The organism is Pseudooceanicola sp. DL12 (assembly GCF_056270665.1).
Genome location: NZ_CM149884.1, coordinates 54,611 through 111,968, shown reverse-complemented (window position 1 = coordinate 111,968; position 57,358 = coordinate 54,611). Strand labels below are relative to the sequence as shown.

Annotated in this window: 48 protein-coding genes and 1 tRNA gene (2 of these 49 cut by a window edge); 22 read left to right on the top strand and 27 right to left on the bottom strand. The window is 66.0% G+C overall.

All coding sequences use genetic code 11. The features are described 5' to 3' along the window. On the top strand, positions 1-487 hold the 3' portion of the coding sequence (locus AC0WR5_RS00525) for an SDR family NAD(P)-dependent oxidoreductase (protein ID WP_475866006.1). It extends 236 nt beyond the left edge of the window; only the last 487 of its 723 coding nucleotides appear in the window; the start codon falls outside the window, past its left edge; its stop codon occupies positions 485-487. A gap of 157 nt (positions 488-644) precedes the next feature. On the opposite strand, the gene AC0WR5_RS00520 is transcribed toward AC0WR5_RS00525, so the two are convergent. Both AC0WR5_RS00520 and AC0WR5_RS00515 read right to left on the bottom strand, forming a co-directional pair. Then, positions 645-1,745, bottom strand: a complete 1,101-nt coding sequence (locus AC0WR5_RS00520; RefSeq protein WP_475866004.1) for a DNA methyltransferase — start codon at positions 1,743-1,745, stop codon at positions 645-647. Between the two features lie 101 nt (positions 1,746-1,846). Beyond that, positions 1,847-2,488, bottom strand: a complete 642-nt coding sequence (locus tag AC0WR5_RS00515) for a ribonuclease HII (RefSeq protein WP_475866003.1) — start codon at positions 2,486-2,488, stop codon at positions 1,847-1,849. A gap of 111 nt (positions 2,489-2,599) precedes the next feature. On the opposite strand from AC0WR5_RS00515, the gene AC0WR5_RS00510 reads away from it, so the two are divergent. Then, positions 2,600-3,355 (top strand): LamB/YcsF family protein, encoded by a 756-nt coding sequence (locus AC0WR5_RS00510; RefSeq protein WP_475866001.1) that lies wholly within the window; start codon positions 2,600-2,602, stop codon positions 3,353-3,355. 114 nt (positions 3,356-3,469) lie between these two features. Here AC0WR5_RS00510 and AC0WR5_RS00505 read toward each other — a convergent pair whose 3' ends face one another. The 4 genes from AC0WR5_RS00505 to AC0WR5_RS00490 all read right to left on the bottom strand — a co-directional run bounded on the left by AC0WR5_RS00505 (position 3,470) and on the right by AC0WR5_RS00490 (position 8,827). Then, positions 3,470-4,648: an ABC transporter permease gene (locus tag AC0WR5_RS00505; protein WP_475866000.1), complete on the bottom strand. Its 1,179-nt coding sequence runs from the start codon at positions 4,646-4,648 to the stop codon at positions 3,470-3,472. A 5-nt stretch (positions 4,649-4,653) separates the two neighbouring features. Continuing rightward, positions 4,654-6,363 (bottom strand): ABC transporter permease, encoded by a 1,710-nt coding sequence (locus tag AC0WR5_RS00500; protein ID WP_475865998.1) that lies wholly within the window; start codon positions 6,361-6,363, stop codon positions 4,654-4,656. A 139-nt stretch (positions 6,364-6,502) separates the two neighbouring features. Further along, complete coding sequence (locus AC0WR5_RS00495) at positions 6,503-7,597, bottom strand: extracellular solute-binding protein (RefSeq protein ID WP_475865996.1); 1,095 nt, start codon at positions 7,595-7,597, stop codon at positions 6,503-6,505. 126 nt (positions 7,598-7,723) lie between these two features. Beyond that, the gene (locus tag AC0WR5_RS00490; RefSeq protein ID WP_475865994.1) at positions 7,724-8,827 is read right to left on the bottom strand and encodes an ABC transporter ATP-binding protein; all 1,104 of its coding nucleotides are present in this window, start codon (positions 8,825-8,827) and stop codon (positions 7,724-7,726) included. A gap of 416 nt (positions 8,828-9,243) precedes the next feature. Between AC0WR5_RS00490 and AC0WR5_RS00485 the strand changes: the two genes are divergently transcribed. Further along, positions 9,244-9,924, top strand: coding sequence for a TetR/AcrR family transcriptional regulator (locus AC0WR5_RS00485; RefSeq protein ID WP_475865992.1), 681 nt, complete (start codon positions 9,244-9,246; stop codon positions 9,922-9,924). Positions 9,925-9,959: 35 nt separating this feature from the next. Here the strand turns inward: AC0WR5_RS00485 and guaD are convergent, their stop codons facing one another. From guaD to AC0WR5_RS00425, 12 genes are all read right to left on the bottom strand, one after another. Next, on the bottom strand, positions 9,960-11,300 hold the full coding sequence (guaD, locus tag AC0WR5_RS00480; protein WP_475865990.1) for a guanine deaminase: 1,341 nt from the start codon (positions 11,298-11,300) through the stop codon (positions 9,960-9,962). A 168-nt stretch (positions 11,301-11,468) separates the two neighbouring features. Next, positions 11,469-12,326, bottom strand: a complete 858-nt coding sequence (gene hpaD / locus AC0WR5_RS00475; RefSeq protein ID WP_475865989.1) for a 3,4-dihydroxyphenylacetate 2,3-dioxygenase — start codon at positions 12,324-12,326, stop codon at positions 11,469-11,471. 111 nt (positions 12,327-12,437) lie between these two features. Then, positions 12,438-13,748, bottom strand: coding sequence for a TRAP transporter large permease (locus tag AC0WR5_RS00470; protein WP_475865987.1), 1,311 nt, complete (start codon positions 13,746-13,748; stop codon positions 12,438-12,440). A 1-nt stretch (position 13,749) separates the two neighbouring features. Next, the gene (locus tag AC0WR5_RS00465; RefSeq protein WP_475865985.1) at positions 13,750-14,250 is read right to left on the bottom strand and encodes a TRAP transporter small permease; all 501 of its coding nucleotides are present in this window, start codon (positions 14,248-14,250) and stop codon (positions 13,750-13,752) included. Next, entirely contained in the window at positions 14,247-15,275 is a 1,029-nt protein-coding gene (locus tag AC0WR5_RS00460; RefSeq protein ID WP_475865984.1) for a TRAP transporter substrate-binding protein, read from the bottom strand. The genes AC0WR5_RS00465 and AC0WR5_RS00460 overlap by 4 nt, the downstream gene beginning before the upstream one ends. 161 nt (positions 15,276-15,436) lie before the next feature. Continuing rightward, complete coding sequence (locus AC0WR5_RS00455) at positions 15,437-16,198, bottom strand: HpcH/HpaI aldolase family protein (protein ID WP_475865982.1); 762 nt, start codon at positions 16,196-16,198, stop codon at positions 15,437-15,439. A 16-nt stretch (positions 16,199-16,214) separates the two neighbouring features. Next, positions 16,215-17,018, bottom strand: a complete 804-nt coding sequence (gene hpaH / locus AC0WR5_RS00450; protein ID WP_475865979.1) for a 2-oxo-hept-4-ene-1,7-dioate hydratase — start codon at positions 17,016-17,018, stop codon at positions 16,215-16,217. After that, the gene (locus tag AC0WR5_RS00445; RefSeq protein ID WP_475865977.1) at positions 17,012-17,890 is read right to left on the bottom strand and encodes a fumarylacetoacetate hydrolase family protein; all 879 of its coding nucleotides are present in this window, start codon (positions 17,888-17,890) and stop codon (positions 17,012-17,014) included. The genes hpaH and AC0WR5_RS00445 overlap by 7 nt, the downstream gene beginning before the upstream one ends. Before the next feature lie 9 nt (positions 17,891-17,899). Next, positions 17,900-19,357, bottom strand: coding sequence for an NAD-dependent succinate-semialdehyde dehydrogenase (locus AC0WR5_RS00440; protein WP_475865976.1), 1,458 nt, complete (start codon positions 19,355-19,357; stop codon positions 17,900-17,902). 13 nt (positions 19,358-19,370) lie between these two features. Next, entirely contained in the window at positions 19,371-20,351 is a 981-nt protein-coding gene (gene hpaD, locus AC0WR5_RS00435; protein ID WP_475865973.1) for a 3,4-dihydroxyphenylacetate 2,3-dioxygenase, read from the bottom strand. Between the two features lie 71 nt (positions 20,352-20,422). Continuing rightward, on the bottom strand, positions 20,423-21,934 hold the full coding sequence (gene hpaE / locus AC0WR5_RS00430) for a 5-carboxymethyl-2-hydroxymuconate semialdehyde dehydrogenase (RefSeq protein WP_475865971.1): 1,512 nt from the start codon (positions 21,932-21,934) through the stop codon (positions 20,423-20,425). A gap of 10 nt (positions 21,935-21,944) precedes the next feature. After that, positions 21,945-22,343, bottom strand: coding sequence for a 5-carboxymethyl-2-hydroxymuconate isomerase (locus AC0WR5_RS00425; protein ID WP_475865969.1), 399 nt, complete (start codon positions 22,341-22,343; stop codon positions 21,945-21,947). A gap of 110 nt (positions 22,344-22,453) precedes the next feature. Between AC0WR5_RS00425 and hpaR the strand changes: the two genes are divergently transcribed. Next, positions 22,454-22,915, top strand: coding sequence for a homoprotocatechuate degradation operon regulator HpaR (hpaR, locus tag AC0WR5_RS00420; RefSeq protein WP_475865967.1), 462 nt, complete (start codon positions 22,454-22,456; stop codon positions 22,913-22,915). A 497-nt stretch (positions 22,916-23,412) separates the two neighbouring features. Here the strand turns inward: hpaR and AC0WR5_RS00415 are convergent, their stop codons facing one another. Next, positions 23,413-23,619, bottom strand: coding sequence for a hypothetical protein (locus AC0WR5_RS00415; protein WP_475865965.1), 207 nt, complete (start codon positions 23,617-23,619; stop codon positions 23,413-23,415). A gap of 214 nt (positions 23,620-23,833) precedes the next feature. Here AC0WR5_RS00415 and AC0WR5_RS00410 point away from each other — a divergent pair, with 214 nt between their 5' ends. The 5 genes from AC0WR5_RS00410 (at position 23,834) to AC0WR5_RS00390 (ending at position 29,147) form a co-directional block, all read left to right on the top strand. Further along, a complete protein-coding gene (locus AC0WR5_RS00410; RefSeq protein ID WP_475865964.1) occupies positions 23,834-25,015 on the top strand; it encodes a GAK system CofD-like protein in 1,182 nt (393 codons plus the stop codon). Positions 25,016-25,038: 23 nt separating this feature from the next. Beyond that, positions 25,039-25,899 (top strand): urea carboxylase-associated family protein, encoded by an 861-nt coding sequence (locus AC0WR5_RS00405; RefSeq protein WP_475865962.1) that lies wholly within the window; start codon positions 25,039-25,041, stop codon positions 25,897-25,899. Positions 25,900-26,252: 353 nt separating this feature from the next. Further along, entirely contained in the window at positions 26,253-26,567 is a 315-nt protein-coding gene (locus tag AC0WR5_RS00400; RefSeq protein ID WP_475865961.1) for a hypothetical protein, read from the top strand. Positions 26,568-26,604: 37 nt separating this feature from the next. Beyond that, the gene (locus AC0WR5_RS00395) at positions 26,605-27,003 is read left to right on the top strand and encodes an SET domain-containing protein (RefSeq protein WP_475865959.1); all 399 of its coding nucleotides are present in this window, start codon (positions 26,605-26,607) and stop codon (positions 27,001-27,003) included. Further along, positions 27,000-29,147 (top strand): putative bifunctional diguanylate cyclase/phosphodiesterase, encoded by a 2,148-nt coding sequence (locus AC0WR5_RS00390; protein WP_475865957.1) that lies wholly within the window; start codon positions 27,000-27,002, stop codon positions 29,145-29,147. The genes AC0WR5_RS00395 and AC0WR5_RS00390 overlap by 4 nt, the downstream gene beginning before the upstream one ends. Before the next feature lie 80 nt (positions 29,148-29,227). On the opposite strand, the gene AC0WR5_RS00385 is transcribed toward AC0WR5_RS00390, so the two are convergent. Beyond that, positions 29,228-30,565 (bottom strand): formimidoylglutamate deiminase, encoded by a 1,338-nt coding sequence (locus AC0WR5_RS00385; RefSeq protein ID WP_475865955.1) that lies wholly within the window; start codon positions 30,563-30,565, stop codon positions 29,228-29,230. A 136-nt stretch (positions 30,566-30,701) separates the two neighbouring features. On the opposite strand from AC0WR5_RS00385, the gene hutI reads away from it, so the two are divergent. Genes hutI through hutU form a run of 4 tightly spaced genes read left to right on the top strand, consistent with a single transcriptional unit; the run spans position 30,702 to position 35,911 of the window. Continuing rightward, complete coding sequence (gene hutI / locus AC0WR5_RS00380; protein ID WP_475865954.1) at positions 30,702-31,898, top strand: imidazolonepropionase; 1,197 nt, start codon at positions 30,702-30,704, stop codon at positions 31,896-31,898. After that, positions 31,891-33,420, top strand: coding sequence for a histidine ammonia-lyase (gene hutH, locus AC0WR5_RS00375; protein WP_475865952.1), 1,530 nt, complete (start codon positions 31,891-31,893; stop codon positions 33,418-33,420). Before hutI ends, hutH begins: the two co-directional genes overlap by 8 nt. After that, a complete protein-coding gene (gene hutG, locus AC0WR5_RS00370) occupies positions 33,420-34,229 on the top strand; it encodes an N-formylglutamate deformylase (protein ID WP_475865950.1) in 810 nt (269 codons plus the stop codon). Before hutH ends, hutG begins: the two co-directional genes overlap by 1 nt. Further along, a complete protein-coding gene (hutU, locus tag AC0WR5_RS00365; protein WP_475865948.1) occupies positions 34,226-35,911 on the top strand; it encodes a urocanate hydratase in 1,686 nt (561 codons plus the stop codon). The genes hutG and hutU overlap by 4 nt, the downstream gene beginning before the upstream one ends. A 6-nt stretch (positions 35,912-35,917) precedes the next feature. Here hutU and AC0WR5_RS00360 read toward each other — a convergent pair whose 3' ends face one another. Both AC0WR5_RS00360 and AC0WR5_RS00355 read right to left on the bottom strand, forming a co-directional pair. Beyond that, entirely contained in the window at positions 35,918-36,655 is a 738-nt protein-coding gene (locus AC0WR5_RS00360; RefSeq protein ID WP_475865946.1) for a UTRA domain-containing protein, read from the bottom strand. Positions 36,656-36,808: 153 nt separating this feature from the next. Beyond that, positions 36,809-36,884 (bottom strand) — tRNA-Lys (locus AC0WR5_RS00355). A 139-nt stretch (positions 36,885-37,023) separates the two neighbouring features. On the opposite strand from AC0WR5_RS00355, the gene dapF reads away from it, so the two are divergent. The 4 genes from dapF to AC0WR5_RS00335 all read left to right on the top strand — a co-directional run bounded on the left by dapF (position 37,024) and on the right by AC0WR5_RS00335 (position 40,857). After that, positions 37,024-37,863 (top strand): diaminopimelate epimerase, encoded by an 840-nt coding sequence (gene dapF / locus AC0WR5_RS00350; RefSeq protein WP_475865944.1) that lies wholly within the window; start codon positions 37,024-37,026, stop codon positions 37,861-37,863. Beyond that, a complete protein-coding gene (gene mtaB / locus AC0WR5_RS00345; RefSeq protein ID WP_475865942.1) occupies positions 37,864-39,123 on the top strand; it encodes a tRNA (N(6)-L-threonylcarbamoyladenosine(37)-C(2))-methylthiotransferase MtaB in 1,260 nt (419 codons plus the stop codon). Between the two features lie 341 nt (positions 39,124-39,464). After that, on the top strand, positions 39,465-40,115 hold the full coding sequence (locus AC0WR5_RS00340; protein WP_475865940.1) for an FMN-binding negative transcriptional regulator: 651 nt from the start codon (positions 39,465-39,467) through the stop codon (positions 40,113-40,115). Positions 40,116-40,233: 118 nt separating this feature from the next. After that, entirely contained in the window at positions 40,234-40,857 is a 624-nt protein-coding gene (locus AC0WR5_RS00335) for a glutathione S-transferase family protein (protein ID WP_475865938.1), read from the top strand. Between the two features lie 357 nt (positions 40,858-41,214). On the opposite strand, the gene AC0WR5_RS00330 is transcribed toward AC0WR5_RS00335, so the two are convergent. Next, the gene (locus AC0WR5_RS00330; protein ID WP_475865936.1) at positions 41,215-41,892 is read right to left on the bottom strand and encodes an outer membrane protein; all 678 of its coding nucleotides are present in this window, start codon (positions 41,890-41,892) and stop codon (positions 41,215-41,217) included. Positions 41,893-42,127: 235 nt separating this feature from the next. Between AC0WR5_RS00330 and petA the strand changes: the two genes are divergently transcribed. The 4 genes from petA (at position 42,128) to AC0WR5_RS00310 (ending at position 45,692) form a co-directional block, all read left to right on the top strand. Then, complete coding sequence (gene petA, locus AC0WR5_RS00325; protein ID WP_475865934.1) at positions 42,128-42,709, top strand: ubiquinol-cytochrome c reductase iron-sulfur subunit; 582 nt, start codon at positions 42,128-42,130, stop codon at positions 42,707-42,709. Between the two features lie 11 nt (positions 42,710-42,720). Beyond that, positions 42,721-44,043: a cytochrome b gene (gene petB / locus AC0WR5_RS00320; protein WP_475865932.1), complete on the top strand. Its 1,323-nt coding sequence runs from the start codon at positions 42,721-42,723 to the stop codon at positions 44,041-44,043. Positions 44,044-44,057: 14 nt separating this feature from the next. After that, positions 44,058-44,858: a cytochrome c1 gene (locus AC0WR5_RS00315; RefSeq protein ID WP_475865931.1), complete on the top strand. Its 801-nt coding sequence runs from the start codon at positions 44,058-44,060 to the stop codon at positions 44,856-44,858. 129 nt (positions 44,859-44,987) lie between these two features. Beyond that, entirely contained in the window at positions 44,988-45,692 is a 705-nt protein-coding gene (locus AC0WR5_RS00310) for a hypothetical protein (RefSeq protein WP_475865929.1), read from the top strand. A gap of 24 nt (positions 45,693-45,716) precedes the next feature. Here the strand turns inward: AC0WR5_RS00310 and pbpC are convergent, their stop codons facing one another. Together pbpC and AC0WR5_RS00300 are read right to left on the bottom strand one after the other, a co-directional pair. Next, positions 45,717-47,735 carry a penicillin-binding protein 1C gene (pbpC, locus tag AC0WR5_RS00305; RefSeq protein ID WP_475869091.1) on the bottom strand — a complete coding sequence of 673 codons (2,019 nt, stop codon included), beginning with the start codon at positions 47,733-47,735 and terminating at the stop codon, positions 45,717-45,719. Positions 47,736-47,752: 17 nt separating this feature from the next. Continuing rightward, the gene (locus tag AC0WR5_RS00300) at positions 47,753-53,200 is read right to left on the bottom strand and encodes an alpha-2-macroglobulin family protein (protein WP_475865927.1); all 5,448 of its coding nucleotides are present in this window, start codon (positions 53,198-53,200) and stop codon (positions 47,753-47,755) included. A 162-nt stretch (positions 53,201-53,362) separates the two neighbouring features. Here AC0WR5_RS00300 and AC0WR5_RS00295 point away from each other — a divergent pair, with 162 nt between their 5' ends. Beyond that, the gene (locus AC0WR5_RS00295) at positions 53,363-56,329 is read left to right on the top strand and encodes a response regulator (protein ID WP_475865925.1); all 2,967 of its coding nucleotides are present in this window, start codon (positions 53,363-53,365) and stop codon (positions 56,327-56,329) included. On the opposite strand, the gene yaaA is transcribed toward AC0WR5_RS00295, so the two are convergent. Both yaaA and recQ read right to left on the bottom strand, forming a co-directional pair. Further along, the gene (gene yaaA / locus AC0WR5_RS00290) at positions 56,330-57,100 is read right to left on the bottom strand and encodes a peroxide stress protein YaaA (RefSeq protein WP_475865924.1); all 771 of its coding nucleotides are present in this window, start codon (positions 57,098-57,100) and stop codon (positions 56,330-56,332) included. Positions 57,101-57,187: 87 nt separating this feature from the next. Further along, positions 57,188-57,358: the end of a DNA helicase RecQ gene (gene recQ / locus AC0WR5_RS00285; RefSeq protein ID WP_475865923.1), read on the bottom strand. Its footprint extends 1,872 nt past the window's final position; only the last 171 of its 2,043 coding nucleotides appear in the window; its start codon lies beyond the right edge, outside the window — the gene reads right to left on this strand; it ends in the stop codon at positions 57,188-57,190.

Here is a 57,358-nt window from a genome sequence, read left to right as displayed (position 1 = left end):
CAACGCGGCCATCATGGAGCATTGCCTGCTGACCGAAACGCCCGATCCCGCGCGCATCGCCCGGGAGGTGCAGATCAACCTGATCGCCCCGATGCAACTCTCGGCGCTGATGATGCCGCGGCTGGCGACACAGGCGGGCGCGTTCCTGTGCAACGTCACCTCGGGGCTGGCACTGGCCCCAAAGACCGACGCGGCGGTCTATTCCGCCGCCAAGGCCGGGCTGCGCGCCTTTACCCGGGCGCTGCGCGACCAGGCGCGGCGCGCGGAGATGGCGATCACCGTGAGCGAGGCGCTGCTGCCGGTGGTGGATACCACGCTGTCGCGCGGCGACCCGGCGCGAAAGATGCCGCCGGAGGACGCGGCCCGGCACATCCTGGCCGGAATCGCGGCGCACCGGGAAGAGATCGACATCGGCCAGGTGCGGCTGCTGCGGGCGATCCTGCGCACCTCGCCGACGCTGGCCTATCACGTGATGCGGCAGAGATGACGCGAAAAAGGCCCTGCCGCAGGCGGCAGGGCCAGGTCGCACCCTGCTTGACGCAGTGGTACAGGCGGCTCTGAGTTCTTGAAAACGTTCAGTATGTCAGGCGATATTCGGGTCCCGCGCGGCCGCGAGCAGGTGGCCAGCGCGGGAGGAGAACGGCTTAGCGCATCTCCGAGCGGATCTGCTGACGCAGGATGTCGATCGGGATCGTCTTGCCGTCTTTCTTGAAGCACCAGTAGGTCCAGCCGTTGCAGCTGGGCGCGCCTTCCAGCGCGGCACCGACCTGGTGAATGGAGCCCTTGACGTCGTCGCCGATCAGGGTGCCGTCGGCGCGGACCTTGACCTTGTGACGGCCGTTCATAGACCACAGCTCCTCGCCCGGGCGCAGCATGCCGCGCTCGACCAGCTGGCCGAAGGGCACGCGCGGCTCGGCGCGCTTGGCGGTGGTCACGGCGAGGGCATCGTTGTCGAACTTGCGGGTGTTCTTGATGCGCTCTGCGGCCACCTTGCGATAGGCTTCCTCGCGCTCGATGCCGATGAAATCACGGCCGAGCATCTTGGCCACCGCGCCGGTGGTGCCGGTGCCGAAGAAGGGATCGAGCACCACATCGCCGGGGTTGGTCGAGCCGACGAGCACGCGGTGCAGCAGCGATTGCGGCTTTTGCGTCGGGTGGGCCTTGTCGCCGTTCTCGTCCTTCAGGCGCTCGCCGCCGTTGCAGATCGGCAGCACCCAGTCGGAGCGCATCTGCACGCCCTCGTTCAGCGCCTTCAGGGCTTCGTAGTTGAAGGTGTACCTGGCGCCTTCGCTCTTCGACGCCCAGATCATCGTCTCGTGGGCGTTGGTCAGCCGCTTGCCGCGGAAGTTCGGCATCGGGTTCGACTTGCGCCAGACCACGTCGTTCAGGATCCAGTAGCCCTCGTTCTGCAGGGCGGCGCCGACGCGGAAGATGTTGTGGTAGGAGCCGATCACCCAGATCGCGCCGTTGGGCTTCAGCAGCCGGCGGGCGGCCTTGAGCCATTCGCGGGTGAAACGGTCATAGGCCTCGAAGCTTGCGAACTGATCCCAGGCGTCGTCCACCGCGTCGACCTTGGAGTTGTCGGGACGATGCAGGTCTCCCCGCAGCTGCAGGTTATAGGGCGGATCGGCGAAGATCAGGTCGACCGACTGCTCGGGGAGGGAGTTCATCACCTCGATGCAGTCACCGGACAAAATGCTATTGAGCGGGAGCATGTTAGCCCCCTTCACAGGTTTCTTAATCATTTGCTCTGCCTCGTGTACGGCGCATTTTTGCGCTCGTGTTTATGCCCTAAATGATGAGTCAAAGCGGAATCGGGGTCAATTTGTTTATTTGAATCAGGCCGTTAGTTTTGCCCTCGACACAAGATATTGCGCACCGGCGCGAAGCTGCGCCTATGATGTGGGGTTACCCCCAGATCCAGTAGTGCAGCCTTGTGTTCTTTCGTCGGATATCCGGCGTTGTGATCCCAGCCGTAGCCGGGGAACTGTTGCGCCAAATCCCACATGACCCGATCGCGGTGAATCTTGGCCACGATCGAGGCTGCGGCGATGGAGAGAGAGCGGGCGTCGCCCTTCACCAGCGGCGTGGCCGGCAGGTTCAACCCCTTCGGCACCCGGTTGCCGTCGATCAGCACGTGATCCGGGCGCTCGGGCAGCCCCTCGATGGCGCGGCGCATGGCCAGATGACTGGCCTGCAGGATGTTGATCTCGTCGATCTCCTCGACGCTGGCCCAGGCCACCGAGACGATGGCGCACTCGGCCAGCACCTCTGCCAGCAGGGTCCGCTTCTTCATCCCGAGCTTCTTCGAATCGTTGATGCCCTCGGGGATGCAGGCGGGATCGAGAATCACCGCGGCCGCCGTCACCGGGCCGGCCAGCGGGCCGCGGCCCACCTCGTCGACACCCGCCACGAGGCGCGCGCCCCGCCCCTGCAGGATCTCTTCGTGTGAAAGGTCGGGGCCGCTGGCGGGAACGATCTGAATCATGCCCCTTTCTGGCGCGGTCACCGCGCTGCCGCAAGCCGCCCCTATGGGCCTGCGGGGCAAAGAATGCTATCGCGGGGCAACGCCCGGACAGGACATGCAGAGGAGGCAGTGATGACGCGCAGGATCGACCTGAATTCCGACCTCGGAGAGGCCTATGGCCCCTGGAAGATGGGCGATGATGCCGCCATGCTCGATATCGTCACCTCGGCCAACGTGGCCTGTGGCGGCCATGCCTCGGACCCCGAGACCATGTACCGGACGCTCATCCTCTGCCGCGAGAAGGGCGTCGTGCCCGGCGCCCACCCCGGCTTTGCCGACCGCGAGGGCTTCGGCCGCCGGGTGATCCCGATGCAGGCCGGAGAGATCACCCGCATGGTGGCCGCCCAGATCGGCGCCCTGCAGGGGATCGCCACCCTGGCCGGCTGTCCGCTGGCCTATGTCAAACCCCACGGAGCGCTGAACAATTTCGCCTCCGAGCACCGCTGGGCCGCGGATGCCATCGCCGAGGCCGTGAAACCCTTCGGCCTGGCGATGCTGGCGATCTCGGGCACCGAGCTGGAACACGCCTCCCGTGCCGCGGGCCTCGTCACCATCCCCGAAATCTTTGCCGACCGCGGCTATCAGGACAACGGGTTGCTGGTGCCGCGCAGCCAGCCCGGCGCGATGATCCACGATCCGAAGGTCGCGGCGGACCGCATCCTGCACCTTGTCGCCACCGGCATGATGCAAACGGCCAGCGGCGGGGAAATCCCGCTCGCCGCCGGTTCGGTTTGCGTGCACGGCGACGAACCCTCCGCGGTGGCGCTGGCGGCCGAGCTGCGCGCCCGCCTCGAGGCCGAGGGGCTCGAGATCTCCGCCTTCAGCTGACCCCGCCACATTTTCCTGTCGGGAATATCCTCGGGGGGATGAATTGCAGACGCAGACGCAAGAAGGGGGGCCGACAGCCCCCCCTTCCCTTTTTTCCGATGTCGCAAGGCCCGGTCAGCTGGGCCGGATGCCCCGCAGCCGTTCCGACCGGCGGCGCAGCAGCTCTACCGTGGTCAGAAGCAGGATCGAGATCACCACCAGAATCGTCGCCACGGCAAGGATCGTCGGCGAGATCTGCTCGCGCAGGCCGGTGAACATCTGCCAAGGCAGCGTCTTCTGCCCCGCGGAGCCCACGAAGAGCACCACGACCACCTCGTCGAAGGAGGTGATGAATGCGAAGAGCGCGCCGGAGATCACGCCGGGCAGGATCAGCGGCATCTGCACCTTCCAGAAGGTACGCATGGGGTTGGCGCCCATGTTGGCCGCGGCCCGGGTCAGCGAGTTGTCGAAGCCCACCATGGTGGCCGTCACCGTGATGATCACGAAGGGGATGCCGAGCGCGGCATGCGCCAAGACCACGCCGACATAGGTGCCCTGAAGCCCGATGCGGGAGTAGAAGAAGTACATCCCCGCCGCCGAGATGATCAGCGGCACGATCATCGGCGAGATCAGGATCGCCATGATCACGCCGCGGAATGGCACGTGCGGCTGGCTGAGGCCGATGGCCGCAAGGGTGCCGAGCACCACCGCGATGATCGTCGCGGAGGGCGCGATCTTGATAGAGTTCCACAGCGCCTGCTGCCAGTCGCTGTTGGTGAAGAAGTCGTGGTAGTGCCGCAACGAATAGCCCGCCGGATCGAAGTTCAACATCTCCGGCGTGAAGGTGAAGAAGTTCTGCGAATTGAACGACAGCGGCATGACCACGAGGATCGGGGTGATCAGGAAGACCATGATCGCCCCGGCGATGGTCAGGAAGGCGTAATGCCAGAGCACCTGACCTGGGGTGGAGTAGATCGGCACCGAGGTCCGATAGCGCCCCGAGGCCAGCCAGAAGATCAGCGAGCCGAAGAAATAGCCCAGCAGCAGACAGAAGACCGCGGGCGCGATCCCGAAGAACACCAGCCCTGCAAGCCCGCCGAGGATGGTGATGCCCCATTTGCCGAGCTTCTCCTGCTCGCGCAGGAAGGTGGCACAGAGATAGGCCACGAGGCCCATGATTATCGCACCGACGACGATGCCCAGCAGACCGGAACCCTGGGCCGTTCCGAAGAACAGCCCGAAGAAGGCGCCGAGGGCAGCGGTGACACCGGCGGTGAAGCCCGCGGATTTGGGTTGAGCGATTACGTATGCCATGTCTCTTACCCCAGCTTCACGTTGTCGATGCCGACGATCCGGTCATAAGCCCAGTAGAGGATCAGCACGACCGCGAGGAGGATGGTCCCCAGTGCGGCAGCCAGGCCCCAATTGAGCGACGACGAGATGTGATAGGCAATCCGGTTCGAGATGAAGGTACCGGTGGTACCGCCGACGATTTCCGGGGTGATGTAGTAGCCGATGGACAGGATGAAGACGAGGATCGAGCCTGCGCCGATGCCGGGCACCGACTGCGGGAAGTAGACCCGCCAGAAGGCCGTCCAGTTCGTGGCCCCCAGAGATTTCGCCGCCCGCAGGTAGGTCGGCGGAATGCCCTGCATCACCGAGTAGAGCGGCAGGATCATGAAGGGGAGCAGGATGTGGGTCATCGCGACGATGGTACCGAACTGGTTGTTGATCATCACGAGTCGGGCGTTGTCGGCCACCAGGCCGAGCCAGACCAGCACGTCGTTGATCACCCCCTGCTGCTGCAACATCACCTTCCAGGCCGAGGTCCGCACCAGGAGCGAGGTCCAGAAGGGCAGCAGCACCAGGATCATCAGCAGGTTGGCCTTGGAGCTGGGCAGGTTGGCCAGCAGCCAGGCCACCGGATAGCCGAGGGCGATGCAGGAGAAGGTGATGACCAGCGACATGAAGAGCGTGCGCTTGAAGAGCTTGAGGTAGATCCGCTCGTTCTCGGGACGCGCCTGGATCCCGTCGGGGGTCAGCTGCATGTCGATCGAATTGAGGAAGTAGCCCGGCGTATAGGCCGGCGAATAGGTCTGGATCGTGCCCCAGACCGTGGGGCTGAGCCAATCCTCGTCCTCGCTGGCGAAGAAATCGGTGAGCGAGGTCTGGGGAATTTCCGGCAGAGCCTGCTGGGCGGCGAGAAGCGCGTCGGCATGGGGGCCGGTGTACCCGGAGAGGTCGGCCGTCTGCAGATCGTCGATCAGGCCGACATAGACGCTCTCCCAGGGGTCTTCCTCGGCGACGGTGTCGCCGTCGACCAGGGCGGTATAGACGGCAAAATCGGTGTAGGCCCGGGTGGTTTCTGGCAGCAGGGCCGCGATCTCCTCGGAGGGAGCAAAGCCGACCTCGCCCGGCAGGCGTGTCGTGGTCATCTGCTCCAGCATGTCGCGCTGATCGTCGACATAGGTGGTATCGGGAGTGCCGTTGCCGGTCATCAGCTCGTACCAGAAGGCGCCTTCGCCCCAGTTCTCGTCGATCTCCTCGAGTGCATCGAGGTAATCGTCGCCGAGGTCGTCGAGACCACGGCCGGTGGAGCGGAAGAGCGAGGACACGCCGGTCTGTTCATAGTTCAGCCGGGTACCGAGCTTGGTGTGTTCCTTGGCCTCGGCCGCGACGAAGAGATCGTAGTAGAGCGCGCGATAGACGGCTTCGGGCGGCGGGTTGCCGGTGGTGTGATCCCAGTCCTTCAGCTCGACCACGGTCTCGGGGAGCGTATTGCCGACCATCTCGTTCTCGACCGAACGGAAGAGCATGTCGAAGATGGGCAGGAGGAAGGTGACGATCACGAAGAGAAGGAGCGGTGCGATCAGCGCCAGCGCCCGCAATTTCTGCCGTCGCAAGGCGCGGTTTAGGCTGCGTTTCAGCGGGCGGCCGTCCGCCGCGAGCATCTGACCGTTCTTGCCGATCTGATCCTGCGTACCGGAGCCGCTGCCGTCCATGGGGCCGGTCTGGGTCGTTTCGCTCATATCGTCCCTGTTTTTGTTGGGGCTCGGCCACATTGGCGGGCCGATTTCGGGAGGTCGTGCAGAGCGGGCCTGGGCGGCCCGCCCCCTGTCCGAAGACACTGCCCCGGCACCATTTGGCGACGGGGCAGGAGGTTTCGGATTACTGGGCCAGCCAGGACTGGAACTTCGCGTCGATATCGTCGCGGTAGTCAGCCCAGAACTCGTAGTTGTAGAGGAACGTGTTCTTGGAGTTGGCCGGATCGGTCGGCATGTGCTGCTTCATGTCCTCGGGAACCGCGGGCGCCGAGGAGGCACGGGCGGGACCGTAGGAGATGTACTTGGCCTGGTCGGCCAGACGCTGGGTATCGGTCGCGAACTTGACGAAGTCCTCGATACGGGCCAGGTGCGCATCGTCCAGACCTTCGGGAATGATCCAGCCGTCGAGGTCGAAGACCTGAGCGTCCCACATCATGCCGACGGGCTGATCCTGCTCTTCGATCACGGAGTAGAGGCGACCGTTGTATGTGGAGCCCATGAAGACTTCGCCGTCAGCCAGCAGCTGGGGCGTGTCGGCACCGGCGGACCACCAGATCACGTCGTCCTTGATGGTGTCGAGCTTGGCCAGGGCCTGTTCCTGACCTTCCGGAGTGGCCAAGACATCATAGACGTCTTCCTTGGCAACGCCGTCGCAGAGCAGGGCCCATTCCATGTTGTTGATCGGGCGCTTCTCGAGCGCGCGCTTGCCCGGGTATTTCTCCAGGTCGAAGACGTCGCAGATCGAGGAGGGCGCATCGACGCCTTCCGGCACCATGTCGGTGCGATAGCCGAAGGTGGTGGAGTAGACGATCTGCGGGATGAAGCAGTCGGAGACGATCATCTCGCCGAAGTCATCCTCGGCCGAGGAACCGTCGTCACCCGGAGCCAGCAGCTCGTCGGGGTCGTATTCCATGGCGAGACCCTCGTCGCACAGACGGATGGCGTCTGCCGCAACGACGTCGACCAGGTCCCAGGTGATGTTGCCGGCTTCGTTCATGGCGCGCAGCTTGGCCACGGCTTCGGCCGAGCTCTCATCCCAGGTGACGGTCACCTCGGGGTGCATTTCCATGTAGGGCTCGACGTAGGCCTTGAGCTGCGAATTCTGGTAGGCGCCGCCCCAGGAAACGATGGTCATGTCGTTTGCCATCTCCTGGGCGGAAGCACCGCCGGCCACGAGAGCCAGGGCCGTACCGGCCAGCAGGGTTTTCGTGAGTTTCATGTCATAACTCCCAATTTGCACCGTTATTAGGTTGAACGGATCCCGCGCTACGGGCGAAACGAACGGGACCTCGATGGCCGCAGCCGCCCTGGTGGTCGGGCGGCGCGGAAAGGCATCTTGCGCGGCTCAGTGATCGAGCGCGCGGCAGTCGTCGGGCAGCCAGCCGATCTCGACCTGCTGACCTTTCTTCAGGCGCACCTGGTCGGGCGCGTTCCGGGTCTTGACGATGAAATCGTCGCTGCCGGCCACGCGCAGGCGGGTGCGGAAGATGTCGCCCATGTAGATGAATTCAAGCACCTCGGCCTTGAGCAGGTGCGCGCCTTCCTTGAGGCGGCTGCGATCCATCTCGACACGCTCGGGGCGGATCGAGACGGTGGTCCGCTGCCCCGGTTCGGAGACGTTGACCGGGCGGGCCTCGATGGTGGAGCCGTCGTCGAGCTTGACCGTGCAGGTGCGCTCGCCGGTGATCTCCTGGATCACGCCTTCGAGCGTGTTGTTCTCGCCGATGAACTGGGCGACGAAACTGTTCTCGGGCTCTTCATAGAGCACGTCGGGCGGCGCCAGCTGCTGGATTCGGCCGTCGTTGAACACGGCGACGCGGTCCGACATGGTCAGCGCCTCGGTCTGGTCGTGGGTCACGTAGACCGTGGTGATGCCAAGGTCATGGGCCAGGCGGGTGATCTCGAACTGCATGTGCTCGCGCAGCTGCTTGTCGAGGGCGCCGAGCGGTTCGTCCATCAGCACCAGCTCGGGCTCGAAGACCAGGGCGCGCGCCAGGGCGACGCGCTGCTGCTGGCCGCCGGAGAGCTGGGCCGGGCGGCGGTTGCCGAAATCGCCCATCTGCACCATGTCCAGCGCGCGCTTGATCTTCTCCTCGCGCTCGGACTTGCCCATCTTGCGGACTTCCAGCGGGAAGGAGAGGTTCTCGGCCACGGTCATGTGCGGAAAGAGCGCGTAGTTCTGGAACACCATGCCGATGCCGCGCTTGTGCGGCGGGATGTTGTTGATGGGTGTGCCGTCCAGCATGATCTCGCCGTGGGTGGCGGTCTCGAACCCTGCCAGCATCATCAGGCAGGTGGTCTTGCCCGACCCCGACGGCCCGAGCATGGTCAGGAACTCGCCCTTCGGCATGCTGAGGTTGAGGTCCTTAACGACAAGCGTTTCGCCGTCGTAGCTCTTCTGCACGCGTTCGAATGCTACGAACGCCTCGCTATCCGATGTTGATGCCAAATCCGGCTCCCCGTTCTGTTTTTTCTTCGCAGGTACGCGCGACCCGCGTTAAGCTCAGGCAGAACTCAACCCAGAGAGTTGATGATCCTGGCGCGCTTTGTGCGGGATCATGCTGGCCCACCCGCAAAAGTCACGACAATACTTGGATCGAAATGGCGTTCTGTCACCCCTGAATGTCATTCAAGTTCATTTTCTAATCAGTTTTGATCTGAATTCACATCCCGTTTGAACCCAGATTACCAGAAATTTTCTGCTTGAAATTGAGAAAAGACGGCATGTCGCATCCCTTGCACGACTTTTGTGCAGGGCCTTGCAACTGGCAGCTTGCGGGTCCAAATGACAGCCGCTGTGCCGATCATTCACTTGCGAGCTTTCTCACGGTTGAATATCGTTCACCTTCAAGAGGGCAAGTGTTTATGACCGAAAACAAGGGCGAAGCGCTGAAGGAAGGCCGCGTTGCGCGGCGTCAGCGGCGGAACCGGGAAGCTTTGATTCGCGCTGCCAGCGACGTGATGTCGGAAAAGGGCATCGACGCGGCAACCATGCTGGAGATTGCCGACCGCGCCGACGTGGGCGCCGGCACCGTCTACAACTACTTCCGCTCAAAGGACGATCTGGCGATCGCCGTGCTGGAAGAGATCATGCAGGACCTGGCGCTGAGGGTCGAGAGCGCAACCGACGATTTCGGCGATCCGGCGCATGTCTATGCAGTCGCCCTGCTGACCGTCCTGGAAACCGCGACCACCGACGAACGCTGGACCCAGCTGCTGAGCCGCTCTGGCATCGTGGCCGACGTGATGTTCCGGCGCGTGGGGCCCTTTGCCATCGACCTGCTGAAACAGGGCGGTGCCAGCGGGCGCCTGGTGCCGGGCGACGAGGCACTCGCCTGGCGGCTGAGCACCCACGCCATCGTCGGCATTGCCCTGTCGGTGAACCGGGGCGACCTGCCCCATTCGGCGATCCAGGGCGCCGCGATCCGGCTGCTCTGCCTGGCGGGGCTGCCCTCGGAGACGGCAAAGGAGCTGACCGCACGGCCACGCCCCGACCTGCCCCCCGAAGAGGGCCTCAGGACGCTGGAAAACGGGCCGCAGGGCTGAGCCCCACCGCCCGCTCCGGCGTTCGGAAGCGACGTTTAGATGCGGCGCTGGCCGTCGGTCCAGACAGCGGCCACGTTCGCCTTTGTCGCGCCGTAGAGGATCTTCTCGATGATCTGCTCGGGGCAGTCATCGGGGCGCAGGTAGATCTGGCCGGCCTTGACGGCGGGATCCACCATGATCGCATCGAAATGCATCCCCACCTCGAAGCTGCCCACCGGCAGGCCGAGCGTCTCGGCCCCGCCGCGGGTGGCAAGGTGGAAGGCGGTGCGGAAGTCGATCCGGGCATTGCCACGGCCGCGTTCATCCGCGGCCTGCGTCGGTTCCACCCCGGTTTCCAGCATCCGCGACACCGCGACGGACATCCGCGCGGCCTCCCAGATGGTACCGATGGGGCCGCCGGAAATGTCGGTGCCGAGCCCGACGCGCAGCCCCTTCTCCAGCGCCTCGCGCAGCGGAAAGACCGCGCCGGCGAAATAGCTGTTTGACCAGGGGCAATGGGCCACGCCGGAGCCGCGCGATTTCAGCAGGTCCATGTCGGTGTCGGATAGGAAATTGGCATGGGCAAAGACGCTGTGCTCTCGCAGCAGGCCGAAATGATCGAGCGCCTCGGCATCGGAACGGCCCATGCGCTCGGCAACGAAGCCGTGTTCCCAGTCACTCTCGGAGACATGGCTCTGCACGCGGGTGTCGGTCTCGGCGGCGAGCTGACCCAGGCCATGCAGGCAATCGTCGGTGCAGGAGGGGATGAAGCGCGGGGTGACCACCGGCTGCACCAGCCCGGCATCGTTGCCCGGCATGGCACGGATATGGTCGATCACCGCGCGGGTGCCGGCCACGGCCTCTTCGGCGTTGGCGTCACGGTAGTAGTCGGGGCAGCTGTCGGGGTCGTCCATCGCCACCTTGCCGATGAGCGCACGCTGACCTTTCGACAGGCAGGTATCGGCAAGGATATTGGTGGCGGGCACGTGGACGGTGGCAAAGTAGAGCGCCGTGGTGGTGCCGCAGCCAAGCAGGTGATCGACGAGATCGGGGTAGACCTCGCGGGCAAAGCCCTCGTCCTCGAAGCGGGCCTCGATCGGGAAGGTATATTGCTGCAGCCAGACTTCGAGCGGGACATCGAGCGCATTGCCGAGCTGAGGGAACTGCGGCGCATGGACATGCAGATCGACCAGACCGGGCAGAAGGTACTGCCCCTCGGGCAGGTGGATGGCGCCCTCTGGAATCTCGTCGGAGACCCGGGTGATGATGCCGGCCTCATCCAGCGTGATGGCCACGCGGGTGAGCGCCTCGACGGTGTCGCGGGTGGGCGCGTGGAAGGCATCGGCCACGATGGTGTGGCCGGCGAGCGCACCGGGAAGGGAGGAGGCCGCTGTCATGTCGTCTGGTCCTGTCGGTTTCTGTCTTCGGCCGCAGAATGGCGGCGGAACCGACAGTGTCACGAAAGCCCGGAAGGGTCCATAAAGGGAACCGGGCGCCAGACACGCAGCGCCCGGCCCCTGTCCCGGCGTCCCTGGGGATGTGCGAGAGCCCGGGAAAGCTTGGCTTCAGGCCTCGAGCGGGAAGACCAGGTTGGCCTGGCCTGTCCCGGACGAGGGAAAATACTCGGTGATGACCTCGGCCTTGCCCCTGTACTGATCCCAGCCGAGCGCACCGAAGAGCATGACCGTGTCGTGCATGTCGCCCTCGCCGTCGCAGTATTTCGCGTAATCCGGCAGCATCTGCAGGAAGAGCTCGATCTCGCCATTCTGCCACATCTCCATCACGCGACGGTCGATGACCTCGTTGAACTTGGACGAGATGGTGAAGGTGCCGTTGTTGGCCGAGTAGTCGTCGTTGTGCCAGATCTTGTGGCTGAGCGAGCCGGAGGCGATCAGGGCCACGTTGCTGTCGGATTTCTCGACCGCTTCGCGGATCGCGGCGCCAAGGCGGCGGGATTTCTCGATCGAGTGGACGGTGCACATGGCAGCGACGGAGACGACCTTCAGCGCGGCGTCCTCGTTCATGTAGCGCATGGGCACGAGGGTGCCGTATTCGAGATCGAGGCTCTCGACCTGATGACTGAGGGTATAGACGCCGTTTGCCTGGGCGGTTTCCGCGATCAGGTCTCCGAGGGCGGCATTGCCCTGGTATTCATAGGGCAGGTCGCGGATGAACTGCGGGAACTCATGCGACGTGAACATGCCCTTGAAGCTGTGGTTGGCGTTGATGTGGTAGCCGGCGTTGACCAGCCAGTGGGTGTCCAGCACCACGAAGGTGTCGGCGCCCGCCTCGCGGGCGCGGCGGCCGATTTCGTGGTGACCATCTATGGCCGGCTGACGGCAGCCCTTCAGCACGCCTTCCTGCTCCGACATGATCATCGTCGGCACATGGGTACATTTCGCGGCCAGGACAATCTTGCCCATATCGGCTCCTCCCGATTAATTTAACATGTTTAGTATAAAGCAGAGCCTCCGCCAGGGCCCTTGATCCGGATCAAGTCCGGCACCGGGCGAAGGAGAATTTGTGCGTTTTCGCTAATTTATCAGGGCCAGCGACAGGGCCGGCACCGAGATCAGCAGCGCCAGCCTCAGGATGTCGGAGAGCCAGAACGGCAGGATGCCGCGGAAGATCGTCTTGAGCGAGACATCCGGCAGGGTGGCGTTAAGCACGAAGACGTTCATGCCCACCGGCGGGGTGATCAGGCTGACCTCGGTCACCACCACGACGATGATCCCGAACCAGATCAGGATCGAGTCCGGATCCGAGAGGATCTCTCGCCCGAAATCGAGCTGGTACATCAACGGATAGAAGATCGGCACGGTCAGCAGGATCATCGACAGGCTTTCCAGCACACAGCCAAGGATCAGGTAGATGACGATGATGATGCCGAGGACCAGCCATGCGTTCAGGTCCATGTCATAGACGAGGTCGGCCAGCGCGTCGGGCAGGCCCGCGAGATTGATGTAGTTCGAGAAGATCTCGGCCCCGATGACGATGATGAAGATCATCGCAGTGGCCTCCACGGTTTCCACGATGGCCTGGCCCACGTCCTTCATCCGGGCGTGGCCGGTGGCAACCACCATGACCAGTGCCGCGCCCGCGCCCATGCCGGCGGCCTCGATCGGGGTAAAGAACCCGCCGTAGATGCCGACCATGATGAAAAGAAAGAGCGCGGTGGCCAGGACCACGCCATAGATTCCTTCGACGGGATGTTCGTCGGTCTCGTAGGATTTCGGTGCCAGGCTGGGGTTGATCAGCACCGCCACCAGCACGGCGAGAACATAGAGCGCCAGGCCGATCAGCCCGGGCACCACGCCGGCGATGAAGAGGTTGCCGATGTCGCTCTCGGTCAGGATTCCGTAGATGATCAGGATGACCGAGGGCGGGATCAGGATGCCGAGCGTGCCGCCGGCGGCAATGGCACCGGAGGAGAGACTGTCGGCATAACCGTACTTGCGCAGCGAGGGCATGGCGACCTTGGACATGGTCGCCGCCGTGGCCAGCGAGGAGCCGCAGACCGCCGAGAAGCCACCGCAGGACAGCACCGCCGCCATGGCGAGGCCGCCCGGCAGTTTCCTCACCAGCCGCTGGGTGGCCGAGAAGAGCCCCGCCGCAACGCCGGAATGCGCCAGCAGGTTGCCCATGAAGATGAAGAGCGGGATCACCGACAGAGAATAGGAGAAGATCGTATCGAAGGAGGTGGTGCCGAGCATCGTCAGCGCCGCGCCGGTGCCGCGAATCATCGCGAAGCCGATGGTGCCCACGACGATCATGGCAAAGGCGATCGGAACGCGGAACATCGCCAGCCCGAGAAGAATCGCCGTGGCGATCAATGGCTCGATCATGTCAGATTTCCCTGATTTTACTTGCCGGCACCAGGGCGATCACGCCGCTGATCACGAAGGTCAGCGCGCCCAGAAAGGCCGTGGGCCAGTAGGGGATGCCCAGATCGTAGGTGGCGCCGCCGTCCTGCAGAAGCGCCTGTCCGTGGCCGGCGACGGTCCAGCTCATCACGAAGAGGGTGAGCGCGGTGACCGTGGCGCCAAAGATCGAGATGATCCGCTCGGTCCGGTCGGACCAGGTCTGTGACAGGATGTCGACCTCGACATGGCTGCCCTTGTAGGTGGTGATCGGCAGGGCGGCGAGCACGAGATCGGCCAGCAGGACCTGCGTCAGCTCGTAGGCACCGGGCAGCGGGGCATTGAAGAAGTAGCGGCCGATCACGTCCACGACGGTCACGGCCACCATGGTCAGCAGCAACGCGCCGGACACCACCGGCAGAATGCGCATGACGAGAAAGCGAAGCCCGCGCAGGGGCTTCGACTCCTGGTGCAACTCGGGGGTCATTGGTCCGGTTTCGCCGTCTGCATGTCGGCCAGCGCGGCGGCGGCATCAAAGCCCTGGGCGTCGACCTCGCCGATCCAGCTCTGTTCCAGCGGCGCGCTGACGGCGAGGATCTGGTCGAGAACCGGATCATCGGCCATGTAGAGATCGATCCCGGCCTTCTGGATCGTCTCGCGCCCCTCGACATCGGCCTCGTCCCAGGCCTCGCCGGCCAGTTTCGAAAAGGCCTCGCCGGAGACCGACATGATCGCCGCCTGGTCCTCGGGGGTTATTCCATCCCACTTGCCCTGGTTCATCACCAGGAACCACGAGGTGTTGTAGAGCCCGCCGGGCACAGACATCACATCGGTCACGTACTTGTCGAGCTTGAAGGCCTTGACCGAGTCCATGCCGAAACAGACACCGTCGATCACGCCGCGGCTGAGCTTTTCGTAGACCTCGCCCGAGGACATGAAGAGCGTCGTTGACCCGAGACCCGACATCAGGTCGGCAGGATAGCCGCCGGGAGTCCGCACCTTGAAGCCACTAAACTGTTCCGGTGCCTCGAAATGCATATCGCGCGACAGCAGCATGCCCGGCCCATGGGTGAACAGGCCCAACACCTTGGTGCCCTCGTGCTCGGCGGCGGCGTCGAGCTGCTCGGTGTAGACCTTCCAGAAGTTTTCGGAGGTGGTGACGGCACTGTCTCCAAGGAAGGAGAATTGCCCGACGCGCGACCGCAGGAAGCGGTTGTCGGAGGTAAAGCTGTGCAAGCCGTAGGTGATATCCGCGATCCCATCGTGGGCCATGTCGAAATGCGCGGGCGGTGCGCCCAGCGGCTTGGCCAGCACGCGGATCCGAACGCGACCCTCGGTGACATCTTCGACCTGCCTGGCCCAGGGCTTGATCGCGCCCACGACGAGCGGGTGGCGCGGCGGCAGCCAGCTCGAGAGCACCAGCTCGGTGGTCTCGGCCATGGCCGGCGCGGCGGCGACAAGGGCCACGGTGGTAGCCGCGCCCTTGATGAAATTTCGCTTGGTCAGTTTCATGTGTTCCTCCCTTTGGTGAACCTTCAGCTTTCCTCGCCGGCCCCGCTCCCCCGGTAACCGACAGCATCTGTCCTGCGCCTGTAATTAACACGTTAATTATTTACTTAACAAGCGAAGATTGGGGACCTCGACGGATTGTCAGAGGCCCCCAGCCACCCGTCTCAGAAAGCGGATCGCAATGTCTTGAGCCCCTTGGCCAGCACGCCCACGTCGGAGCCAACGGCCAGAAACTCCACGCCCATTTCGGCGTATTCCGCCGCAAGAGTTTGATCCGAAGTCAGGATTCCCGCGGCAAGGCCGGCGGCGCGAATGCGCTCCAGCGTGGTCCTGACCGTCTCTCGCACCTCGGGGGCACCAGGATTGCCCAGGTGGCCCATGTCGGCGGCGAGGTCGGCCGGGCCGATGAAGATGCCGTCGATGCCCGGTACGGCCAGGATCGAATCGAGATTGTCGATACCCGCCCGGCTCTCGACCTGCAGCAGCAGGCAGGTCTGTTCATTTGCGGTATCCAGGTAATCTGTGATCGTACTGTATCCCGATGCCCGCGCCAGGGCGGCACCGACGCCGCGCACGCCCTGCGGAGGATAGAGCATCGAGCGTACGACCTCGCCGGCCTGTTCCGCGGTTTCGATCATCGGCACCAGGATCGTCTGGGCGCCGATATCCAGCATCTGCTTGATCAGGGCGCGGTTGTCATCGCGCACCCGCACCACCGGCTGGGCACCCGCGGGATCCAGCGCGCGCAGCTGTGCCAGCACGTCGCGCAGACCGTTGGGCCCGTGTTCGCCGTCGATCACCAGCCAGTCGAACCCGCTCTTCGAGCAGAGCTCGGCCACGCTGGGATCGCCGAGGCCCACCCAGAGACCTATCTGCACGTCCTTTGCCTTGAGACGTGCCTTGAACCTGTTTGTCGGTGCGGGCATCTGCCCTCTCCTTCCTTTATTCGAACGACAGCGAGACCGAACCGAAGGGCCCGTAATCCGCTTCGATTTCCGTGCCCGGCGGACATTCCAGCGGGGCGATGAACGACCCGGAAAGAACGACCTGCCCGGCCTCGATCCGCTGGCCATACTGCGCCATGCGACGGGCAAGCCAGACCATTCCGGTGACCGGATCATCGAGCACGGCAGCACCAAGGCCGGTGGCCTCGACCAGGCCATCTTTGCGCAGGATGGCACCGACCCAGCGGAGGTCGACGTCGGCCGGATCATGGCGCTGCCGACCCAGGACGATGCCGGCGTTTGCAGCGTTGTCCGAGACGGTGTCGAAGATCTTGCGCGTGGCACCGCTGGCGGGATCCTTGCGCAGGATACGGGTATCCAGGATCTCTATCGCAGGCACCACGGCCCCGGTCGCGGCCAGGACATCCTCGCGCGTGACGTCGCCCCCCGAGAGCGGTGCCTTCATGACAAAGGCGATCTCGGCCTCGATCCGGGGCTGGATGAACCGGTCCCGCGGGATCACCGCACCGTCGGGAAAGTCCATGTCGTCGTAGAGAACGCCGGAATCAGGTGTATCGATGCCAAGCGCGTCCTGCATCACCTTGGAGGTCAGGCCGATCTTCCAGCCGATCACCTGCCGCCCGGCGGCCAGCTTCTGCGCCACCTGCGCCGACTGGATCGCATAGGCATCGTCGAGCGTGATCCCCGGGTGGCGCAGCGAGAGCAGGCCGATCTGCTCCCGGGCGGCCTCGGCGGCGAGCAGGTCTGCCGCCGCCTGGTCGATTTCCTGCTGGCTCAGCATGCCTCGTCTTCCACGCCGTTCACCAGGCTGCCGATCCCTTCGGCTGAAACCTCGATCACGTCGCCGGGTTTCAGCCAGATCGGCGGATCGAAGCGTGCACCGGCCCCCGTGGGCGTACCGCAGACGATCACGTCGCCCGGCACCAACGTGCAGAAGGTCGAGACGTAGTTCACGATGTAGCGGAAGTCGTACATCATGCGGCTGGTGCGGTCCTGCTGGCGGATCTCTCCGTTCACCTTGGTGGTCAGCTCGATATCGTCGAGCTGATCGGCGCCGCGGAAAGGCACCAGCCAGGGCCCGATCGAGCCGGTGCTGTCCCAGTTCTTGCCCTGGGTCACGTTGAACTTGGCATGGCGTACCCAGTCGCGGATCGTGCCCTCGTTGCAGAGCGTCAGCGCGGCGATGTGGTCATAGGCGTCCTCGCACGCGATGCGGCGGCCGCCCTTGCCGATGACGATGGTCACCTCGCCCTCGTAGTCGAGCTGGGGGCTCTCCGGCGGGCGGACGAGTTTGCCGTTGTGCCCGGTGAAACTGCGCGGAAAGCGGATGAACATCGAGGGCTTGGAGGGCGCGGCCTGGCCATCCTTGTACTCGGCATTACGGTCGGGAAAGTTCACGCCGATGCAAATCAGCTTCTCGGGGCGGGCGATGGGAATGAGGAAGGTCACGTCCTCTTCGCGGAAGGTGGGGCTGCGCCCCTCGGCGGCGGCAATGACCTCCTCAAGTGCGCCGGCCTCGATGACCTGCTGCAGCCCGGCAAAGCGGCTGCCGTATTCCGGGGTCATGTCGATGATGCCGGTGTCAGTGACCACGCCATAGCGGTCGGCCCCGTTGGCATGGAAGGCGGCAATACGTGCGGGAATGGGTTTCATGGCAGATCCTCAGGCAATTCCGCCGAAGCAGAGATATTTGATTTCGACGAACTCCTCGATGCCGTAGCGCGAGCCCTCGCGCCCCAGGCCGGAGTTCTTGATGCCGCCAAAGGGCGCCTCGGCTGTGGAGATGAGGCCGGTGTTGATCCCGACCATGCCGTATTCGAGCTGCTCGCCCACCTTCCAGGCCCGGGCCAGGTCGCGGGTATAGAAATAGGAGGCAAGGCCGAACTCGGTGTCGTTCGACATCGCGACGACCTCGGCATCCGTCTCGAACCGGAAGAGCGGCGCAACGGGGCCAAATGTTTCCTCTCGCGCCACCGCCATTTCCTGGGTCATCCCGGTCAGGACGGTGGGCTGGAAGAAGGTACCGCCGAGGGCATGGGGCCGACCGCCAAGCGCCACGGCCGCGCCCTTGCCGACCGCATCGGCGATGTGCTCCTCGACCTTGGCGACGGCCCCGGCGTCGATCAGAGGACCGAAGACCGTGCCCTCCTCCTGGCCATCGCCCACCTTCAGCTCGGCCAGCCGTGCCGAGAGCTTTTCGGCGAAGGCGTCGTAGACCCCCGACTGCACATACAGACGGTTGGCACAGACGCAGGTCTGCCCGTTGTTCCGGAACTTCGAGATGATCGCGCCCTCGACCGCCGCATCGAGATCGGCGTCATCGAAGACGATGAAGGGCGCGTTGCCGCCCAGCTCCAGCGCCAGTTTCTTGACCGTGTCTGCCGACTGCCGCATCAGTTCGCCCCCCACCTCGGTAGAGCCGGTAAACGTGAGCTTGCGCACCACGGGGCTGGCCGTCATGGCGCCGCCGATGGCAGAGGCAGAGCCGGTCAGCACCGAGAAGAGCCCGGCGGGCAGGCCCGCGCGTTCGGCCAGGACCGACAGCGCGATCGCCGAAAATGGCGTCTGGCTTGCGGGTTTCAGGACCATGGCACAGCCGGCCGCCAGCGCCGGGCCGGCCTTGCGCGTGATCATGGCATTGGGAAAGTTCCACGGCGTGATGGCGGCGACCACGCCGATGGGTTGCTTGATCACCACGATCCGCTTGTCACTGGCGTGCCCCGGGATGACATCGCCGTAGACGCGGCGGGCCTCCTCGGCGAACCATTCGATGAAGGAGGCGCCATAGAGGATTTCCCCGCGCGCCTCGGCCAGGGGCTTGCCCTGTTCCATCGTCAGAATGCGCGCCAGGTCGTCGGCATTCTCGATGATCAGATCGTACCAGCGGCGCAGGATCACCGCGCGCTCCCTGGCCGTGCGGGCGGCCCAGGCGCCCTGCGCGGCCTCGGCGGCAGCAATGGCGGCCTCGGTTTCCGCCGCACCCAGACGGGGCAGATGCCCCACCAGCGCGCCGGTCGACGGGTTCCTTACTTCCAGCGCCCCTTCGCCGGGAGTGATCCACTCTCCGGCGACATAGGCGGCCTCTTTCAGCAGGCCCGGATCTTTCAACAATGCGGTCATGGTCCTGCCCGGCTCAGGGTGCGACGATCGGCGTGGCCTTCAGGCCCGACGCCACGGGCGCGACCCCGGTGAAGGTTGACCCGTGTTCGAACCAGCTGCGCGGCGCGGGTGCGCCCCAGAGGGTCTGACGCTGCGGGTCCTTGAGGTCCCACTTGATCGGCTCCAGGTCGGGATCGACCGTCTGGTAATCCGAGCAGTAGATCTCGATCCGGTGGCCATCGGGATCGAGGATGTAGAGGAAGAAGGCATTGGAGATGCCATGCCGCCCGGGACCGCGCTCGATATTGGCGACATATCCGGTGGTGGCCATCAGGTCGCAGAGGTCGATGATGTTCAGCGGCGTCGGCACCCAGAAGGCAGTGTGGTGCAGGCGCGGGCCGAGGCCGTTGGTAAAGGCCATGTCGTGCACGCCGCCCTTGCGGTGCGCCCAGGCCGCCCAGAGGTGGCCGCTCTCTTCGTCCTCGGTGTATTCCGTCACCCGGAAGCCGATCTCGTTGTAGAAGGCCACGGCCTTGTCCACGTCGGAGGCAAAGCAGTTGAAGTGGTCGATGCGGAGCGGCTTGACGCCCTTGTAGAGAGCGTATTTCTGGTGGATCGGCTCGAGGCGGTCCATCTTGAAATAGAGCTCCATCGGCATGCCGAAGCAATCGTGGGTCAGCAGGGTCCGCCCCTGGTAGGGGCGTTCCACCCATTCCACGGCATGACCCTTGGCAGTGAACCAGGCATGGGCCTTCTCCAGCTCTTCCTCGTCGAAGACCTTGAAGGAGAGCGACTTGACCTCGGACACCTCGGATTGCTGCAGCACCATGCAGTGATGGCCGCGCTCTTCCAGTGCACGCAGGTAGATGCAGGTGTCGTCCTCGTCGGTGACCTGCAGGCCGAGCGTGTCGACGTAGAAGGCCCGCGAGGCAGCCAGGTCCTTGACGCCAAAGACGACGTGACTGAGGCGGATGATGTTGAAGGGCGGGTACAGGTTTGCGGCCGGAATCGGCATTGGTGTTTCCTCTGAGGCAGGGGTGTCTGGGAGCAGGCAGAGCGGCCTCCCACCGCTCTGCGCGAGGCGGCTCAGCCGCCCAGTTTCGGAACCTTGTGGAACTGCCGCGGGAAGCTGACGTTCACGGTTTCCATGTAGAAATCGAAGGACCAGTCGCCGCCGTCACGGCCGATGCCGCTGGCCTTCACGCCGCCGAAGGGCGAGGGCAGGTGCCGAACGTTCTCGGAGTTGACCCACATCATCCCCGCGTCCAGCGCATCGGTCATGCGCATCGCCCGGCCGAGGTCGTTGGTCCAGAGATAGGCGGAGAGGCCATATTCGACGTCATTCGCCAGGCTCAGGGCCTCATCCTCGTCCGTGAAGGGGATCGCGGTGAGGACCGGGCCAAAGATCTCTTCCTGGGCAATCGCCATGTCGTTGGTGGCATTGGTAAAAAGCGTCGGGCGCACGAAACAGCCCTCGCCCTCCACCTTCTCGCCGCCGGCGGCGATCGTGGCGCCCTCCTCGCGAGCCTTGTCGAAATAGGAGAGCACCTTCTTCTCGTGCTCGGGATGGATCAGCGGGCCGACGACGGTCTCGGGGTCCAGCGGATGGCCGATCTTGATGCGCTTTGCGACCTCGGCAACCTTGGCGGTGAAGGCTTCATAGATCGTGTCCTGCGCCAGCAGCCGCGAGGACGAGGTGCAACGCTCGCCGTTCAGCGAGTAGATCATGAAGGTGGCCGCATCCACGGCGCGCTCCATGTCGGCGTCGTCAAAGACGATGACCGGGTTCTTACCCCCCAGCTCGAAGTGCACGCGCTTCAGCGTATCCGCACCCTGTTTCATGATCATCGAGCCGGTGCGGCTCTCTCCGACAAAGGCGATGGCCTTGATGTCGGGGTGTTCGGTCAGCCGCTTGCCCGCATCCTCGCCGAAGCCGTTGACCAGGTTCAGCACGCCCTTGGGCAGGCCCGCGCTCTCGGCGATCTCGACCAGCAACTTGGCCGTCATGGGCGAGAATTCCGCCGGCTTGTGCACGACGGTACAGCCCGCCGCCAGTGCCGGCGCGATCTTCCACGTCGACAGCATGAAGGGGGTGTTCCAGGGCGTGATCACCCCCACCGGCCCGATCGGGCGGCGCGAGGTCACGTTCATCTGGTTCGGATTACGCAGCGCCTTACCATCTTCGGCCGTGGGCGCCTGATCGGCGAAAAAGCGAAAGTTGGCGGCCCCGCGCAGCGCGGCCTTGGACATGAAGCGCAGCGCCTGACCGGTGTCCATGCACTCGGTAAAGGCGATTTCCTCGGCGCGTGCCTCGATGGCCTCGGCGACCTTGATCAGGATGGCCCGGCGCTCCTTGCCCGGCATCTTGCCCCAGGTCTGAAAGGCCTCCTTGGCGGCGGCAACGGCGGCATCCACATCCGCGGCACCACCCTTTGCAACCCGCGCCAGTGGCTGCAGGTCGATGGGAGAGATCGTGTCGAACATCTCGCCGGAGACGGCCGGCACGGATGCGCCGCCGATGTGGTTCAGGACACCGCTTTCACTGAAATGCGCCAGGTAGCCTTTGGCGCGTTCGATATTGTCGTTCAGAACGCTCATGTCTTGTCCTTCAGTTCTGCTGGCCCGAGAGGCGGGCATGAATGGGCGTCTCCTTCCAGCTCAGCTCCGGGTCGATCTGCCGGATCTCGAGCGAAAGGGCGAAATGCTGGGTGGCGAGAGGTCCCGCGAGCGCCTGCCTCGCAGCGTCAAAGACCAGATCGCCGGCGGCGCGAAGCGCCTCTGTCGGACGTCCGGCACCAACCGAGAGGGTCATGGCCACGAAGGTGTTCGTTCCGGTGCCGTCATCGTCGGCGACGATGCAGAAATTCGCGCAATGCGCCCGGATCCGTATGCCGGCCAGCGGAAAGATCCCGGCCTCGACCATAGCCGAATGCAGCGACCGGCAGAGCGCAGGAACATCCGCCAGGGCCGCAAGCCCCGGAGCATATTCAATGGATAAATGCGGCACGAATCTCCTCCCGTCGCCCCCCACGTTTTAATTAACATGTTAATCTTTGCGATGCTTGTCAACAGCAGCAATTTGTAACATGTGAAATTTATGGACCTGAGGAGCTGCAGATGACAGAAAGCGTAAAGGACGGTTTCGGCCTGGCAGAGACCCGGCGGACGCTGCCTATCGCCCTGCTGAGAGCCCGCGAGGCGGTGATGGAACGGTTCCGCCCCGTACTGAACGCCCACGACATCACCGAGCAGCAATGGCGGGTGATCCGGGTTCTGCAGGAACACGGCGACACCGATGCCACCAAGCTGGCGGATCTGGCCTGCATTCTGCCGCCCTCGCTGACGCGCATGCTGAAATCTCTCGAAGCACGCGGGTTCATTGCCAGTCGCAAGGACAGTGCCGACGGCCGCCGCAGTATCGTGTCTCTGACCGAAACCGGCCAGCGCTTCATGTCACAGGTCTCGCCGTCAAGCGCTGCGATCTATGCCGAGATCGAAGCGCGCCTTGGCCCCGACCGCATCGAACACCTGCTCGACGAGCTGGAATTCCTGCTCAACGCGCTCGAACGCAGGGGCTGACTGCTCAGGACGAGATCCGCAACCCACCTTTTGCCGGTGCCGCATCGAGCGCGTCCGCCTCGCTCACCCGCAGGCTCACCTGGCCGCGGCCATCCTCGCGCTTGGCCTTGATGCGAACGGTCATCAGGCCCCATGGCATTGCAGGAGCATTCCTCCTCGACGCCAGGGCTCAGCTCTCCCCTTGCGCCCCCTTTCGACAGCGCCGCCCGAAACGCCTTGCTGCTCCTGGCGTCCTGAAGGGCTTCATGGGCAAAACGGTTGCGGTCCCCGGTCAAGGGGCTCTCCTCTCATGCGAAACGCGGGGCGCATTCGGACGCGAAATGCTTGACGCCCGGGCAGTCGCGCCTCAGCCCGGTGACATCACCCGAGGGATAGGCAAGCGTCGCGCCAGCACCGATCCCCCACAGCCCCTCAAGACTGCGCGAAGCGCGGTCAAGGGGCACGTCGCATTCGAGACTTTGCAGATCAGCCAAGGTTCCACCTCGCGGGGCAAGCCATCAACGCGGGATCATCGTCGAAAACCGAAGGTAGCAGGGCAGCAAAGGGCGGGCGTGACGTATCGACAGGCGCGCGACATCGGCGCGCGGGATCGCCCCGGACCAGCGGCGGCACACGTTGGCCACATGCAGCACGTCTTTCACTTCCACCACGCCGCCCGCTACCACCCGGCCTGACGGGCGATACAGGCCTGCATCGTCTCGCAAGCCTCCTGCCGCCGGCCCGCAATGTCAGGTAGCGTGGCAATGCCGCACGATGCCTGACGCGGCTCAGAACCAGGTTGTCCTTTCGGATGACAGCGCGCACGGTAGAACGGATCGGAGACGTCAGAGGCATGGCGTGTCCGGCCACCGCAACAGGTGTCATTTCTGAGACACGACAGGACATTACGGTGCCGCGCCAGGCAAGAGGAACCGCCGCATGGCAAAGATCACGCTGACCCGGGAGGTGCGCCTGCCCGATGACCTGCGCGTGTCGCGCTGTCTATCTGCCCCGCACCTCGGGCCGCGCATCCTGTTCTTCAGTGGCGGCAGTGCCCTGAACGGCATCGCCACCTGGCTGAAACGCTATACCTACAATTCCATCCACCTGATCACGCCCTTCGACAGCGGCGGCAGCTCGCAGGTGCTGCGACAGGCCTTCGACATGCCCGCGGTGGGTGACCTGCGCAGCAGGCTCATGGCGCTGGCAGACGAGAGCGACCTTGGACAGCCCGACATCTATGCGCTCTTCACCCACCGGTTTCCCGCGGACGTCGCCAACAGGACCCTGCAGGCCGAGGTGCGCGAGATGGTGCGCGGCAAACACCCGCTGGTCAAATCCGTCTCTCTGCCCATGCGCACGCTGATCTGCAGCTTTCTCAAGACCTTCGCCAGGAATGCGCCTGACGACTTCGACTATCGCAGTGCCTCCATCGGCAACCTGATCCTTGCCGGCGGCTACCTCGGCCATGACCGACAGCTCGAGCCGGTGCTGTTCCTGATGTCCAAGATGGTCGATGTGCGCGGCACCGTCCGCGTCGTGGCCGACGTCAACCTGCAGCTCGGCGCCCAGCTCTCGGACGGGCGCCGCATCATTGGCCAGCGCGCCATGTCCGGCAAGGAGGCCCCGCCGATCACCGCGCCGATCAGCCGCCTCTTCCTGTCCGACGGGCATCGCGACCTCGTCCCCGACGATGTGCCCCTGCCAAAGCGGAACCGCAAGCTGATTTCGCGGGCTGACCTGATCTGCTATCCCCCCGGCAGCCTCTACACCAGTGTCATCGCCAACCTTCTGCCGTCGGGCGTGGGGCGCGCAATCGCCGCGCGTGAGGTGCCCAAGGTCTATATTCCCAGCCTCGGCACTGATCCCGAAACGCCCGGCATGTCCCTCGCGGATCAGGTCGCGGCACTGCTCGTGCCGCTCCGCGCCGATGCCGGACAGGGACAACCGGCCCGCAGCTTCATCACCCATGTGATCTGTGACGACAGTCTTGACCCCGGAGATGCGCAGGAGGTCATGGCCCGCCACGGCATTCCATGCCACCGCCTGCCGCTCATCGGGGCGCGCCCCGATCGTTATGAACGGCAAAAGGTCTGCGACATGCTCGTCTCGCTCGTCTGACCCCAGTTTTCCCGGAGAGCCCCATGAAACCCATGCCCATCACCGCAACCCCCGCCGATGCAGAGGCCCGCCGCGCCGCAGCCCCCGTCATCTGTTATCCTCAGGATGGCCTGCCGCGCCCGGATCTTGCGGCCTACCGGGCACTGCGCGACGACATCGAGATGACCGCCCGCATCACCATCCCCGCCCGCGAGGCAGAGTGCTGGACCGTGCCCGCCGGACATTTCTGTCGCCTGATCTGCACCGAGGGGCCGCAGGTGGGCGACCTCAACCTCTTCAACCTGCACGACCTGTCGGAACGTTTCTATTCCGGCAAGAGCCGCGCTCTCAATGGCACCCATGCCGGGCTCGGCGACCAGCTCTACTCCTCGTTCCCCGCGCTGCGCCCCATGGCGACGATCACCCACGACACGCTCGACTGGTACGGTTTCGACGCATTCGGCGGCTCGGTGCATGACATGATCGGCACCCGCTGCGATCCCTACACACACAACCTGCTCAGCCATGGCGGCCAGTATCACCATTGCTGCCACTCCAATCTCACCCGGGCACTCGCCCGCCACACCGGGCTGTCGCTGAAACAGGCCGAGGCCCATGTGCACGACGTGCTCAATGTCTTCATGTGCACCGGCTTCACCCGCGACACCGGGCAATATTTCATGAAGGCCAGCCCCGTCCGCCCCGGTGATTTTCTTGAATTCTTTGCCGAGATCGACCTTCTCGGCTGCATGTCCGCCTGTCCCGGCGGCGACTGCTCCTCCGAGCATTCCTCCGACACCGCAGAGTGCCATCCCCTGGTGGTCGAGATCTGGCGACCAAAGGGCAGGCCCGAAGGCTGGGCCCCGGCGCAGAGGAACGGATACGACGGCACCCACGGAGCCTGAATTTGCCCCGATTCGTTGCCCGTTGCGTCCCGGGTTGCGGGCCTTGGCAGCCGTTCGCGCAATCCCCCGCCCCTGCCCGCCGGGGGACCGCCCGCCGACACTTCAGGGGGATATGCAATTTCGCTCCTTCCATGAAGCCGTCCCGAGACACAAAAGAAAACAATTCGTTTACACCAGCGCCCTCCGGAATGCGGAAATAACCATTCATTCACAGAATTTGCGAAACCATAAACAAAACAAATAAAAATTGCTCCAAGCTCGACCGGCGCATTAATTTTCTGGATATAATTTTCATCGCATTGTCGAATTATCGAAAGAGGACAATCCGGGAGCACATATTAATGAGATCTTACATGATCTTAGCGGGCATTGTGGCATTCACCATTGTAGGAGATTTTGCCCTCAAATACGCCTCCATGAAAACAACGCCATTGGCCAATTCCTGGTTTGTCGGCGGAGCAATCCTTTACGGAGCCACAGCGCTCGGCTGGGTACTCCTGATGCAAAGCCACAATCTTGGACAGATCGCCGTTCTTTACAGTTCGGCAACAATTCTCGCCCTGACTGGTGTCGGCTATACCTTCTTCGGCGAAACGATCTCTACGAAACAGATCATCGGGCTCAGCGCGGCCCTGCTGTCGGTCTTCCTGATGGAATCCGACGCCTAGCGCCCATCAACAATTCATTAACCATCTGGGGACAAAGATGCTTCTCGTAAGTCATTACGTGGGCCGGAGCACGATTCACGGCCTGGGCGTTTTCACGCGCGAACCGATCACAGCCGGAACAAAGGTTTGGAGGTACGATCCGATGTTCGATGTCGACATCCCCCTCTCCCTACTTGAAAGGTTCCCGCCCGACGTGGCGGAAACGGTCCTGCACCACGCAGAGTTCATAGAACATCTCGGCGTCTTCCGTCTCGGCAATGATGGCGACATGTTCATGAACCACAGCGACATCCCCAGCCTCGCCGACCTGGGCGAGGAAATGCGGGCTGTGCGGGACCTGCCCGCCGGAACGGAACTCACCTGCAATTACGCCGAAGTACGGGTTCTGGGTTTTTCCGGAGAACGCCCAGATATGCTCCTGTGCGCAGCGGAGTGAGATCGGACTCCCTGCCGCGCCAGATCGTGTTTCTGGTTTTCGGGGTGCTTCTCGCAGTTCTCGCGGTGCTGTGGGTCTCGCTTTACTCCGTCCGTCAGGCCATGGATGCCGAGGCATCCGGCGAATCGCGCAAGCGCATGACCGGGCGCATCGCCGCTTTCCAGGAACAGGTCTCGCTGATTGCCAGCGACTACCACAACTGGACCGACCTCTACCTCAACGCCACCCGGATTGAGGTCGACAAGCTGGCCTCGAACTACGGCATCACTGCCGAACGCGGCGATGTCTTCCAGTATGCAGAGCTTTTCGACGGCCCGTTCGATGCCCCGGTCTCCTGGAGTGTCGGCCTCGGCCTGGCGCCGCAGCCCGGTATCCTCTCGCAACGCACCCTCGACACCCTGCGCGATGCCATCCCCGAGCTGGACAGCACCGAGCGGGAAACATTCGACTATTTCGAACTGCGGGATGGCCGGCCGGTCATGTTCAGCGCCTCCTACCTCCTGCCCGAAGACGAGGATCTGCTGGCCGAGGTCGCCCCGGAGAGCGCCGCGCTCGCCGTGATCGGCAAGATCATCGAAGCCGAGCGGCTGGCCGAGGTCGAAACCGAATTCTCGATCTCCGATCTTGCTCTGGTCTTGCAGGCACCTGCCCAGTCGACAGTGTCGGTTCCCCTGACCGGCGTCGACGGCGCGCCGGTCGGTTGGCTCACCTGGGCACCGCCCCGTCCCGGCACCGAACTCTTCTGGAAGATGTTTCCGATCATGGCCGGGGTCAGCCTCGCCTTCATCCTGATGTCCTATTTCGCTGCCCGGCTGCTGCGCACCCGCGCAGCCGGACTCGTTGAGCGCGAGGCGATTTCCTTCGGCGATGCCCGCCGCGATGTCCTGACCCAGCTGCCCAACCGCCTCGCCCTGCGCGAACATCTCGACCGGGTATCGGCGCGCAGCGATCTGGCCTGTGCCGCAATCGCAATCGATCTCGTGCGGTTCAAGCAGATCAACGACACCGTAGGCCACATGGGCGGCGACGCGTTCCTTAAGGAATTTTCCAAGCGTTTGCAGAGCCTTGTCGACGAGGCGACCTTCGTCTCCCGTTACGGCGGAGACGAGTTTCTCGTGGCCATCGCGACCGATGGAGACCTGGCCGCCGTGGTGCAGGACAAATGCCGCGGTCTCCGCACGCTCTCGGAAAAGCCGATCCGCTGCGGTGGCGTGCTCTTCGAGGTTCTCGCCTCGAAGGGGCTGGCCACGCAGGATCCGGGCGACACCGGCCAGGAAGAACTGCTGCGGCGCGCCGACCGTGCGATGTATTCGGCCAAGTCGCGGGGCACCCAGGACGTGATCCGCTATGATGCCCAGATGGAGCTTGAGGATATCGAGCACAAGCGCATCGAGAAGGAACTGCGCCGCGCCATCGCCGACGAGGAAGGTTTCGACGTGCACTATCAGCCGATCGTCGCCTCGGAAACCAAACAGGATGGCCTGCGCTACGAGGCCCTGGCCCGGTGGATGTCTCCGATCCTGGGGCAGGTCGCACCGGACAAATTCATCCGCGTGGCCGAGGCAAGCGGCCTGATCATGCCTCTCGGCTGGATGCTCCTCGACATGATCTGCCGCGACATGCACGGCCTGCCTGGCGCGCGGGTGAACATCAACATTTCGCCCACCCAGCTGATGACGCCGGGCTTTGCCGCAAAGTTCGCCGAACGCGTCGCCGCGAACGGCATCTCGCCCGAGCGCATCGAGGTGGAAGTGACCGAGGAAATCGTCGTGCGTGACGACATCACCTTGGCCCAGGAGCTCAGAGAGCTCAGTGCCCGTGGCTTTTCCCTCGCCCTCGATGACTTCGGCACCGGCTATTCCTCCATCGGCTACCTGACGCGCATGCCCTTCGACGTGCTCAAGATCGACCGGTCCTTCGTGCGTTCCATCCATGGCGACGGCAACCGGGCCAAGATGGTGAAATCCATGGTCGGCATCGCCCGCGCCATGGATCTCGAGATTATTGCGGAGGGCATCGAGACGGCCGAGGATGTCTACTTCCTGCGCACCATCGGTACAGATTTCTTCCAGGGGTTCTACTTTGGCCGCCCGGCACCCGCAGAAGACTACGGCGCAGACAAGCCTCTTGCCACCACGGCCTGAGACCTCGGTGCCCCGCGCGCCTGGACTTCTCCTTACCCAACAACTCCCAGAGGCGTTTTCGCCGAACTTCGCGGACCTGCTCAGAGGGTCCGGCGCATGGTTTCAGCGGCCCGGCGCATGACGGCCTTCCGTTCCACGTGCCTCCCGCCGCGCACCAGATGCCGCCCCATCACCCAGACATCCGCCACGGTCACGTCGCGACCAAAGATCCAGCGATCGAGCATCAGGGCATCGGTACCGAACGCCCCCCCGATCGGATCCTTCAGCCCCACGAGATCCGCCGGCAGCCCCTCCCGGATCTCCGATCGTTCCCCCGCCAGCGCCTGGGCGCCGCCTGCCAGCGCCGCGGCATAGAGCCGCTCTCCAGTCGACCCTCCGGGCGCGGCCAGCACGTTTCTCTCCTGCCGGGTCAGCCGCTGGCCGTATTCCAGGATCCGCAACTCCTCTGCGAGGTCGATCCGCAGGTTGGAATCGCTGCCGATGCCCAGTCTGCCGCCTTCCCGAAGAAGGGCTTCACATGGGAAGATCCCATCGCCCAGGTTGGCTTCCGTCACCGGACAGAGCCCGGCAACAGCTTGGGATTTTGCGATTTTCCGGCGCTCATCCTCCGTCAGGTGCGTGGCGTGGATCAGGCACCATTCGGGGCCCAAGGGGACATGATCAAAGAGCCATTCGACCGGCCGCTGGCCCGTTGCCTCGAGGCACTCCTCGACCTCGCGGGTCTGCTCCGCGACGTGGATATGCACCCTCCTGCCAGGCAGGGCCTCCTGAAGCAGGGTCAACTCCTCTCCCGTCACCGCACGCAGGGAATGCGGGGCATAGCCAACACGATCCTGCTCACGGCAGAGCATGGTTTCGGAGCGTTCGACGAGTCGCAGGAAATCCTCGATTTCGTGGACGAACCGCCGCTGCTGCTCAACCACAGGTTTCGCGACGAAACCACCATGGGCATAAAAAACAGGGAGATGCGTCAGGGCGATGCCGGTCTGGTCGGCAGCGGCGAAGATCCGGGCGGTCAGTTCGGCTGGGTCGTCGTAGGCGCCGCCGTCAGGGCGATGATGGAGGTAGTGGAACTCGCCCACCCGGGTAAATCCGGCCTCGAGCATCTCGACATAGGCCAAGGCAGCCAAGGCCTCCACCCCCTCGGGGTCGAGGGTAAGGGCAAAGCGGTACATCATCTCGCGCCAGGTCCAGAAGCTGTCATGCCCCTCGCCTCGGCGCTCGGTCAGGCCGGAGAAGCCCCGCTGGAAGGCATGGCTGTGCAGGTTGGGCATGCCGGGCAGGAGCGCGTCGACGCGGGTATCGCCGGGTTGGGGCGTCTGACCATGCTGCACCGCAGCAATCCGCCCGGAGGCGAGCTCGATGCGGACATCTTGGCGCCAACCCTCCGGCAACAGGGCCATACGTGCATGGATCATCCTGACCTCCTCTGCCCCGCCAACACTCGGCGGCGATGAATTTGCGCGGGTAGAAACCACTTCCCCGGGACTTCGCTATATGTATATACTTATTCAGCGGTGAGGCAACGAAAACCGCAGCAACGGAGGAGAGGACATGACGGAACCCCGGATCTGGACCAACGCACGGGTGATCACCGGCGGCGGCGGAACCACGTCCGAACCCGTTGATATCGCGGTGAAAGAGGGGCGCATCGCGGCCGTGGGGCCGGGGCTGTCGCGGGAGGGGGCCGAGGTGCTGGACTGTGGCGGGCGCCTGATCACCCCGGCCTTTGTCGATTGTCACACCCACCTGATTCACGGTGGCGACCGGGCCCGCGAATTCGAGATGCGGCTGGACGGCGCCAGCTATGAGGAGATCGCGCGCGCCGGCGGTGGCATCGCCTCGACCATGGCACATACCCGCGGCCGCAGCGCCGAGGCACTGGCCGAGGAGGCCCTGCCGCGGCTGGATGCACTGCTGGGCGAGGGCACCTCGACCGTCGAGATCAAGTCGGGCTATGGCCTCGACATAGAAACCGAGTTGACGATGCTGCGCGCCGCGAAGCTGCTGGCAGGATTGCGCCCCGTGCGGATCCGCACGACCTGGCTGGCCGCCCATGCCCTGCCGCCCGGATACGAGGGGCAACGGCAGGACTACATCCGCGACGTGGCCATCAAGGGGCTGACCCGCGCCCATGCCGAGGGCCTCGTGGATGCGGTGGATGCCTTCTGCGAGGGAATCGCCTTTTCCGCAGAGGAGATCGAACCGCTCTTTGCCCATGCCACGACGCTCGGCCTGCCGGTGAAACTGCATACCGAGCAGCTGACGCGCGCGGGCGGCACGGTGATGGCGGCGCGCCACGGCGCCCTGTCGGTGGATCATTTCGAATATGCCACCGAAGAGGACGTGGCGGCGATCGCGGCCTCGGGCACGCTGCCGGTACTGCTGCCCGGGGCCTATTACATGCTGCGCGAGCGGCAGGCGCCACCGGTTGCGGCACTGCGCCGGGCCGGCGTGCCCATGGCGCTGGCCACGGATTGCAACCCGGGCACCTCGCCGCTGACCTCTCTGCTGATGACGATGAACATGGGCGCGGTGCTGTTCGGCATGACCGTGCGCGAATGCCTGGAGGGGGTGACGGTGACCGCCGCGCGCGCCCTGGGCCTGAGCGGAGAGACGGGGCGGATCGCGCCGGGCCTCTCGGCCGATTTCACGATCTGGGATGCAGAGAGCGCGGCGCAACTGGTGAACCGCATCGGGCTGAACCCGCTGCATGCGCGGATCTTTCGGGGAGAGACAGATCATGTCTGAGATACTGGTGCCGGGCGCGGTGACGCTGGCCACGCTGGAACGGATCTACTGGCAGGCCCTGCCGGTGCGGCTGACGCCGGAGGCCATGCCCGGGATCGACAGGGCAGCGGCCAGGATCGCCGAAGTCGCTGCAGGCAACGAGGCCGTCTATGGCGTGAACACCGGCTTCGGCAAGCTGGCCTCGATCCGGATCGGCGCCGGGGACGTGGCGACCCTGCAGCGCAACCTGATCCTGTCGCATTGCTGCGGCGTGGGCGATCCACTGGCCGACGAGGTGACACGGCTGATCATGGTGCTGAAACTGATGTCGCTGGGCCGGGGGGCCTCTGGCGTGCGGCGCGATCTGATTGCGCTGATGGAGGACATGCTGGAGGCGGGCGTGCTGCCCGTGATCCCCGGCCAGGGATCGGTGGGGGCCTCGGGCGACCTGGCGCCGCTGGCCCATATGGCGTCGGTGATGATCGGCGAGGGCGAAGCGACATACGGCGGCGCACGGATGCCGGGGGCGGTGGCGCTGGCGGAAGCCGGACTGACGCCGGTGGAACTCTCGGCCAAGGAGGGGCTGGCGCTGATCAACGGCACGCAGGCCTCGACCGCGCTGGCCCTGGCGGGGCTGTTCTGGGCCAAGCGGGCCCTGCAGGCGAGCATCTTGACAGGCGCCCTGTCGACCGATGCCGCGATGGGATCGACCGCACCCTTTGCCGAGGAGATCCATACCCTGCGCGGCCACCAGGGCCAGATCGACGTGGCAGCCGCCCTGCGCGCGCTGCTGAGCGGGTCCGAGATCCGCGACAGCCATGCCGAGGACGACGAGCGCGTGCAGGACCCCTATTGCCTGCGCTGTCATCCGCAGGTGGGCGGTGCCTGCCTAGACCTGCTGCGGCAATGCGCGCGGACACTGGAGATCGAGGCCAATGCCGCCACCGACAACCCGCTTGTCCTGTCGGACGGATCGGTGGTGTCGGGCGGGAATTTCCACGCCGAGCCGGTGGCGCTGGCCGCAGATCAGATCGCCCTGGCGGTGGCGGAGATCGGCGCCATTGCCCAGCGCCGCATCGCCCTGCTGGTGGATCCGGCGCTGAGTTTCGGGCTGCCCGGGTTCCTGACGCCGGCGCCGGGGCTGAATTCCGGCCTGATGATCGCCGAGGTGACATCAGCCGCATTGATGAGCGAAAACAAACAGATGGCGCATCCGGCCTCGATCGATTCCACGCCCACCTCGGCCAACCAGGAAGACCATGTGTCGATGGCCTGCCACGGGGCGCGGCGGCTGACGCCGATGACGCAGAACCTGTTTGCGATCCTGGGCATCGAGGCCATGGCGGGGGCACAGGGCATCGCGCTGCGCCGCCCGCTGACCACGGCGCCGGCCCTGGACGCGGTGATCGCGCGGCTGCGGCAGGAGGTGGCCGAGCTGGGCCCCGACCGTTACATGGCGCCGGACATGGCGGCGGCGACCGCGCTGGTGGCCGGGGGCGCGCTGAGCGCGGCCTGCCGCCTGCCCCTGCCGGAGGTCTTCTGATGCAGGTGATGGAGGTGACCGAGGGCGACGGGCCAGTGGTGCTGGGCCTGCCGCATACGGGGACATTTGTACCGGAGGACGTGGCGGCGGGGCTGAATGTAGAGGGGCTGCTGCTGCGCGATACCGACTGGCATGTCGAGGCGCTCTATGCCGGGCTTCTGCCGGGAGCGACCACGGTGCGGGCGATGTTCCATCGCTACGTGATCGACGCCAACCGCGATCCTTCGGGCGAGAGCCTCTATCCCGGGCAGACGACCACGGGGCTGGTGCCACAGACGACCTTCGACAATGTGCCGATCTGGCGCGAGATGCCGGATGCGGCCGAGGTGGCGCGGCGGCGCGAGGCCTACCATGTGCCCTATCACGCCGCGCTGCTGGCCCAGATGGAGCGGGTGCGGGCACGGCACGGGGTCGCGGTGCTGCTGGACTGTCATTCCATCCGCTCGGTGATCCCCTGGCTGTTCGAGGGCGTGCTGCCCGACCTGAACATCGGCACCGACATGGGGCGGACCTGTGCCCCGGTGCTGGAGGCCGACGTGGCTGCGCTCTGCGCCGCCTCCGGGCTGAGCTACGTGCTGAACGGGCGGTTCCGCGGCGGCTGGACCACCCGGCACTACGGCCGCCCCGAAGAAGGGTTCCACGCGGTGCAGATGGAGCTGGCGCAGAGCGCCTACCTTGCCGAGGAGGTGCCGCCCTTTGCGCTGTCGGAGGCGAAATCCGCCCGCCTGCGCCCCGTCCTGTCCGACATCCTTGCACAACTTGCATCCCGCGCGCCCGAACTTGCCGCAGAGCTGAGAGGTTTCCGATGAGCACGACCCGTCACAACACCCGCGACATCTTTCCACCGACCGGGACGGAGCTGAACGCGAAATCCTGGCAGACCGAGGCGCCGCTGAGGATGCTGATGAACAACCTGCACCCGGATGTGGCCGAGAACCCACACGAGCTGGTCGTCTATGGCGGCATCGGGCGGGCGGCGCGGAGCTGGGAGGATTTCGACAGCATCGTGGCCAGCCTGAAGGACCTGGAGGCGGACGAGACGCTGGTGGTGCAATCGGGCAAGCCCATCGCCATCATCCGCACCCATGCGGATGCCCCGCGGGTGCTGATCGCCAATTCCAACATCGTGCCGCACTGGGCCGACTGGGATCATTTCAACGAGCTCGATCGCAAGGGGCTGATGATGTACGGCCAGATGACCGCCGGGTCCTGGATCTATATCGGGACGCAGGGCATCGTGCAGGGCACCTTCGAGACCTTTGCCGAGGCGGGGCGCCAGCATTATGGCGGCGATCTGACGGGCAAGTGGATCCTGACCGGGGGCCTGGGCGGCATGGGCGGCGCACAGCCGCTTGCCGCGGTGATGGCCGGCGCCTGCTGCCTGGCGGTGGAATGCGACGAGACCCGCGCCGATTTCCGCATCCGCACCCGGTACTGCGATGCCAAGACCCACGACCTCGACGAGGCGCTGACGATGATCGATAGCTGGACCGCCGCGGGCGAGGCAAAGTCGGTGGCGTTGATCGGCAATGCGGCAGAGGTCTTTCCCGAGCTGCTGGCCCGCATGAAGGCCGGCGGGCCGCGCCCCGACATCGTGACCGACCAGACCAGCGCCCACGACCCAGTGCATGGCTACCTGCCGAAGGGCTGGAGCGTGGCGGAATGGCGCGCGAAACAGGAGAGTGCACCCAAGGAGGTGGAAGCCGCCGCCCGCGCCTCGATGCTCGATCATGTCGAAGCCATGGTGGGCTTCTGGAACGCCGGCGTGCCGACGCTCGATTACGGCAACAATATCCGGCAGGTGGCGCTCGACGAGGGGCTGGAGACTGCCTTTGCCTTCCCCGGCTTCGTGCCCGCCTATATCCGGCCGCTGTTCTGCGAGGGGATCGGGCCGTTCCGCTGGGCCGCGCTCTCGGGTGATCCGGAGGACATCTACAAGACCGACCAGGCGATGAAGGAGCTGTTTCCCGAGAACGGGCACCTGCATCGCTGGCTCGACATGGCGCACGAACGGATCGCCTTCCAGGGACTGCCGGCGCGGATCTGCTGGATCGGGCTGGGCGACCGGCACCGCGCCGGGCTGAAGTTCAACGAGATGGTGGCCAGTGGCGAGCTGAAGGCGCCGGTGGTGATCGGGCGCGACCACCTCGACAGCGGCTCGGTGGCCAGCCCCAACCGCGAGACGGAAGCCATGCGCGACGGATCCGACGCGGTCTCGGACTGGCCGCTGCTGAATGCATTGGTGAACACGGCGAGCGGCGCTACCTGGGTGTCAATCCACCATGGCGGCGGCGTGGGGATGGGCTTCAGCCAGCACGCCGGCGTGGTGATCTGTGCCGACGGCACGCCGGAGGCCGCCGCGCGGCTGGAACGGGTGCTGTGGAACGACCCGGCCTCGGGCGTCTGGCGCCACGCGGATGCAGGCTATGAAAAGGCCGTGGAGAGCGCGCGGAAACACGGGCTGCGGCTGCCGCGAATCCTCGGGACCTGAGCGGCCTCAGGGCTGGGGCGGAGCGCTGGGGGCGAATTCCGCCACGATCTGATGCGCCTCGCCGGGATAGAGCAGGCGCACATGGGTCACCCAGGCCTGTTCGATCCGCGTCTTGCGCAGGATCTCGAGACAGGCGGCGCCGGCGGGCAGGGCAAGCTCCCGCGCCTCGGCCGCCGTGGCATTGACGGCGCGCACGCGGTGGCTTGCCGCGCTCCATGGCATGGTCTCGAGCAGCCAGGCACCGGGCAGACGGCTGGCGAAATCCACCTGACGGGCCGCAGGCACGACGGAGAGGTCGATTGCCCGGGTCTCGAGGCAGAAGGGCTTGCCCTGGGCCCGGTGCAGCCCCTGCAGCAAGAGCACCTGTTCCGGCCCCTCTCCCAGGTCGAGCAGGGCACGTTCCCCCTCGCTCAGCGCCCGGATCGCGGCCTGTTTCAACACCCAGTCATGCGTCAGGCCCAGGGCTGCAACCTCTTGGGAAATATCGGTGATTTCCATGACCGCAGATTGCGCCCGCGGCTGTGCCACGAAGGTGCCGCTGCGCCGGCGCCGCACTAGGAAGCCCTCGTTCGTCAGCTGCGTCAGCACCTTGTTCATCGTCATCCGCGAGACGCCGTAATCCGCCGCCATTTCGGTTTCCTTGGGCAATTGATGGCCCGGGCCCCAGCTGCCATCGAGGATGTTCTGCCGGATTTCATCGGAAATCCGGGCATGGTGGGTCTTGGGGGCAGGGCTGGACGACATGCGGGGCTTTCCGTTCGCGACCGGATGGCCCGGCCTATGTATAGACATGTCATACAGGCCGGCACCGCCAAGGCAAACCCGCCGCAGATGCCAAAACAGCCGTTAAGTCCGAAAGACCGGTGGATGTCGGAGATCAGTGATTTTGGAGAAGAGTGGTGAGCCGTGAAGGATTCGAACCTTCGACCCACTGATTAAAAGTCAGTTGCTCTACCAACTGAGCTAACGGCCCACTCTGGAGGCGCTCTCTAAGGGGGGTAGAGTAGATGGTCAAGCAAGAATCCTAAAAAACGTCACAGAAATATTTCAGAGGAGATCACGGCTTTCCGGCCCGCCTTTTCAACAAGGGGGCAAAGGTCTATATCGCCGCAATGCAGATCACGGATATCCCCCAGGGCCTGCCCTTCATGAAGATGCATGGGCTGGGCAACGACTTCGTCGTCATCGACTCGCGCGGGCGCGGGGCGGTCACCACGCCCGCCTTGGCGCGCGCGGTGGGCGACCGGCATTTTGGCGTGGGATTTGATCAGCTTGCGGAAATCCGCGATGGCGAAGAGTCCGATATCTGCCTGGATTTCTGGAACAGCGACGGCACCCGCGCGGGCGCCTGTGGCAATGCCACCCGCTGCGTCGCCGCCCACGTGATGAAGGACGGCGCCGAGGACATCACGATTCGCACCGCCCGCGGGCTGCTGCGCGCGCGCCGCGACGGCGAGATGGTGAGCGTGAACATGGGACCGCCCCAGCTCGACTGGCGGGATGTGCCGCTCTCGCACGAGGTCGACGTGGAACACCTGCCGCTGAAGGGCGATCCGGTCGCGGTGGGCATGGGCAATCCGCATTGCGTCTTCTTCGTGCCGGATGCAGAGGCGGTGGATGTCACCGGCATCGGCCCCGGCGTGGAGCACGACCCGCTGTTCCCGGAACAGACCAACGTGGAATTCGCAGAGATCCGCAGCCGCGACGAGATCCGCATGCGTGTCTGGGAGCGCGGCACCGGCGTGACACTGGCCTGCGGCTCTGGCGCCTGTGCCACCGCCGTGGCCGCGGCCCTGCGCGGGCTGACCGGGCGCCGTGTGCGCATGGAGCTCGACGGCGGCTGGCTGACGCTGGACTGGCGCGAGGACGGCGTCTGGATGACCGGGCCTACCGCCCATGTCTTTGACGGCATGCTCTCGGCCGCGCTGATCTCCGAGACGGCGGAGGCGTAAGTGTCTGTCCAGCCGCCCAAATTCACCACGCTCGGCTGCCGGCTGAACGCCTATGAGACCGAGGCCATGAAGGCCATGGCCGAAGAGGCGGGGCTGGGCAACGCGGTGATCGTGAACACCTGCGCGGTGACGGCCGAGGCGGTGCGCAAGGCCCGGCAGGACATCCGCAAGCTGCGGCGCGAGAACCCCGACGCGATGCTGATCGTCACCGGCTGCGCGGCGCAGACCGAACCCGAGACCTTTGCTGCCATGGCCGAGGTCGACCGGGTGATCGGCAATTCCGAGAAGATGCAGCCCGCCACCTGGGCCAACATGTCGCCCGATTTCATCGGCCAGACCGAGCGCGTGCAGGTCGACGACATCATGTCCGTCACCGAGACCGCCGGCCACCTGATCGACGGCTTCGGCACCCGCTCGCGCGCCTATGTCCAGGTGCAGAACGGCTGTGACCACCGCTGCACCTTCTGCATCATCCCCTATGGCCGCGGCAATTCCCGCTCGGTTCCCGCAGGCGTGGTGGTGGACCAGATCAAGCGCCTGGTTCAGCAAGGATATCAGGAGGTTGTGCTGACCGGGGTCGACCTGACCTCCTGGGGCGCCGACCTGCCGGCAGAGCCGCGGCTGGGCGACCTGGTGATGCGGATCCTGCGGCTGACGGATGTGCCGCGGCTGCGGATCTCCTCGATCGACTCGATCGAGGCGGACGAGGCGCTGATGGAGGCCATCGCCACCGAACCGCGCCTGATGCCACACCTGCACCTGAGCCTGCAGGCCGGCGACGACATGATCCTGAAGCGGATGAAGCGCCGCCACCTGCGCGATGACGCGATCCGGTTCTGCGAAGAGGCCCGCAAGCTGCGGCCAGACATGACCTATGGCGCTGATATCATTGCCGGTTTCCCGACGGAAACCGAGGAGATGTTCGCCAATTCGCTGAAGCTGGTGGAGGAATGCGACCTGACCTGGCTGCATGTCTTCCCCTATTCCAAGCGCGAAGGCACCCCGGCGGCAAAGATCCCAAACCAGGTGCATGGCAAGATCATCAAGGACCGCGCCGCCCGGCTGCGCGCCGCGGGCGACCGGCAGGTTGCACAACACCTGGCCGTTCAGCCCGGCCGCACCCACAAGATCCTGATGGAAAGCCCCCTGATGGGCCGGACGGAGCAGTTCACCGAGGTGCACTTTGCCGATCCGAAGGCCGAAGGGCAGATCGTCGAGGCCAGGATCCTCGGCGTCGACGGCACCCACCTGACCGCCTGACATCCGCCCAGTTTGACCACCCGATTCGAGGCCCAGGCATGCGAAAATCCGCATGTCTGCAAGGGACTGGAATCGCCCGATTCCAACGTCGGTATTACGTCGGTATCGCGTCGGTAACACGTCGGTGCGAAAACGCCGCGCCCCTGGCCGCTGCCGGAGGCCTCCGGCGGGGATATTTACGGCCAGATGACGGGGAGCGCGGCGCCTTCATTTCATCTTTCCGGAAATACTCCGGGGGCGAATGGCGCGCAGCGACAGAGGGGGCAGCGCCCCCCTGCCCCGGGTTGCCAATCCCGCCGGCCCCGCCCAATCTGACGCGGTGCCAGCAGGAGGCCCGCCAGATGCACCCGAACCCGATCTATCGCACCGCCAGCCGGGACCGGAACCTGGCCTTTGCCGCCGAGACCGGCTTTGCCACCTTCATGCTGTCGGATGGCGACGGCCCGCCGCTGGCGGCCCAGGCGCCCTTTGTCATTGCCGGGGAGCATATCGAGCTGCACCTCATGCGCTCGAACCCGGTGGTCCGCGCCCTGAGGGAAGGGCCGCGGCCCGCGCGCGCCGTCATCACCGGACCGCATGGCTATGTCTCGCCCGACTGGTACGGGCTGGACGACCAGGTGCCCACCTGGAATTACGTCAGCGTCCATGTGACCGGCGCGCTGGAACTGCGGCCCGAGGCGGAGATGCGCCCCCTGCTCGACCGGCTGTCGCAGGTTTTCGAGGCGCGGCTGGCACCGAAGCCCGTCTGGACCAGCGACAAGGTGGATCCCGATCACATGGCGCGGCTGATGCGAAGCATCCTGCCGCTGCGGATGGAGATCGGCACGGTCGATGGGACCTGGAAGCTGACACAGAACAAGACCGAGGCCGCCCGGCTGGGCGCAGCGACCGGATTGGAGGCCGCCGGATTGGAGGCGGGAGCGGAAGCGGGCGCAAGCGGCGCCGATCTGGCCAGGCTGGCCGCGCTGATGCGGGATCTGCCGGTGGAATGACCGGTTTGACCGGGGCGCGGCGGGCATGGCACGCGCTGGACAGGGGCGCTGGACAGGGGCGCTGGACAGGGGCGGGGGCCGCGCCTAGCGTGGCGCCGACACAGACAGGAGTACCCCGATGTCCGACCAAGCCCCGCAGCACAAAGCGCTCGTGTCACCGGCCTCGCCCTTTGCCCGCAAGGTGCGGGTCATGGTGCAGGAATGCGGGCTGACCGGCGAGGTCGCCCTGCAGGACGTCAGCTCGACCGCGCTGAACTCGGATCCGGTGCTGGTGGCCGCGAATCCGCTGGGCAAGCTGCCGGCCCTGCTGCAGCCCGATGGCACGCTGATCTGCGACAGCCGGGTGATCTGCCGTTACCTGAACGAGCTGGGCGGTACCGACCTCTATCCGGCGACGCGGATCTGGAAGGTGCTGACGCTGGAAGCCCTGGCCGACGGCATCATGGAGGCCTGCGTGCTGATGACCTACGAGCACCGGCTGCGCCCGGCCGAGATCGTCTTTGCCGACTGGGTCGAGGCGCAATGGGGCAAGGCCGCGCGGACGCTCGACGTGATCGAGGCGGAGTGGATGGAGGAGCTGGAGGGCCCGCTGACCGCGGCGCAGGTCGCGCTCGGCTGTGCGCTCGGCTATCTCGACCTGCGGCATGATGCGCGCGGCTGGCGGGCGGATCATCCGAAGCTGGCGGCCTGGGCCGAAGGGTTCCTGGCCCGGCCGGCGATGGCGGCCACGGCCCCCGCCTGACGCCTCCCACAGGACGGCCGCACTGGACGGCCCACTGGCCTGCCCCGGTAAGCGGACGGCCCCGGGGCAGGCATGACCGGTGCCGATACACTCAACCGGAGCGGGAGACGGGCCGTCGCCAAAATAAAGTTGCGACTCAATCAAAAGATGTATCCAGGAAGTCTCTTTTGACGGATTCCCCTCATTCCGGCGGATCCGATGGCCGGCCCGGCACCGGGATCCTTACCGGGATCCTCACCGGGCCCTCACCGGGGCCTCCCCTGAAACCAGCCGGAAATTCCCCTGCGCCGGACAGCAAAAGGGCCCGCCTGACGGCGAGCCCCTGGCAAGATCCGGTATTGTCGGAGCGTCCGCGGTTCAGAAGCGGAAGCCGACACCGACGTTGATCGCGTTGGTGTAGATCGTGGTCGAGAGCGAGCCGTCGCCTTCCAGGTCGACATCGTTGTCGGACCAGGTGAACTGATACTCGCCGAAGACCGACCAGTGCTCGGACAGAGCATAGGAGGCCCCGGCGGTCAGGCGCGCGGCCGGGCCGGAGAGCTGATAGCCCCAGGTTTCGGCACCGCCGGTCGGCGTGACCTCGACGTGGGGAATGGCGACACCGACACCGGCGCCGAGGTAGGGCGTGAAGCCGTTCCAGGCGTCCTGCCAGCGGCGGGTGGCATTCACGGTCACGATATTGAGACCATCGGTGAATTCCAGGTGGCTGAAACCTGCAGCGGCCATGTCGCTCTCGTCGGCATAGACCTTGTTGTGGCTGAACTCGAGGCTGTAGCCCCAGTCGGAGTTCTGCCACCAGGTGGCGCGCAGACCGTAGTAGGGCGGCATCGCAAAGCTCTTGCCTTCCCATCCGATCAGGGCATCGAAACTGCCGAGCGCGGGGGCATCGCCGCGGATGCGGCTGTGCGGTGCCGTCTGCCAGCCGCCGTAGAAGCCGAGCTCGAACTCCTGTGCCTGGGAGGGCGCCGCGGCCGCGACGGCGATCACGCCGGCGAGTGTCGTCGTGGCGAGGGAAAAGCGAAGTATCCGCGACATGTTAATGGCTCCGGCCTAGTAACGTTAGGTGTGATTCGGGCATACACCCTGATGAGGGGTCTCTCAAGTGCGACACCTTGGCCAAAACAACCTTAAGAACACCTGTCGTGCGATTGTATGCTGGACCTGCGCACAACGGGAAGATAAACAACAGGTCGGTAACGGCTGCGTGAAATCCGCGGCCCCAAACCCCGCACGCGCCCGCCAAGGCAGGGCTAGGAATGGAGCTTAATTCGTGTCCCACGCAGAAGATCACGAAGGCACCCGGAGGGACTTCCTCTATTACGCCGCCGCCGGCGCAGGTGTCGTTGCAACCGGGGCGGCCGTCTGGCCGCTGATCAACCAGATGAACCCTTCGGCGGACGTGCAGGCACAGTCGTCGATCCGGGTCGATGTCTCCGGCGTCGACGTGGGCACGCAGCTGACCGTGCAGTGGCTGGGCAAGCCGGTGTTCATCCGCCGCCGCACCGCCGACGAGGTCGAGGCCGCGAATGCCGTCGACACCTCGACGCTGCCGGATCCGGTCGCGCGCAACGCGAACCTGGCACCCGATGCCCCCGCCGATGACGTCAACCGGTCGCTGATCCCCGAGGGGGCCAGCGGCGAAGGTGCCGAGGAATGGCTGGTGATGATGGGTGTCTGCACCCACCTGGGCTGTGTGCCTCTGGGCGAATCGGGCGATTTCGGCGGGTGGTTCTGCCCCTGCCACGGGTCGCACTACGACACTGCCGGCCGCATCCGCAAAGGCCCGGCCCCCGAAAACCTGCATATCCCCGTCGCCGCCTTCGAGGGTGACGCGGAAATCGTTCTGGGCTGAGGGAGGACAACATGGCCGGAATTCCGCACGACCATTACGAACCGAAGACCGGTGCAGAGAAGTGGGTCGAGACCCGCCTGCCCGTGCTCAGCCTGCTGTACAACACGATCATGATCCCCACGCCCAAGAACCTGAACTGGATGTGGATCTGGGGGATCGTCCTGGCCTTCTGCCTGGCGCTGCAGATAATGACCGGCATCGTGCTGGTGATGCATTACACCCCGCATGTGGACCTGGCATTCGCCAGCGTCGAGCATATCATGCGCGACGTGAACGGGGGCCACTTCCTGCGCTACCTGCACGCCAACGGGGCGTCGCTGTTCTTCTTTGCCGTCTACCTGCACATCTTCCGCGGCCTCTACTACGGCTCCTACAAGGCCCCGCGCGAGATCACCTGGATCGTCGGCATGATCATCTACCTGCTGATGATGGCCACCGGCTTCATGGGCTATGTCCTGCCCTGGGGTCAGATGTCCTTCTGGGGCGCGACCGTGATCACCGGCCTCTTCGGCGCCATCCCCTTCGTGGGCGAGGCGCTGCAGCAATGGCTGCTGGGCGGGCCCGCCGTGGGCAACCCGACGCTGAACCGCTTCTTCTCGCTGCACTACCTGCTGCCCTTCGTCATCGCGGGCCTGGTGATCGTGCACATCTGGGCCTTCCACACCACCGGCAACAACAACCCCACGGGTGTTGAAGTGCGCCGTGGCAGCAAGGAGGAAGCCAAGAAGGACACCCTGCCCTTCTGGCCCTACTTCGTGATCAAGGACCTCTTCGCCCTGGCGGTCGTTCTGGCAGTCTTCTTCGCCATCGTCGGCTTCATGCCGAACTTCCTCGGCCACCCGGACAACTACATCGAGGCCAACCCGATGGCGACGCCCGCGCACATCGTGCCGGAATGGTACTTCCTGCCGTTCTACGCGATCCTGCGCGCCTTCACCGCAGACGTCTGGATCGTGATGTTCGCGGACTGGATCACCGGCGGCATCATCGACGCCAAGTTCTTTGGCGTGCTGGCCATGTTCGGCGCCATCATCGCCATGGCCCTGGTGCCCTGGCTCGACACCAGCCGCGTGCGCTCGGGCCGCTACCGCCCGATGTTCAAGTGGTGGTTCGCCCTGCTGGCCATCGACTTTGTCGTGCTGATGTGGGCCGGCGCCATGCCCGCGGAACCGCCCTACTCGACGATCTCGCTGATCGGGGCCACCTACTGGTTCGCCTACTTCTTCGTCATCCTGCCGCTGCTGGGTGTCTTCGAGAAACCCACGACGCCGCCCGCGACCATCGAGGACGACTTCGATGCGCATTACGGCCCCAAGGCAAACCCGGCCGAGTGAGGAAAGGACAGAGCATGATCAGGAAACTTACCCTCTCTGCCCTTGCAGCAACGGCCCTGGCGGCCGGTGCTGCCAGCGCCGCAGAGGAAGGCGGACACAAGATCCACGACGTGGCCTTCTCCTTCGAAGGCCCCTTCGGATCCTACGACCAGCTGCAGCTGCAACGTGGCCTGAAGGTCTATACCGAGGTCTGCGCGGCCTGCCACGGGCTGCAATACGTGCCCTTCCGCACCCTGGGCGACCCGGGCGGCCCCGAGCTGCCCGAGCCGCAGGTGCGCGCCTATACCTCGCAGTTCGAGGTCTATGACCCCGAGACCGACGATTACCGCACCGCGATCCCGAACGACCACTTCCCGCATTCCTCGCTGGAAAACGCCCCGGACCTGAGCCTGATGGCCAAGGCCCGTGCCGGGTTCCACGGGCCCGCGGGCACCGGGATCAACCAGTTCCTCAAAGGGATCGGCGGGCCGGAATACATCGCCAACCTGCTGACGAGCTACACCGGCGAGACCAAGGAACAGGCGGGCGTGACCTACTACGAGAACACCGCCTTCTCGACCGGCTGGATCGCCATGCCGCCGCCGCTGATGGGCGAGGACGTCGAATTCGACGATGGTCACCGCAACGACCTGCACCACGAGGCCGAGGATGTGGCGGCCTTCCTGATGTGGACGGCCGAGCCCAAGATGATGGCCCGCAAGCACGCCGGTTTCGTCGCCGTGGGCTTCCTCGTCCTGATCTCGGTGCTGCTCTACCTGACGAACAAGCGCCTCTGGAAGCCGGTGAAACACCCCAAGGTCGACAAAGAGGCCTGATCACCACGCCACCAGCTTCACTCTGGACAGTGAAAGAGAGCCCCGGCAGAGCGATCTGCCGGGGCTTTTTGTTGCCCTGTTCCCGAGCAAAGGCGCAGCAGGGTGGCGCGGTATGACCGGAGGGAACACATGGACGGCTGGATCGATCTCTATTGCGAGCGCAGTGCCTTCGGCCTCTGGGGAGAGCCGCTGAACCTGCTGAGCAATGCGGCCTTCGTGCTGGCGGCGCTCACCGGCGCCGGGGCGCTGCTGAAGCGTGGCGAGACCGGACCGGCAGGCACATTCGCGGAATGGCTGTTGGTGATGCTGGCGGCCGCCATCGGGGTGGGCAGCGGGATCTTCCACGCCTGGCCGGTGCCGCAGACGGAACGGGCCGACGTGATCCCGATCTGGAGCTTTGTCGCGCTCTACGTGCTGACGGCGATCCACCGCGCCACCGGCGGCGTCATTGGCCGCACGGCGCGGATCGATGCCATCGTGATCGTCGTGGTGGGCGGGATCTTCTGGCTCACCTCCGGTGACGTGACCACCGAGGGAACAGAGGCCAGGACGGCCCTCAACGGCTCGGTGCAATATGCCCCGGCGCTGCTGGCGCTGCTGGTCTTTGCCGGGTTGATGCTGTGGAAGCGCCACCCGGCCCGGGGATACGTGGCGGGGGCCGCGGGGGCCTTCGTGCTCTCGCTCTGCTTCCGCACGGCGGACCTTGCCACCTGCGCGGCCACGCATCAGGTCGGCACGCATTTCATGTGGCACATCCTGAACGGCGCGATGATCGGGCTGTTGCTGCTGGCGCTGATCCTGAAGATGCCGCCGGTCGCGCGCGGGGCGCGCTGAACAGGGGCCATTCGATTGCGCGGTTCAGTCGAGCTGAAAGGCGACTCTCGCCGAGCGGCCGGCCGCGTCGATCACCGTGACATCGGCAAAGCCCGGCCCCGGCGCGGGCAGCAGCGCATCGGCACGGCGGCTGGCGGTGAGGACAGGCGTGCCGTTGAGCAACCAGGTGAAGGGCGCGGTGCCGTGGCGCACGCGCACCGGCAGGCCGGAGGTGGCGGCCTCGAGCACGGCGCCATTGGGGGGAAAGGCCATCTCCGGCGCATCGGCATCGGGCACCGGGCCGAGGGTGCGACGGTAGAAGTGGCGCAGCGGCTGCGGCAGGTCGGCGGGCGCGGCAATCAGGGTTTCGGGCGGCGCCGGCGGCAGCGGGGCAAGCCGCTGGCCCAGCCGGGAGAAGGCGCGGAAAAGCACCGGCGCGGCCTCCTCTCCGCCGAAGGCACCGGGCACCGGCGTGCCGTCGGGCCGGCCCACCCAGACGCCGATCACATGGGCACCGTCATAGCCGATGGCCCAGGCATCGCGGTGCCCGTAGGAGGTGCCGGTCTTGTAGGCGATGCCGGCCTGGGGCGCGCCGGGAGGCGGGGCGAGGCCTGCGAGGATGTCGGTGACCTGCCAGGCGGCGGCGCGGTGGGTGATGCGGGCGCCGGACGCAGGGGCATCGCCCTGCCGCCACCAGAGCGGGCGCGCCGTGCCGCCATTGGCGAGGCCGGCGTAGAGCTGTGTCAGATCCTGCAGCGAGGTGCCGAGGCCACCCAGCGCGATGGCGAGGCCGGGCGTGGCCTCTGCCGGCAGGGCGGGGGTGACGCCGCCGCGTTTCAGCCCGGCCATGAGGCGGGCGGGGCCGATCGCCTCGGTCAGGGCGACGGCGGGCAGGTTCAGCGACATCTGCAGCGCCTCGCGCAGGCGGACGGGCCCGCGGAAGTAGCCGTCGAAATTATGCGGGGCATAACCGCCGAAATCCGTGGGCACGTCGTCGATCACGGTTTCGGGGTGGGCCAGGCCGCGGTCGAAGGCCAGGGCATAGATCAGCGGCTTGAGCGTGGAGCCGGGCGAGCGCAGAGCCTGGGTCATGTCGACGAAGCCCTGCCCCTGAGGCGCGTAGCCCCGCGAGCCGACGGAGGCGAGGATGCGGCCATCGCGGTGGTCGGCCACGAGGATGGCGATGGAGAGCTCGGCGCGCTGGCCCTGCAGGGCGGAGGTGGCCAGCGCCTCCATCCGGGCCTGCAGGGCGGCATCGATGGTGAGATCGTGGCGGAGCAGGCCGGGGGCCTGGGCGAGGGCGCGGTCGGCCAGATGCGGGGCGAGCGACGGGAAGGGCCGGCGGGTGGTGGGCAGCGCCTCGGCCCGGGCGACAGCGGCGGCCTCGGGCGTGAGCAGGCCGAGCGCCTCCATCCGGGTGAGGACGCGGTTGCGCGCGGCCAGCGCCGCCTGCGGGTGGCGATCCGGGCGGCGGGCTTCGGGCGATTGCGGCAGTGCCACCAGCAGCGCGGCCTGCGCCGGGGTGAGCCGCGCGGGTTCGCGCCCGAAGTAGGCGAGAGAGGCGGCGCGGGCCCCCTCGATATTGCCGCCCATGGGCGCGAGGGTGAGGTAGAGCTGAAGGATCTGGTCCTTCGACAGCTGCCGTTCCAGCGCCAGGGCTAGGCGGGTCTGGCGCAGCTTGCCGGACCAGGAGCCGGTCTGCCCCTCTTCCAGCAGGCGGGCCACCTGCATGGTGAGCGTGGAGGCGCCGGAGACGACGGTGCCATGGGTCGCCCCCTGCCAGGCGGCACGCAGCACGGCGCGGGGATCGACACCGCCATGTTCGCGGAACCGGCGGTCCTCCCAGGCCAGAAGCATGGAGACATAGAGCGGATCGACGGCATCGGGGGCGAGACGCCAGCGGCCATCGGCCACGGTATAGGCGCGCAGCAGGGTGCCATGGGCATCGCGCACCTCGACCGAGGTGGCAGGGGTGAGGGGCGGCAGGTCGGTGGCCGCGATCCAATGGTCGCCCGCGTCGCGGAGCAGCGCCGCGCCCCAGAGGAGCGCGACGCCGAGGATCATCAGGGCGCCAAGGCGCTTCACTCGACCACCGTGACCTGCCCCTGCCCGGTGCGGGCGCGATAGGCGGGGCGGTACATGTCCTCGACCGTGGCGGCCGGGTGCGCGTAGGTGCCGGGGGTCACGGCGCGGATCATGTAGGCGAGGCGGAAGGGCGCGTCCGAGCGCCAGTCGAGGGCTGCAAGGAAGCGCTCGGAGAGGAACTCGGCCATCTCGGGCTCTGCCGTCTCGAGCCAGGCCAGCGCCGAGACATCCCCGGAGGAGAGCAGGCGCGGGTTGTCGATTTCGAAGCCCGCGGGCAGCGGATCGTTGACCATCAGCCGGGCGCCGGTGTCGTCGGTCGGCGTGATGGTGAGCACGGTCACCAGACGGTCGCCGGAGGCAAGACCATCGGGCGAGGCGGGATCGCCGTCCGGGGTGAAATACTCGCGCCGGATGGCATAGCCGTAACCGTCGGCGGTGACCTCGCCCACCGGCTGGCCGAGGGTGGTGAGGGTGACGGGCAGGGCAATGTCGCCCTCGTTGGTGATCCCGACCGGATCGGTGGCGGCGGCGCCGGCGGGCAGGCGGACCATCGGGCTGGCGTGCTGGCCGTCAATGGCGAGGCCCGGCAGGCTGTCGGTGACGAGCGAGCGGGCCGCCATGAGCGACCAGGCGCTCTCCTGCGTGGAAAACGGCCCGGTGGCGGTGGAGATGCGGGTGAGCAGCGCCTCTCTGTCGATGGCATTGGAGCCGGCGGCGACGGCAAGGTCGAGCACCGCGGCGGTGTCGCGGAGCGCGGTGCCGAAATCGGCGCGCCAGACGGGCTTGTCGGTGAGAGACTGCACCGCGATCATCTGCCCGGCGCGGGCAAAGAGCGCATCGGCGCGGGGCTGATCGCCATAGAGCGCCAGGGCCGCGCCGAGCTGGGCCACGGCAAGGGGCGTGGCGAAATCATCAGCCTTGGCATCGGCGTAGTAGCGCAAGTCGCTGGTGGCAGCCTCGCCCTCGCGCGCAAGGACATAGAGCTGATAGGCCAGCGCGGTGCCGCCGCCATTGGTGGTGGCGGTGAAATCTGGCGCGTAGTTCACCTGATTGCGCAGGTTTCCGAGGGCATTGCGGAAGGCGATGTCGGGCACCGTGGCGCCGGCGGCACGGGCCTGCGACAGGAAGTCGGTGACATAGGCATCGAGCCAGGCACCGCCCGCGGAGCCGGGCCAGAGATCGAAGCTGCCGGTGGAGGTTTGGCGGGCGAGAACGGCGGTGATGCCGTCGCCGATGCGGGCGTCGATCTCGGCGGCCGAGGCGATGCCCATCTGCTCGGAGACCGAGGAGAGATAGAGCAGCGGCAGGGTCTGCGAGGTGATCTGCTCGGTGCAGCCATAGGGGTAAGCGGCGAGCTGGGCCAGCAGGCCAGGCACGTCGAGCCGCGCCATGGGGCCCACCGAGAGCACCGCCGAGGCGGTATCGGGGTAGAGCCCGTCGAGCGCATCGGCGTTGAGGGTGAAGGTGGCGCCGGGATCGAGGGTGACGCGCCGGGTGATGCCGATCTGCGGCGCGGTGCGGCGCACCGGCAGGACGAGATCCTGCTGCAATTCGGTGCCATCCGGCGTGACGAGGCGGATCTGCACGGGGTAATCGCCCACCTCGCCCGCCACGATGGGCAGGGAGAAAGCGGCGCTGCCGTGATCGGCGAGCGTGACGCTGGCCGGCAGGGAGGAGGTGTCGAGGGTGACGCCATTGGCGGAGACCGAGACCTGCACCGCGCCCGCCGGGCCGGTGGCATGGGTCAGCTCGAGCAGCATGCGCGAGCTGTCACCGGGGGCGAGAAAACGCGGCAGCGAGGCCTGGGCCACCACCGGATCGCGCACCAGCACGTCTTGCTGGGCCGAACCGACACCGGTGTCGCTCCAGGCGAGCGCCATCAGGCGGATCGTGCCGTTGAAGGCGGGAATGTCGAAGGGGACGGAGGCATTGCCATCGGCATCCACGGTGACCGGGCCGGTGAAGAAGGCCACGAGCTGTTCCGTTGGGGGCGGCGACTGACGCGCGAGAGAGGCGGCATCGCCGCCGGAGCGCACGCGGCCCATTTCGCCCTGAAGCCCGTCGATCAGCCGGCCGTAGACATCGCGCAGCTCCATCCCGAGGCGGCGCTGACCGAAGTAATGCGCCTGGGGATCGGGGGTCTTGAAGCCGGTGAGGTTGAGGATGCCGACGTCGACCGCGGCGAGCGTGACATGGGCGGTATCCCCCGGCAGGACGCCGGCGACATGGACCGTGGCGGCAAGCGGGCCGCGCGGCATGCTCTCCTCGGGGGCGTCGATGGAGACGGCGAGCGCCTTGTCGCCCGGGGCGACGGGGGCGTAATCGAGCCCCATGGCGCGGGCCGGGTTGTGCCCGGCGGCCACGTCCATCGGCCGCAGCACCGTGGCGGTGACATAGGCGCCCGCGCCCCAGTCTGGCGTGACGGTGAGCGGCACCTCGTTGCTGCCCTCGGTGGCCTCGACGATCTGCATGTCGATCAGGTGATCGGTCATGACGGTGATCAGGGCGGTGCCGGCATAGCGCGGCACGAAGCGCAGGGTGGCGGTGTCGCCGGTGACATACTCGGGCGCATCGAGCGAGACATCGAGCATGTCTGGCGTGTTGACGGCATCTGCCGGGGCGTACCAGCCGGCATCGACCATGGCGCTGGCCGCGACGCGGGGATCATCGGCAGAGGTCACGACGATCTCGTACTGGCCCCAGTCGACCGGGGCGGAGACGGTGACGGTGCCGTCGCCCAGCGTGGCGTCACCCTCGGCGATCAGGCTGCGGGTGGTGTAGGGCTCCCAGTTCCAATTGCCGTACTGATTGTACCACTGGTACTCGGTCTGCACCCGGCTGATGCGATAATGCACATCCATGTCAATGGGTTGCAGGGAAGGCGAGAGGGCGATGAGATCGAAGGCGGCCTCCGATCCCTGCGGGAAGGTCTCGGCCTGGGGGCGGATGCCGATGACCGGCGCCGAGGGGGTGAGCAGGCGCGTGGCCTGACGTTCCACCGCGCGGCCCGAGCCCTCGCGCACCTGCATCGTGACGGTCAGGTCGACCGGCACGGCGGTATAGGGCTGATAGTCGGCAAAGGAGAGATCGGTTTCGGCAAAGCCGGTGGCATCGGTTTCGCCCAGGCTGAAATATTCGCGCCAGGTGCCATCGACCGCGTCATGCAGGCCGAAACGGTAACCGGGGAAATCCGGCAGCGTGGTGCGGGGATCGAGGGCATAGCTGCCATTGACGGGCAGGTTGGCCGCCGGGGCACCAAAGAGGTAATCGGCCTGCAGGCTGGCCGGGATCGTATCGGCAAGGGTCAGGGCGCCATCGGGCAGCGTGACCGTGAAATCGATGCGTTCGGGCAGGAAATCCTCGACCAGGACCTGGGTGGTGGCCAGCGCGGGGGCGTCGAGATCGGATTTCACCGAGAGCGTCCAGGTGCCGCGCGGCACGGTTTCGCCCACCGGGAAGGCAAAGACATGGCCGCCGGCCTGCCCCTGCGCAGAGGTTTCACGGGCGTATTCCACGCCGTCGGGACGGGTGAGGATGGCGGTGACGGGCAGCCCGTCGATGGCATGGGCGGTGGCGTCGCGGGCCAGGGCGGTGAGGTGGATCACCTCTCCGGCGCGGTAGGCGCCGCGGTCGGTGGCCAGGAAGACGTCGATCGGGCCGGCGGGTTCCGCCCCCTCGACACCGCGATCGGAAAGGTCGAAGGCGGGGCCGGTGAGCGACAGGAAGGTGATGTCGTCGCCAAGCTCGGCCACCAGCGCGGCGGGCGCCATGCCACCGGTGCCCCGGGTGAGGCCCGCAGGGAAATGCGCCACGCCCCGGTCATCGGTGGTGGCGGTGCCCAGAACCTCGTTGGCGGTGGAGATCAGCCGCAGCGAGACACCGGCGCGGGCGCCGGCATCGGAGAGGCCGCGCACAACGGTGGTGAGCCCGTCGCTGCCCTGCATGACCGAAAGGCCGAGGTCGGTGAGCACGAACCACTGGGTGGCGGGGGCGTTCTCGTAGGGATCGGCGCCGGGGATGGCAGCGCGCAGGATGAAGATGCCCGGCGCCTGCCCGGCCAGGGCCTCGGAGAGCGGAAGCCGCGAGGTGACGGTCTCGTTGCGGGCCTTGCGGACATCGGCATGGCCGGTCCAGACGGGGGCCGCGATCTGATCGTCGAAACTGTCGATCTCGTATTCCTCGATCTGCGCGCCGACGAAATCCTGCTGGAAGGCGCGGAGGAGGTTGCGGTCGGTCAGACGCGAGAGGGTCAGCTCCACCTCGTCGAGGTTGACCGTCTCGATGGGCAGGGCGGCATCCTCGATCCGGGGCAGCACATAGCCCCGGCCCGGGAAGCGCGCGGAGGGGTCGCGGTCGCCGATGAAGAAGCGCTGATCGACATCATCGGCCAGCACCTCGCCCGATTTTGCCGGCAGGCCGGCACGGAAGGTGACGTTGTAGGCCGTGCCATGGGTGCCGCCGGTGATGCAGAGCTGGTTGCCCTCGGGCTCGGCGGTCATGTCGGGCTGCGGCAGGCGCAGGTAGGTCTCGTAGTCGACGCCGGTCTTCAGCAGGTCCTCCGAGAAGATGGCGCAGAACCGCGGCAGGGCGAGATTGTTGTCGACACTGTTGCCGGTGATGCGGAAGCCGTATTCGCGGCGCGCGTAATCGAGCAGGCGGTCGACCTGCGGCGTGTCGTCATAGGTGGCGGCAAGGGTCAGCGCCGGGATCATGTCGCGGCCGCGATACTGGCTCTCGAGCACCTGCGCCATGAGCAGCAGGCTCTGCGAGGAGAGTGCCGGATCCTGGCTGCGCAGGAAGGCATTGACCGAGGCCGAGAGCGCCTCGTCGCGCAGGGCGCCGCGGTCGTTGTCGCCGCGATAGAGATCGAAGCCGTAGGTGGCAAGCGCGAGCCAGTCGCGCGGATCATCGGTGATGGCGGCGGCGGTACCGGCATAGCGGCGGGCGCTCTCGCGGTCGCCGTCATCGCCGGCCTGGCGGGCCATCGCGGACCATTCGGCACCGGAGCGGTCATCGCCCATGAACTGCCAGGGCAGGCCGGAGGCCTGATCGCGGGCGGCGGTGAGCGTGTCGGAGCCGAGGAAGCCGAGCTGACCGGCCGCCGTCGTCGCGCGTGCCTGCACCGCGGGCGGATAAGGCAGCACCGAGGCCGAAAGGGCACCGGCATAGGCGCTCTCTCCGGTCACGGAGGATTTCGGGAAACAGGAATTGTTGCGGGTGTTGAAGGTGAGCGCGACGCAGGCGTCATTGCCAAGGCAGGCACGCTGGCATCCCTCGCGGGTGGTGTCGAAGAGCTGTTGCAGGTCGGCGCCGGCAAAATCGGTGTCTGGCGCCACGACCAGGCGTTTCGCCGGAAGCGGATCCGCGGCCTGTGCCGCCGCAGGCAGGTTGCCGGTGAAAAGAACCAGGGCGGCCGAAGCCGCCGCCAGAATGGACCGCATCATGATGGCTCTCCCGCCCCGAAATTCACGTGGCCGAATGGTCGCATGGCGGTTGCAATCCCGGCAAGAACCGATTGCCCAAAGCGCTGCGATTTACCGATTTTTCACGCAAACCTCCGAATGTCCCCGAACCCAGAAATCCCGCCGGAACCGGAGAATCCCCGTATGAGTTTGGCAAGCAAGCTGGCGGAAGAGAGGCGCGCACGCCTCGCCGCCGAACGGCTGCTTGAACAGAAACAGGCAGAATTGCAGGCCGCCAACCGCAAGCTTGGCCGGCACGCAAAACTGCTGTCCGAACAGATCCACGAGAAACGCGCCGAGGTGCAGACGGTCCTGAGCGCCCACGAGAAGGTCAAGACCGACCTGCAGGTGGCCAACCAGCGCATCGAGCTTGCCGAGCGGCGGCTGTGGCAGTCGCTGGAGATCATCCAGGACGGTTTCGCCTTCTGGGATGCGGAGGGGCGCCTGATCGGGGCCAACCGCGCCTGGCTGACGGTTTTCGATGACCTGGAGGAAATGGCGCCCGGCCTGAGCTATGTGCGGATGCTGCAGCTGGCCACCGAGGAGGGGATCGTCGACATCGGCGACAAGACCCCGGCGCAATGGCGCGAGGACATGCTGGACCGCTGGCAGGCCCCCTCGCCCGAGCCGCGGGTGATCCAGCTGTGGAACGGCCAGTACATCCGCATGCTCGACCAGCGCGGTCACGACGGCGATATCGTGACGCTGGCGCTGAACATCACCGGCTCCGTGCGCTATCAGCGCCGGCTGAGCGAGGCGCGACATCGGGCCGAGGCTGCGAACCGGGCGAAATCGGCCTTTCTCGCCAGCATGAGCCACGAGATCCGCACACCGATGAACGGCGTCGTGGGCATGGCGGACCTGCTGGGCGATACCGAGCTGAGCGAGGAACAGCGCCTCTATGTCGACACGATCCGCAGCTCCGGCGAGGCGCTGCTGGTGATCATCAACGACGTGCTGGATTATTCGAAGATCGAAGCGGAGAAGCTGCAGCTGCACCCCCGCCCCTTCGACCTGGAACGCTGTATCCACGAGGTCATGCTGCTGTTGCAGCCGACGGCCAGGGAAAAGGGCCTGTCGCTGCTGGTGGATTACGATGTCTTCACGCCCACCGGGTTTGTCGGCGATCCGGGGCGGATCCGGCAGGTGCTGACCAATCTGGTGGGCAACGCGGTGAAATTCACCAGCCACGGGCATGTGCTGATCCGGGTGGTGGGCCTGCCCTGCCCCGACAGCGACCGGATGAACGTGACGGTGACCGTCGAGGACACCGGCATCGGCATCGCCCCCGACAAGGTCGCAATGGTCTTCGGCGAGTTCAACCAGGTGGACAGCGAGAGCAGCCGCCAGTTCGAAGGCACGGGCCTGGGCCTGGCGATCTCGCAACGGCTGATCGGGCTGATGGACGGACAGATCTGGGTCGACAGCGAGCTGGGCGCGGGATCCAGCTTTGGCTTCCGGGTGACACTGCCCGTGCCCGAGGGGGCCGCGCAGAGCGCCGGGCCCGAGGTGCTGCCGCACCTGGGCCGGGTGCTGGTGGTGGACGACGACGCGCTGCATGTCTCGATCCTGGAGAAGCAGCTCGACCTGCTGGGCGCGCATCCGGTGACCTGCAGCAGCGGTGCCGAGGCGCTGGAGATGCTGGACGACACGATCGAGCTGGTGCTGACCGATCACAACATGGCGGAAATGGACGGGCTTGAACTGGCCGAGGAGATCCGCGCCCGGGGCAGCCAGGTGCCGATCATCCTGTTCAGCCCGGCAGTGCATTTCGCCGAAATGGACCCGGCCAAGCGTTTCCTGCACGCGATCCTGCAGCGCCCGACCCTGCGCGACGACCTGTTCAGCGTTCTGCGAACCCTGGACCAGGCGCGCGCCCCGCACGAGGCACCGCCGCCGCCCGCGGAAGGCGCGCCGCCGCGGCTCTGCCGGGTGCTGGCCGCCGAGGACAACCGCACCAACCGCCTGGTCTTCGGCAAGATGCTGGCCGGGGCCGAGATCGACCTGCGCTTTGCCGAGAACGGTGAAGAGGCGGTGGCCGCCCATGCGGAATTCGCCCCTGACGTGATCTTCATGGATATTTCCATGCCCGGGATGGACGGCAAGGAGGCGACCCGCCGCATTCGCGCCACCGAGGCGGGCAGCAGCCGGCATGTGCCGATCGTGGCGATGACCGCCCATGCGCTGGAGGGCGATGAGGAGACGATCCTGTCCGCCGGGCTGGATCACTACCTGTCGAAGCCCCTGCGCAAGGCCGATGTGCTGGACATGCTGGCCCAGCTGACCCCGGCCGATCTGCACCCGCCGTTCCAGGCGGCGAAAGAGGCAGAGGATGACGTGAGCGCGGCGCCGCTGCCGGAGATATCCGCCGAGGACGGGACGGAAGCGGCCGCCACCGGGGCGGAAGAAATGGAACTCGGAGAGCTGCCGGAGGCGCCGGAATCCCATGCCGAGGCCATCGCGGCGGAAGAGGCGGAACCTGACGAGCCCGCGCCAGCCCACGCGGAGGAAGACGCCCCGGCGGAGCTACCTGCAGGGGACATCGCGGCGGAAGAGGAGACGCCGGAGGACACGCCCCCCGCAGCGGAGAGCGCAGACGTGCCGGGCGAGGGGATCGCACCGGAAGACACACCTGTCGCGGGCGAGTCCGTTGCCCCTGCGGACCTGGAGCTGACCGTAGAGACCGAGGAGGCTGTCAGCGCGCTGGACAGCGAAACGGAAGAGGACCGCCCCGAGGCGGGAGAGACGGGTGCGGAGGACGCAGCCGAAGCCGATCAGGCGGCAGAGCCCCTGCCCGATGCGACCGTCGATACGGGTGCCGACACTGAGCCAGACACGGATCACCATGGGGCTGTCGATACGGCTGTCGATAAGGCTGTCGATACGGCTGTCGATAAGGCTGTCGATACGGAGGCCGAGGAGGCCGCTCGCAAGGAGGCGCGGCGCAAGCGGGCGGCGCGGCGCAAGGCGGCAGCCAAGCGGAAGGCCGCGAAACAGGCCGAGGAGGCCATGCCTGCGGAAGGCGATGCCGGTTGGACGGCGGAAGAGGGCGGCAGTGAGACCGCCGAAGAGGCCCCACCCCCCAAAAGGGGACGCGCGCCGAAACGCTGATCAGGCGCCTTCGGGCCGCAGGAAGACGGGCGCCTCGGGCGTGGAACGATCCGGCTGATAGGCATAGCCGCCGGTGTCGAAATCGACGAGGCCGGCCGGATCGGTCAGCCGATGGGTGACGATGAAACGGGCCATGGCGCCGCGGGCGCGCTTGGCGTTGAAGGAGATCACCTTTTCCTTGCCGTTCTTCACGTCGAGGAAGGTGGGGGTGATCACCGTCAGCCCCAGCGCATCGGTATCGACGGCGCCGAAATATTCCTGGCTGGCGCAGTTCACCAGGAAATCCGTGCCGATCTCGCGGGCCTGGGCCTGAAGCACTTCGGCCGGGGCCTTGCCCCAGAACTGGTAGAGGTTGGTGCCACGATCGGTCTTCAGCCGGGTGCCCATCTCGAGACGATAGGGCTGGATCCCGTCCATCGGGCGCAGCACGCCGTAGAGCCCGGAGAGGATGCGCAGGTGCTCCTGGGCCCAGCCAAGCTCGTCATCGTCGAGGCTGGCGGCGTCGAGCCCCTGGTAGGTGTCGCCGGCAAAGGCAAAGACCGCCGGGCGCAGGGCCTCGGCCGCGGGATCGGCCTGAAAATCGCGGAACCGGTCATAGTTCAGCCGGGCGAGGTTATCCGAAAGCGACATGAGCTTGGCGATGTCGCCGGCGGACTTGCCGCGCATCACGTCGATCAGCTGTTCGGTCTCCGCCGGAAAGGGCGGTTCGGTCAGCGCCTGCGGGCGGTCCGTCCAGTCGAGTTTCTTTGCCGGGGAGACGACGATTAGCATCTTGGGGTCCTTTTCTTGCGCGACGGCACATCTAGAGCGTTTTGCCGGGGAGTGCAGCCCCCTGCCCCCCTATCTGACGCAGGGGCATCAGGCCTCGTTGTGCAGAACTTCAAGGAACGCCTCGCCGAAACGCTCGGCACGGCGGTCGCCCAGCAGCCGCACCATGGCGGCGGTATCGCCGGGGCGGGCCTCGGCCACCTTGGCGATCAGCGACGAGGAGCAGGAGAGCGGCTTGTCGATGCCGTCGGGGCCGCGCGC

What these genes read in the sequence shown, in the direction of transcription:
- hutH (WP_475865952.1), top strand. Translation starts at nt 31,891, where the DNA reads ATGTCTGAGATACTGGTGCCGGGCGCGGTGACGCTGGCCACGCTGGAA.
- AC0WR5_RS00360 (WP_475865946.1), bottom strand. Translation starts at nt 36,655, where the DNA reads ATGTCGTCCAGCCCTGCCCCCAAGACCCACCATGCCCGGATTTCCGAT.
- AC0WR5_RS00405 (WP_475865962.1), top strand. Translation starts at nt 25,039, where the DNA reads ATGAAACCCATGCCCATCACCGCAACCCCCGCCGATGCAGAGGCCCGC.
- hpaD (WP_475865973.1), bottom strand. Translation starts at nt 20,351, where the DNA reads ATGCCGATTCCGGCCGCAAACCTGTACCCGCCCTTCAACATCATCCGC.
- hutU (WP_475865948.1), top strand. Translation starts at nt 34,226, where the DNA reads ATGAGCACGACCCGTCACAACACCCGCGACATCTTTCCACCGACCGGG.
- AC0WR5_RS00300 (WP_475865927.1), bottom strand. Translation starts at nt 53,200, where the DNA reads ATGATGCGGTCCATTCTGGCGGCGGCTTCGGCCGCCCTGGTTCTTTTC.
- AC0WR5_RS00470 (WP_475865987.1), bottom strand. Translation starts at nt 13,748, where the DNA reads ATGATCGAGCCATTGATCGCCACGGCGATTCTTCTCGGGCTGGCGATG.
- AC0WR5_RS00440 (WP_475865976.1), bottom strand. Translation starts at nt 19,357, where the DNA reads ATGACCGCATTGTTGAAAGATCCGGGCCTGCTGAAAGAGGCCGCCTAT.
- petB (WP_475865932.1), top strand. Translation starts at nt 42,721, where the DNA reads ATGGCCGGAATTCCGCACGACCATTACGAACCGAAGACCGGTGCAGAG.
- AC0WR5_RS00510 (WP_475866001.1), top strand. Translation starts at nt 2,600, where the DNA reads ATGACGCGCAGGATCGACCTGAATTCCGACCTCGGAGAGGCCTATGGC.
- AC0WR5_RS00500 (WP_475865998.1), bottom strand. Translation starts at nt 6,363, where the DNA reads ATGAGCGAAACGACCCAGACCGGCCCCATGGACGGCAGCGGCTCCGGT.
- hutG (WP_475865950.1), top strand. Translation starts at nt 33,420, where the DNA reads ATGCAGGTGATGGAGGTGACCGAGGGCGACGGGCCAGTGGTGCTGGGC.
- AC0WR5_RS00295 (WP_475865925.1), top strand. Translation starts at nt 53,363, where the DNA reads ATGAGTTTGGCAAGCAAGCTGGCGGAAGAGAGGCGCGCACGCCTCGCC.
- AC0WR5_RS00410 (WP_475865964.1), top strand. Translation starts at nt 23,834, where the DNA reads ATGGCAAAGATCACGCTGACCCGGGAGGTGCGCCTGCCCGATGACCTG.
- AC0WR5_RS00340 (WP_475865940.1), top strand. Translation starts at nt 39,465, where the DNA reads ATGCACCCGAACCCGATCTATCGCACCGCCAGCCGGGACCGGAACCTG.
- hpaD (WP_475865989.1), bottom strand. Translation starts at nt 12,326, where the DNA reads ATGGGCAAGATTGTCCTGGCCGCGAAATGTACCCATGTGCCGACGATG.
- guaD (WP_475865990.1), bottom strand. Translation starts at nt 11,300, where the DNA reads ATGACAGCGGCCTCCTCCCTTCCCGGTGCGCTCGCCGGCCACACCATC.
- AC0WR5_RS00465 (WP_475865985.1), bottom strand. Translation starts at nt 14,250, where the DNA reads ATGACCCCCGAGTTGCACCAGGAGTCGAAGCCCCTGCGCGGGCTTCGC.
- AC0WR5_RS00515 (WP_475866003.1), bottom strand. Translation starts at nt 2,488, where the DNA reads ATGATTCAGATCGTTCCCGCCAGCGGCCCCGACCTTTCACACGAAGAG.
- hpaH (WP_475865979.1), bottom strand. Translation starts at nt 17,018, where the DNA reads ATGCTGAGCCAGCAGGAAATCGACCAGGCGGCGGCAGACCTGCTCGCC.
- AC0WR5_RS00485 (WP_475865992.1), top strand. Translation starts at nt 9,244, where the DNA reads ATGACCGAAAACAAGGGCGAAGCGCTGAAGGAAGGCCGCGTTGCGCGG.
- hpaR (WP_475865967.1), top strand. Translation starts at nt 22,454, where the DNA reads ATGACAGAAAGCGTAAAGGACGGTTTCGGCCTGGCAGAGACCCGGCGG.
- AC0WR5_RS00385 (WP_475865955.1), bottom strand. Translation starts at nt 30,565, where the DNA reads ATGATCCATGCACGTATGGCCCTGTTGCCGGAGGGTTGGCGCCAAGAT.
- AC0WR5_RS00460 (WP_475865984.1), bottom strand. Translation starts at nt 15,275, where the DNA reads ATGAAACTGACCAAGCGAAATTTCATCAAGGGCGCGGCTACCACCGTG.
- AC0WR5_RS00495 (WP_475865996.1), bottom strand. Translation starts at nt 7,597, where the DNA reads ATGAAACTCACGAAAACCCTGCTGGCCGGTACGGCCCTGGCTCTCGTG.
- AC0WR5_RS00330 (WP_475865936.1), bottom strand. Translation starts at nt 41,892, where the DNA reads ATGTCGCGGATACTTCGCTTTTCCCTCGCCACGACGACACTCGCCGGC.
- hutI (WP_475865954.1), top strand. Translation starts at nt 30,702, where the DNA reads ATGACGGAACCCCGGATCTGGACCAACGCACGGGTGATCACCGGCGGC.
- yaaA (WP_475865924.1), bottom strand. Translation starts at nt 57,100, where the DNA reads ATGCTAATCGTCGTCTCCCCGGCAAAGAAACTCGACTGGACGGACCGC.
- AC0WR5_RS00400 (WP_475865961.1), top strand. Translation starts at nt 26,253, where the DNA reads ATGATCTTAGCGGGCATTGTGGCATTCACCATTGTAGGAGATTTTGCC.
- AC0WR5_RS00505 (WP_475866000.1), bottom strand. Translation starts at nt 4,648, where the DNA reads ATGGCATACGTAATCGCTCAACCCAAATCCGCGGGCTTCACCGCCGGT.
- AC0WR5_RS00455 (WP_475865982.1), bottom strand. Translation starts at nt 16,198, where the DNA reads ATGCCCGCACCGACAAACAGGTTCAAGGCACGTCTCAAGGCAAAGGAC.
- AC0WR5_RS00520 (WP_475866004.1), bottom strand. Translation starts at nt 1,745, where the DNA reads ATGATTAAGAAACCTGTGAAGGGGGCTAACATGCTCCCGCTCAATAGC.
- pbpC (WP_475869091.1), bottom strand. Translation starts at nt 47,735, where the DNA reads ATGATCCTCGGCGTCGCGCTCCTCTGGGGCGCGGCGCTGCTCCGCGAC.
- AC0WR5_RS00335 (WP_475865938.1), top strand. Translation starts at nt 40,234, where the DNA reads ATGTCCGACCAAGCCCCGCAGCACAAAGCGCTCGTGTCACCGGCCTCG.
- AC0WR5_RS00445 (WP_475865977.1), bottom strand. Translation starts at nt 17,890, where the DNA reads ATGAAACCCATTCCCGCACGTATTGCCGCCTTCCATGCCAACGGGGCC.
- dapF (WP_475865944.1), top strand. Translation starts at nt 37,024, where the DNA reads ATGCAGATCACGGATATCCCCCAGGGCCTGCCCTTCATGAAGATGCAT.
- AC0WR5_RS00315 (WP_475865931.1), top strand. Translation starts at nt 44,058, where the DNA reads ATGATCAGGAAACTTACCCTCTCTGCCCTTGCAGCAACGGCCCTGGCG.
- AC0WR5_RS00395 (WP_475865959.1), top strand. Translation starts at nt 26,605, where the DNA reads ATGCTTCTCGTAAGTCATTACGTGGGCCGGAGCACGATTCACGGCCTG.
- hpaE (WP_475865971.1), bottom strand. Translation starts at nt 21,934, where the DNA reads ATGAGCGTTCTGAACGACAATATCGAACGCGCCAAAGGCTACCTGGCG.
- AC0WR5_RS00310 (WP_475865929.1), top strand. Translation starts at nt 44,988, where the DNA reads ATGGACGGCTGGATCGATCTCTATTGCGAGCGCAGTGCCTTCGGCCTC.